Source organism: Nocardia sp. Marseille-Q1738 (genome assembly GCF_965283145.1).
The window spans coordinates 169,488-224,275 of the sequence record NZ_CBDIMS010000001.1; the positions used below are offsets into that span (position 1 = coordinate 169,488).

The following is a 54,788-nucleotide window of genomic DNA, read 5'->3' on the forward strand; positions in this document are numbered from 1 at the left end:
TGTCATCCCAGGGTGCGATGTACCCCGGCTTCGGATCACCCGGGTAATGAGCTTTCACTCCGTCGATCCATGCTTGTCGGAAGATGCGACCGCGGTCGGATTCTTGCACGGCTCTCCTCAGATTGATTTGGCGTAGTTCTGTGACAATGCGACGATCTGGCGATCCAGGTGCTCGACATGCCGGTCGTCTCCGAGGGGCGCGAGTCGACGGCGTAGATTCTCGAGCTGACGAGCGATGTATCCGGAGCGGGTTTGCCGAGCGAGATCCAGCGCAGCGTCGCCATACATGACCGCCTGGAATGGGTCGCTCTTCACTGCACCGATCGCAGCCAGATCTACGAGAACGCTGGCGCGGCGCCGATACGAAAGCCGGTTGTTCAGAGCGTCATCGAGAATCTGTTCAGCGCGGTCAGGTTGATCGAGTTGGACAAGACACGTAGCTCGTTCCTCGGCCAGGCGATCGCCGTCGAATCTCAACCACCCGTTGGATCTCAGGTAGCTCATGGACAGCACCCCTTCGGCTGAGTCGGCGGCACGCCCCCACCCGTCATAGTCGCCGAGTCCGGCCAGCGCTTGCGCATGCACCGCATCGGCCCAATACCGTGTGCTCAGAGCATGATCCCCGCGTCGCGCAATGTGCCGCGCCGACTCGGCCAGTGTCACCGCCGCAGGAAAGCAATTGTCGTGGATGCTGATGTAAGCCTGCCGGGTCAAGGCGCAGGCCCAAAGATCCCAAGCAGCAGCTTCTTTGCTGAGAGATGCGGCAACCGTATAGCAGTATGCCGCCTCAGGATACCGATCACCGTCGAACAGAATCTCTCCGGCCAACTGGGATATCTCGGCCGCAAGTTCGCAGACACGACGACGGACCGAGTCGCTGTCCGAACGGCGCAGACCGCTGACCAGCACACTCAAGTGCTCGCGGACTGCAGGTAAGGCCGCAGCTTTCGTCGGTGCTGATGAATACTGCTGCCACAGAAGTTGGTTCATTGCCGCGTATTGATCGGTCGTGGCAATCTCGATTCGGCGGTCGACGTCATCGGATGCGACGACCCTGTCCCAGTCGATGGACGTCGCCAGCGCCGCGCTGGACACGGATAGCGACTGCAGCAGTTCGCGCCGATTCATGTCATCGGTCTCGGTGAGGTACTGGGGGTCGTGCAGACCGGGCGACTCGTCGCTAAAGAGCTTAGGGGCTCGACCCAGCCCAGACTGTCGTCGCAGCTCATCACAACGCAGTTGGAACCTTGTCCGCTGGTCTGCGTCTGCTCGCGCGAGAAAGGTGTCCATGATCGCGGCGTGTTGCGCACGGAGGGTCAGCTTCGCACCTTTGCGTTCCCAGTTCCGAAGCGTGTCGAAGGGAACTCCAGCAAGTTGACAGAACCCGAGCCGCGTCTCGCGCAGGGCATCCCGCAGCGCACGCACCCTCCAGCCCGGTCCACTGAACCTGCACAGACATAGGCACGACCCCCAATACCCGTCGAGTGCACGCAGCATACCCCCGACTAACCCCTGCAACGCCCCTGATGGCACTCCTGCCAGGCCCACCTTACTGCGACCGTTGACACAGCTCCACACACGACGGCTCCAACCCACGCAAGAGGACAGTCATGTTCGAAACTTTGAAGATCGGCGCTTGGGCATGCATCGACGGACGGTGCCCCGTACGCCCACTCCTCCACCCAGAGGACCAAGCCGTCACACTGATCTTCGGTGACGGCGACACCTTCGAGCTCTACCTCGATGCATCAGCACTTGGTAACATCATCCGACTCGGACGCGAGGCCCTCGATGGGCTGTCACCACCGGCCGCCGCCAAGTAGGTTGTGAAGCCAGCCTCCTGGCGGAATCTCACGATTCATTCTTCTCCTTGTCCGCGTGGTACCGCCACAGCCTCTAACGCTCGGGCCATCCCAGGTCAGCACGCAGAAATCGTCCGGCCGCGGACACTCTGGCAGATGATCGTCCTCCTGGCTAGGCCAGTAAGGTTGCTCGCATGCACGGCGCGGTGGACCATCGCATGTCAACGATCCAGGCAAGTGCGGCAGCGCGTCGCTGATCAGTGTTGCTTGGCGGTGATGTTGAACATCCAGCTGATCCCGAATTGGTCCACGAGCGAGCCCGCCTCATCTCCCCATACCTGCTTTTCAAGAGGCAGCGTAACGGTGCCACCGACGGACAACTTCTCGAAGTAGTCGCGGAGTTCTCCGTCGCCGCCACCGAGGAAGATCGCAACGTTGTTGCCCGGCCGATAAGGAGGGTGGCCGGGCCTTTCATCCGGAAAGTCCCATGCCATCAACGTGTAGCCGGCAGAGGTGTCCAGACGAGAGTGCATGACCTTGTCAGCGCTCGGCGAGTCCGGTGAGCCGAAGTCCGCGACCGTCGAAACCTCCAACGCGCCACCAAAGACCTGCTGGTAGAACTCCATCGCCTCCCGCGCGTTGCCATTGAACGTGATACACGGATTGACCTGAGAACCCACTTGAACGCTCCTTCATGGACTGGCCGATCGGGCTGTCCGATGGCCGCCGAATCAAGACTCCCAACAAATCACGACACCCTCTGTCGTGATTCTTGGAGAACTTTGCGCTCACACCGCTGGCCCGGCCCACCGGATCAGTCCGGGCGCTGCCGCGTGGTTTCGCGGGCGTGCGAGAGTCCTGCGTGGGAACGGATGGCCGCGGTAGCCGTGTCGAATTCGGTGGGGTCGGTGAGTGTGGCGTTGTTTTCGTAGGTGACGCCTTCGGGCACAGGGTCGCTGCCTACCGGATCGGCGTCCCAGATGTTGTCTCGGTAGGCGACGTGCTCCAGCGGTGGCGAAACCGTCAGGATGGCGGTGTTGTCTGCGCGGGCGACCACATTGCCTTCCACCGTGACCCAGGTGGCTCCGTAATCGGTGTACAGGCCGAAGTTGTACGGCGTCTTGGTGTCTTCGATGACATTGCCGCTGACGAGGGCACCGTCGGCCGCCGAATCTCCCTGAGGGCCGGATACATAGATGCCTCCGCCGTCGGCCAGTATCCCCATGGTGTCGTGCATCCGGTTGTGCTGAATCCGGGTGCCGTGCCCGGGGCCGGCCACGATGCCGCAGTGCGGGACGTCGCCGACCTGGTTGTGGGAGACGGTGCAGGCGCTCGTGTTCAGCAGTGAGATGCCCGGCGAACCGGGGAAGTCCAGCCCGATGCGCTCGATCAGGTTGTCCTCCAGCAGCGCGCCACGGTCGCTGGTGATCGCGACGGCTGCAGCGGAGAGACTGTCGAAATCGCAGCCCCGTACTGTGAGATCGGTGCTGCCGTCCGAGCCGAGCGCCGTGGCACCCAGACCAGTGAAATGGCACGCTTCGAAAAGCAATCCGCGAGTCGCCTCGAGCCGCACGCAGGCGGGAATCGTCCGGGTCGTGGTCGGGACCGTCAGCCACTGCTGCCCTTCCACCAGAACCTCGGTGTAGACGGGTCCGCCGTCGTAGTAGCCGCACCCATGGTAGTGCAGGAAGCCTCGATTTCCGTTGGGCCGCAACCAGGTAGCGTCGGCGAATGTCAGGCCACGGAACGAGACGTCGCGGGTCTCGGTGGCGTACAGAAGCGTTTCCAGAGCCGGGGCCACCACCGGCGTGTGCAGCGGATGCTCACCGGGCCGCGGCAGGTAGTGCAGCACGTGATTGCCGGGGCGTGAGCGGTCCAGCACGAACGTGCCGGGCTCGCGCAGGAAGCTCGGGTCGTTTTCCACCCGTGTCGGCAGGCCGGGCCCGGCCATCGACTCGTAGCCGAACTCGTAGTTGTAGACTTCCACCGCCCACCCGAAAGCGGGTTGGACCATGGTGATCGAGGTCGACCCGCCGGTGCGTGCGACGGTGGCGACACCGCAGCGGGCCTCGGTCCAGGGATAGATTCCGCGATAGACGAACTCCACCGACGCTGGAGCCTGCCAGCCGAGCGGATCCGCGCTGTCGGTGATGTATCCGGTCGCGGTCCGGCTCACGGTTCCGGGCAATCCGTCGACGCCCGCACGCTCGGCTCGCCGACCGTCCACCACCAGCTGACGCGTGTCCAGGTCGCCCACGTCCGCCAGCCACACCCCGTCTCGCACTTGCCAATCGGTGATCTCCCGCCCGCCGCTGATCACGACCTGCCCCTGAGCGCCCGTTCCGTAGCCATCGGCCTGATAGACGATCCGGTGACCGTCGCGACCCGAATCGTCAGCGGTGAATCGCAGTGGCTCGGCGAGTACGTACCGGCCCGCGCTCAGGTGGACGACGACCTCTCCGGCGGCTTCTCGCGCAGCCTGTTGCGCACGGGACACCGTGGCAAAGGGACGGTCCGCGGTACCCGGCGCGGCGTCGTCGCCCGACGGAGCGACATAGAACTCTGGCATGACCCTACCCTTCTCATGTTTATGCCATACACATTGGTATACATATATCACACAAGAGAGGACGCCAATGACTGAAAGCGAGACGCCCGATCCCGACCGCACGATCGAATTGCTCTGGCGCGGCGATCGCGGCCCGCGGCGGGGATTGAACCTGGACCGGATCGTGCGGGCCGGCGTCGAGGTGGCCGACGCCGAGGGGCTGACGGGGTTGTCGATGCGCAAGGTCGCCGAACGCCTGGGCTTCACCACGATGTCTCTCTACCGTCACGTACCCGGGCGTGCCACCCTCATCGACCTCATGCGCGACGCGGTGCTGGGCGAGCTCACCGCGCCGGCACCTGCCCCCGGATGGCGCGCCGGACTGGAGACGTGTGCACGGCAGTGGTGGGAGCTGTACCGGCGGCACCCGTGGCTGGCCGAAGACCGGGGCAGCCGCCGCGTTCCCGGCCCCCACACGGTCGCCCAGTACGAATACATGCTCGGCATCCTCGCCACCACCGGCCTGTCCGCAACCGACGTCGTCGCCGCTGTCGAACTGGTCGGCCGCCTCATCGCCGCCGAGGCCCTGGCGCTGGTGGAAGCCGCGCGGGCCGAACGCGACAGCGGCATGAGCGACGAACAGTGGTGGCGCGCTCGCGATTCGCTGTTCGCGCGGCTCGATCGCTATCCGACCATCGAGGCTTTGGAGAAAGCGGGCGGCTTCGAGCGACCCGATCCGTTCGAATTCGGCCTGGCACGAGTACTCGACGGCATCGAACTCCTCATCAGACGCTGTGATGAAAAGCGTGATGAAACCCCAGCCTGCCGAGTATGCGGCGCCCCGCTCGACCACGCCTCCTCGGGACGGCCACGCGCCTACTGCTCACGCGCCTGCCAACAGCGCGCCTATCGCAGCCGGACGCAGAGATGAGAAAGGACCAGTTTCGACACGCATGCCATACGCTGGGCGACGAGCCTCCACAGGTGATAGCGCGCCCAGCGGCATGAGCGCTCACTTGCGACAGCTTTGGTCAGCATGGGTGGCAGCTCGGAGCATCGGCCCGGACGCGCCCACGGCGCCTGCCACCACGTCAAGCGGCGGCAGGCGCGTGGTCGAACTCGCCGTTACGAATACCCGCGACGAATGCCGCCCATTCGGCAGACGTGTAGTGGAGGGCGGTGCCGTCAGACGCGCGGAGAGTGACGCCACGGGGATCGGATTCGATGGCGAGTTCGGCTGCGGCGGAGTGAGTTTCCGTCGCGGTTGCGAGGAAGGCCGACCACTGACCGACTGGTACGGCGATCATCGGCTCGGCCGCGGGATCGTTGGCGGGGTTTCGCCGGTATTCGGCCATCATTTAGTACACTGCGACCCCAGCGTAGTCCGCATCGGATACCCCGGTGCGCTGGCCCATTGCTCCCCTGCGATCACGACGTGGTCGAGGAATCGCAGGCCTACCGTGTGCGCTGCTTCGGTGAGGATGGTGGTGGCGCGGCGGTCGTCGGGGCTGTGGGGTCGCCGGAGGGGTGGTTGTGGACGACGGCGAAGGCGCGGCCGTCGTGGCGCAGGACGGTGTTCAGGATTTCCCGGACCGGGACGGCGACTTGGTCGACGGCGCCTTCGGCGACGAACACCTTGTGGCGCAACCGATTCTGCGTGTCGCATACCAGCACGAGCAGTCGCTCCACGCGGGCGCCGGTGAACTGCGGACGGGCCGCGGCGGCCACGGCGGCGGCGCTGGTCAGCCGGAACGAGGTGTCCGGGCCGCCGCGTGCTCGGGCGCCGAGGTGGAACGCGGCGATGATCGCGGCCGCCTTCGCCACGCCGATCCCAGCTCGCCGTGACAACTCCTCCGGACGCGCGGACGCCAATCCGGGCAGTCCGTCGTGCTCGACCAGCAATTCCGCCGCCAGATCCAGCGCGCTCGCGCCACGCCTGCCGTGCCGCAGCAGCAGCGCGAGCAACTCCGCGTCGCTGAGCGCGTGCGGTCCGAGCACCAGCAACCGCTCGCGCGGCCGCTGCGCGACGGGCACATCGACAAGAGAGACCGCCATGACTCCACCCCTCGGTCCGGCCGACAGTGCCCGGGATTCTGCCAGCCACCACCGACACCTCGTGCGGAGCCGGTGTCCCGCGGCATGCATCGGAGCAGGACAACCCATATGCTGAGAGGCGGTTCGGTAGCCAAGTCGGTCCGTGAGCTGGGAGTTGATGGGCGATGTGGTACCTGAAGGCGCAATGGCATCACGACTTCGACGACGAGCCGGTCGAGATGTTCAGCGAGATCGCCGACGACGGCTTCGAGGTGCGCAAGGTCGAGATCTTTTCCGACGGCCACATGGACTGGGCCGATGCCGGTCGCGGCACCGGCACGACCACCATCAGTCAGATGCCGATCCCCACGGTGGACGCGATCGACGCCCAGGTGGAGTACTCCGCCGTCGAGGTCGATTCTCGCGAGTTCGAAACCATATGGCTGCGTGCCCTCCAGGAGACAGCGCCCGGCAAGCAATAGAGTGCTTCGAACGGCGCGTGCTCAGGCCGGTCCCCTAGCGCTCGACGGCCGCGGCCTCCGGCTCGGGAAGGGCGAAGAACGCCTTCGCCGCCAGCTTCTCCAGGTGATGCAACTGCCGCTCGTGCACGACGATTCGGCGCAGGGCCTCGTTGATGGTGGCATCGCTCGTCGCCGTGCCCATGATGGCGGCGGCAGCGGCGAGCAAATTCTGGTCGAGATCGATCCGCACGGATTTCATGCGTCCTCCTTCGTACATTCGCCATATTGCGGCATGAGGCCCGCTCATGTCTGGCAAATCGCGAACTCGACCTTGCAGTCTTACCCTACCGGGGTATAGTTCCGGCCATGGAACACAGGCACGACCTCTCCGGCGGCCACGCCTCGCACGGGCACGCGACGCACACCGCCGAGCAGCACACCGCGGAGCACCCGTCGGCTACCTGGCGCATGGCGGCCATGGCGACATTGCACTGCCTCACCGGCTGCGCTATCGGCGAGGTCCTCGGCATGGTGATCGGCACCGCGCTGGGCTGGAACAACGCCGCGACCATGGCCCTGGCCATCGTGCTTGCATTCCTGTTCGGCTACGCCTTCACCATGCGAAGTGTGCTGCGAGCGGGACTGCCGGTGGCCGCGGCCGTGAGTACGGCCCTCGCCGCGGACACCGTGTCGATCACCGTCATGGAGATCGTGGACAACGCGGTGATCCTCGCCGTCCCCGGCGCGATGGACGCCCATCTGAACAGCGCGCTGTTCTGGGTAACTCTCGCCTTCGCCTTCGCGGTGGCGTTCGTGGTGACCACGCCGGTGAACAAATGGATGATCGGACGCGGCAAGGGCCACGCGGTGGTGCATTCGCTGCACGGCGGGCACTGATCAGCACGCGGCCCAGCGTTTACTCGCGACATCGCTAGGAAGAAGCCCGTTCAGCTAGACACTTTGCTCAGCTGGACGGGCTTTTGTTGTCGGCGGCGCGCAGCGGTGCTTGCATCGAAGTATGTTCACCGAGGCTCAGCTGTACTCGCCGGTCACCCGCACCGGCGACGACGTGACAGTGCACCTGAGCGACGAGCACCCCGGCGTGCACGACCCGGAGTACCGGGCCCGGCGCAACGCCATCGCCGCGCTGGCACTGGACTACGCGCCAGGAAAACCACTCCCCCACATCGACTACACCGATGAGGAACAGCAGGTGTGGCGGATCGTGTCGGCCGAACTCGCCCGCAAACACCGCGCCTATGCCAGCGCGGAGGTGCTCGCGGCCGCCGAGGCGCTGGCGCTGCCCACCGATCACATCCCGCAACTGGACGAGGTGTCCGCGGCGCTCCATCCGCTGACCGGATTCCGCTATGTCCCGGCCGCGGGCCTGGTGCCGCTGCGCGAGTTCTTCGGCTCCTTCGCCGATCGGGTCTTCCATTCCACCCAGTACATCCGGCATCACTCCGCGCCGCTGTACACGCCGGAGCCGGACGCCATCCACGAGATCATCGGGCACGCCAACCAGATCGCCAGCCCGCGCTTCGCGGCCGTCTACGCCGCGGTCGGCGCGGCGGTCGGCAGGCTGAGCACCGAGCGCGCGCTGAAGTTCCTCGCCGACGTCTTCTGGTTCTCGATGGAATTCGGCGTGGTCCGGGAACATGGTGAGGTCCGGTGCTATGGAGCGGGTCTGCTGTCGTCCTACGGCGAGATCGAGGAGTTCCGGCACGCCGAGCTGCGCCCGCTCGACATCGCCCAGATGGGTACCGCGGTCTACGACATCACCCACTACCAGCCGATTCTCTACTGCGCGGAATCGATCGCCGAGATCGAGGACGTGATCGGTGGCTTCTTCGCGACCATGGACGACGACACACCCGATCGCTTGCGACCCGCCAGCCCCGCCGGGGCACAGTAGGTCGGGCCGGGTCGCGAAACCTTCAGGACTCCGGCCCGAGCGGCATCCCGGCGTCCAGGAAGTCCAACGTGCGGGTGATGTTCTCGACGTTCAACGGCGTGACCGTCGCCATGGCGAGGGCAGCGCCCGCCATCGCGCCCGCCGCCACCCGCACCTCGAAATCGTCGGCGGGCCTGCCGACGTGATCGGCCAGCAAGATCGCGAGCAGATCGATGCTGCGGATGATCTCCCAGCCGATGGCCGACCGCAGCTCCGGCACGTGATAGAGCAGCGCTTGCCGCTCCTGCTCGAACGCCAGATCGGCCGGGGGCAGCTTGTCGAAGACCTCGAGCACCGCGTTGCGCAAGGCGGTGAACGGCGAGATGTCGCGCGGCTGCCGTCGCAGCGCCTCGATCATCGCCGGGTCGAGGTCGTCGGCGAGCACCAACTGCTCCTTGCTCGGGAAGTAGCGGAAGAAGGTGCTCGGCGAGACATCGGCGGCCGCGGCGATCTGCTCGATCGTCGTCTCGTTGTAGCCCTGCTCGCGGAACAGCCGGAACGCCTCCATGCGAATCGTCCGGCGGGTCCGTTCCTTCTTCCGCTCGCGCAGACCCTGCGCCATCCCGTTCGCGGGTAGCTCAACCGACATGAATCGATTCTGCCGCACCCGGCTCGGGCGCCTGGTCGGCCCGCCGGGTGCGGACGAACGCCACGGCCAGCGCCGCCGCCAGCAGGCACAGCGCGGCGCAGGCCCACAGCATCGCACTCATGCCGCCGACGAACGCGTTCTGCACGTGGTGCAGCATCGCCGGATCGCCCGACTCATGCGCTGTCGCGACGCCCGCGTTGACACCGTCGGAAATCGGGTCGCGATTCAATGCGCCGAGCTCCGAACGGTAGCGGGTGGACAGCACGGTACCCAGCACCGCGACCCCGATGGTGCCTGCGGCCTGGCGCAACGCCTGCAGCAGCGCGGAGCCCGACCCGGAGCGCTCCGCGGTCAGCTCGCCCATCGCGACGCCCATGGCCGCGGGCATCACCAGGCCCATACCGGCGCCGAGCAGCGTCAGCCACACCGCGGTGAAGCCGTAGCCGCTGTCCACGGTGGTCAGCGCACCCAGCGCCAGCGAACCGCCGAGCAATGCGAACCCAGCGGAGATCACCGCGCGGATGCCCAATTTCGGGAGGATCCGGTCGACCAGCCTGCTGCCCACCAGCAACCCACCGATCAGCGGAAGCAGCCGCAGGCCGCTGCCGAGCGCGTCCACGCCCAGCACCGCCTGGAAGTACTGCGGCACGGTGAAGAACATGCCGAACATGGCGAAGTTCACCACGATGGAAAACGCCGTGCCCCAGCGGAATCCGTCGGCGGCGAACAAGCCGAGATCGACCAGCGGATACGCGGTCCTGCGCTGCCAGACCAGGAAAGCGCAGAGCAGCAGCACCCCGCCCGCGACGAACGCCCAGGCGGGGCCGTCGCCCCAGCCTTCCTCGCCGAGCCGGATGAAGCCGTAGGTGAGCCCGAGCATGCCCGCGGCCGACAGCACGATGCCGGGCAGATCGATGCGGAAGCGGTGCGCACTGCGCGATTCCGGCACCAGCGCCGCGACGGCGAGCGCGCCGATCACCACCATCGGCACGTTGATCAGGAACACCGAACCCCACCAGAAATTGCGCAGCAACCATCCACCCACGATCGGGCCGAGTGGAAGTCCGATCGCCGTCGAGGTGATCCAGATGGTGAGCGCACGCTGCCGCTCGGCTTGGTCGGGAAACATGTCGGGCAACACCGCCATCGACAGCGGAATCATCGCCGCCGCCGCGATCCCGAGCACGACACGCGCCGCGATGAGCTGCCCCGGCGACGTGGCCACGGCGCAGGCGATCGACGCGATCCCGAACAGCACCAGCGCGGCCAGCAGGAACTTCTTGCGGCCGTAACGATCGCCGAGCGCGCCCGCGGGCAGCATCACGGCGGCCAGCGCCAGCGTGTACGCACTGCTGAACCATTGCAGCGCGGCGGTATTCGCGTTCAGGTCGACGGCGAGCGTGGGCAGCGCCACGGTCAGCACGGTGACGTCGAGCCCGATGGTCAGCATCGCGACGGCCAGAGCGCCGAGCGCGAGCCAGCGGCGGGTCGAGTCGGTCTTCATGACACCTCCAAAAGGAAAGCTACAATCTTTTGATAGTAACTCTCATTTGAGAGAGCATGTCAATAATGTTCGGCGGGCTTGCGACATATATGCGGCTGACCGGCGGAACCCTCGCTAGGCTCACTGCCGATGAAGATCACGGAGTTCCGCCGCCGCGCCGGGTTCTACGCGGGCGCCGTGCTGGCTGTCGTGGCGATCGGGGCGACGGCCGTGCCCTCGCTCGCCGCGCCGACCACCACCACGCCGTTCACCACGCCGAATACCGACGGCTGCCCGCAGAAGACGCTGCCACCCCCGCCGATCGATGCGTCCGAGGTGCCCGCGCCGGGCCAGCCGGCACCCGCGCCGCTGCCGATCCCGGCGCCTCCGATCGGCGGCGCCCGGCTCGGCGAGTGCGGAGTCGTGCTACCGAGATCCGGACCGCCCGCACCGCAGGACATTTCGGCGACGGCCTGGCTGGTGGCGGATCTGGACACCGGCGAGGTGATCGCGGCGAAGGACCCGCACGGGCGTTATCGGCCCGCGAGCACGATCAAGGTACTGCTCGCCACGCTGGCGCTGCGGACACTGGATCTGAACAAGGTGGTGGTCGGGACCCGAGCCGACGCCGATGTGGACGGCACCAGAGTCGGCATCGGTCCCGGCGGTCGCTACACCAATCGCCAGCTCATGCAGGCGCTGATCATGGCCTCCGGCAACGACGCGGCGCACGCCATCGCCGCGCAACTGGGCGGCGAAGCGGCCACCGTCGCGAAGATGAACGAGCTGGCGAAATCGTTGCGCGCCATGGATACTCGCGCCGCCACCCCCTCCGGGCTGGACGGTCCCGGCATGAGCACCTCGGCCTACGACTTGGCCGTGCTGTTCCGCGAAGCCATGACCATCCCGCTGTTCGCCGAGCTGATCCACACCGAGCAGGTCGATTTCCCCGGTTACCCGGCGGATCCTGGAGTTCCCGGCGACACCGACCGTCCCGGATATCCGATCGGCAACGACAACCAGCTGCTCTACAACTACGAGGGCGCCCTCGGCGGCAAGACCGGCTTCACCGACGACGCGCGCCAGACGTTCGTCGCCGCCGCCCAGCGCGACGGCCGCAGACTCGTCGTCACCCTGTTGCAGGCCGAGGTGCGGCCGTTGCGGCCGTGGGAGCAGGCGGCCCGGCTGCTCGACTACGGCTTCGCGTCGCCCAGCGGCGCGTCGATCGGCAACCTGCCCGGCGCGGTGGTACCCCAGCGTGACGCGGTGGTACCCCGGCGTGAACAGAGCGAAGTCGCCCTTGCCGCGCCACCCGCATCGGGAACCGACCCTTCCGCCATGCCTCTTGCCGAAGAGCGCCGCGTCGATACCAGAACCGTGCTGATCGCCGGCGGCGTCATTCTGGTCCTCGCCCTGCTTGCCGGGGCGCGCCGAGCCAATCGACGACGCTGATCACCTCGGCGCGCAAGACAACTCGGCCTGCCTACCGGTCACCGGCGGCCGGGCAACCGGCGTAATCCCGAAAGGGCGAGCGCCGCAAGAGCACCGGCGCCGAAGAAAGCGGCGCCGACACCCACCGAGACGTCGCGCGCGCTGACCCGCGGCGCGATCACCGCGGGAGGAGGCGGGGGGATCTCGGCTTCCGGCTCGTTCTCGGCGGCGGTGGCGGCCCAGGCGGTGGCGAACAGGACGATGCGGTAGGTGACGTAGGTGAACACCATCAGACCGATGATCGAGCCGAACGTGGCGCCCGCCGGGCTGCTCAGCACCGATCGCAGGTAGATCGAGGCGACGATCTTGAACACCTCGAACGCCAGCGCGGCCAGCGCCGCCGCTTTGGCCGCGCTGGCCAGTGTGACGGGTTCGCGCGGCAGCCTCGCGATGACCCAGGCGAACACCGCCCACGAGGCCAGGAATCCCAGCAGAGTCGACAGCAGCGTCAGCAACACCCCGGCGCCGGGTAACTCGGCGAGACCGAGGTTGGTGAGCAGCCGCCTACCGAGCGCGCTCGACGCCAACGCCGACAGCCCCAGCGAGACCGCGAAGGCGAGACCGAGACCGACCAGCGCGCCGAGATCGGAGAGCTTGGTCACCAACCAGTTGCCGTCCGGGCTTTTCTGATCCCACTGCTCGGTGAGCGCGGCCCGCAGGTTGGCCATCCAGCCGAGGCCGGTGTAGACGCCGACGAGCAGACCGAGCACGCCGACCGTGCGCCGCGACTCGACCGCCTTGTCGACCAGGTCGTTGATCTGGTCGCCGAATGAGCCCGGAATGTTCTCGACGATCTTGGCCTGCAATTCGCCGAGCAGCTCCGGATTGCTGGACAGGACAACGCCCGAGACCGCGAACGCGATCATCAGCAGCGGAAACAGCGAGAGCACAGTGAAGTACGTGATACCGGCGGCGTAATAGTCACCACGTTGTCGCTGATAGCGCGCCGCCGTCCGGACAAGATGATCCAGCCACGGCCTCGTCTGAATCCGGCGTTCGATCCCTGCTTTGATGTTGTCGATCACCTGCACGCTGCGCCCCTTCGAACGAGAGACAGACCTCGCATAAAGCCTAGTGGGCGCAGCCGAACGCCAGTTGAAAAGCCGCTAGCGGCCCACCAAGCCGACCCGGTCGTACACCTGGGCGAGGGTGTTGGCGGCGATCTCCCGCGCACGTTCGGCTCCGGCGGCGAGGATGCGGTCGAGTTCGCCCTGGTCCGACAGGTACTCGTGCACCTTCGCCCGCAACGGCGTGACGAATTCCACCAGCGCGTCGGCGACGTCGGCCTTGAGCTCGCCGTAACCCTTGCCCTCGAAGTCTTTCTCCAGCGTCACGATCGGCGTCGCGGTCAGCGAACTCAGGATCACGAGCAGGTTGCTCACGCCCGGTTTGCGTTCGGGGTCGTAGCGAATCTCGCGTCCGGTGTCGGTGACCGCCGACTTCACCTTCTTCGCGGTGATCTTCGGGTCATCGAGCAGGTTGAGCAGGCCCGCGTCGGTGGAGGCCGACTTGCTCATCTTCGCGGTCGGGTCCTGCAGGTCGTAGATCTTCGCCGTGCCCTTGACGATATGCGGCTCCGGCACCACGAACGTCTTCTTGAACCGAGTGTTGAAGCGCTGGGCCAGGTTCCGGGTCAGCTCCAAATGCTGGCGCTGATCCTCGCCGACCGGAACCTGATGGGCGCGATAGAGCAGGATGTCCGCGGCCATCAGCACCGGGTAGGTGAACAGGCCGACGGTCGCGTTCTCCGCGCCCTGCTTCACCGACTTGTCCTTGAACTGGGTCATCCGGCTGGCCTCGCCGAAGCCGGTGACGCAGCTGAGCACCCAGGCCAGCTCGGCGTGCTCGGGCACCTGGCTCTGCACGAACAGGGTGGACTTCTTCGGGTCGATGCCGAGCGCGAGCAGCTGCGCGGCGGCGGCCAAGGTGTGCGCCTTCAGCTCCTTGGGATCCTGCGGCACCGTGATCGCGTGCAGGTTCGGGATGAAGTACAGCGCGTCGTAGTCGTCCTGCATGGTCACCCAGTACTGCAGCGCGCCAAGGTAGTTCCCGAGGTGGAACGAGGAGCTGGTCGGCTGGATCCCGGACAGGACCCGCTGTTTGCGTTCGGCGGCCGGGGTGGGCGCAGGACTGGACATACCCCGATCTTCGCATGCGGCTCAAGCCGAATTTCGCTGCACCCAGTTGCGCGGATCGATCCCGGGCATACTCGGCCGCCCGCTGCTGACCAGTTCGTGCTCGCGTTTGGAGAGCAATTTGTAGACCGGCGCGCTCGGCCCGGCCAGCGTGCCGCGCAGCATCGGCGGAACCAGCGGAACCGAGACGTGCGCGGTGCGGACCGCCCGCGATAGCGCCTGGTAGGCGACTTCCTCGGCCACACCCCAGCGCATCCGGTACATCCGCCGGATCCGCGGCGGCAGGCTGCCCTGGACCAGCAGATAGAACGCGGAGGTGACCTGGTGCAGCGGCACACCCTGCGCGTAGGGCACCCGCTGACCGGCGAGGTAGGAGCCGACCAGCCGCGCCTCGTCGGTGAGGAACAGCTCGTCCGAGGCGAGGTAGTCGTCGAAGAAGGCGCGGAACTCCCGGTAGCCGCCCGGCGCCGCGTCCGCGGGCATGCCGAACAGCTCGGCCCAGCGCACGTAGTCCTGGTAGAGCCCCTCGCGCTCGCCGTCGGTCATGGTGCGCACCAGCAGGTCGTACATCACCTCGGCCGAGTCGAAGGTGAACGCCATCGTCATGAACATCAGGTGTGGGTCGAGCGCGGAGTACCGGGTGCCCGCCGGATGCTGGGCGCCCGCGTCCTCGGGCAGCGCGCCGCGCACCTTGACGTGCTTCCTCCTGGTGAACGCCAGCGCGCGGTCGGCCTCGGCCTTGCTGCCGAGGAACACCGCTTCGAACAGGTGTCCGGTCAGCGCGAGCCGGGTGTAGGGCGTCATCCGATGCTCGGTGTTCTCCGCGGTGCCGACGTAGAGCAGCGGATGCACCGCGCCGACGACCAGGGCGCGCATGCCGTAGGTGAGCCCTACCGCGCGTTTGCTCATCACCCGCCGAATCATCGAGTGATCGCTGAAGTAGCCGGGCTCGGACATCGCCGCCTCCTCGTCGAGAGCATCTGGCAATAGCATCCACCAGATTTGCAATTCTGGCAAGAGGCTCTGCCAGAATCGGTTTCCAGCACCCCGACGTGCGCGGGTACGAACTGCACAAGCCCCGCTCGAGAGCCCCCAGCGGACACTGCGCCTCGGTTTGCGAAGCGGCGAAAGCGGCAACCACGGTGGCCCAACCCCCGGTTCAGAGCGCAGCGATTGCACTCCGCGGCCCGGCTCAGGTCCGAGCGGCCGTCGCGTCCGCGACGCAGCCGCAAGCGGCGGACCGCTCGGACGCGAACCCACGAGGCGGCGAACCAGCAGTGCCGAAGGAGCCTGCAAATAGACTCGGGTTGTGACTGCGCAACGAACGTACGGGGGAATCTCCGCACAGGAGCGCCGGGCGCAGCGGCGGTCCGCGTTGCTGGATGCGGCACTGGAGATCATCGGCACCGAGGGGCTGGGGAAGCTGACCGTCTCGGGACTGTGCGCCCGGGCCGGACTGAACGAGCGGTACTACTACGAGAACTTCGACAGCCGCGATGCCGTACTCGCGGCGCTCATCGACAGGATCGCCGAGGAACTGGCGGCCGCCATCATCTCGGCCGTGCGGGCCGCCCCGAAGGACACCCGCGCGACCGCACACGCCGCGATCACCGCGGGCGTGCAGCTGCTCACCGACGACCCGCGCAAGGCGAAGGTCGCTCTGATCGCTGGCATGGCGACACCGGAGCTGCGCGCCCGCACCACTGAAACGGTGCGCGTGTTCGCGCGAATGGTGGCCGCGGAAGGCATCGACTTCTACCGGATCAGCGACGCCGCCCCGGACCCCGCGATCGACTTCCGCGCCATGTATCTGGTCGGCGGTCTGGTGCAGACGCTGACCGCCTGGCTGCAAGGCGATCTGGATTTGACCCGCGACCAACTGATCGAGCACACCGTCGACGTGTTCGTGCTGCTCGGTGAGGATCTGGCGAACAAGCTGCGGTGAGCGCCGGGCGTCAAATCCGCAGCGACACGTCCTGGAGGTCGGGCGCGTCACCCTGCAAGACGACCCGGAAGAGCACGTCGCGCCGCGACCAATAGGCCGCGCAGTCGCGCATCGCCTCGGCGAACCAGTCGCGTTCGACCAGCTCGTCGGTGAGCAATCCAGCCGAGTCGCGCACCACGGCAACGTATCCGGCCGCTTCGCCGATGAAGTCGTCCAGGTCGCGCAGGCATTCGTCGAACGCGTCCTTGTTCTCGCCGAAGTAGTACGGGAACTGGAACGCGGCGGCGAACTCGTCGAAAACCCGGGCGGTGGTGGGCATCTTCATGCCGCGTACCTCGCGCACCAGATACCCGGACGGCGCCCGGTCGCGCACAGCGCTGAACTCCGCGGCGTCGAGCGCGAGGGTTCCGAACGTGACCCCCGGCGGGGCGAGCGCGGGGCTGGGCGGCGCCTCGTCCGCGTCGGGTCGGGTAAGGAACTGCGACAGCGTGACGGTCTTTGTCATCAGCGCATCCTCGTGAAGGTCTTGTAGTGGTCGCCGGTGTACCAGGCCGAGCCGTCGCTGCCGGTGACGATGCGTTCGGCGTCGCGGGATCGGCCGGGCTGCTTCGGATTGACGTCCCATTCCCGGTAGGTGATCGACTTGCCTCCAGCGTCGGTGGCGGGCAGGTCGCCGCCGCGGTTCATCCAGCGTTCGCCGCCCTTGGTGCCGGGGGCGTTCGCCGAGTCGGGCCAGCGGCCCGCATCGATCTCCCGCAGCGTGGCGTAGGCGCGCTCCGGAACCCCGGCCGCCTGGGTGACCGGCGAGGCGCTGTCCGCGCCGCGCGGTGCGGTGGCGGGCGCGGCGACGGCGCTTGTCGCAGTGGTGGTAGCGGGGTCGAGCGAGCCGGAGGTGGTGACGTCGGTGCCGCGCAGGGCGAGCACCGCGACGATCAACGCGAGCGCGACCGCCCCGATGACGCCGAGGGCGCGAATCATCTTCGGCGAGGGGTTCATCGATACTGCACCGTGACGGGCGCGTGGTCGGACCAGCGCTGATCGTAGGCGGCGGCCCGCTCCACCACGGCCGCTTTGGCGCGGGTGGCCAGATCGCCTCGGGCCAGGTGATAGTCGATGCGCCACCCGCTGTCGTTGTCGAACGCACGACCACGGTAGGACCACCAGCTGTACGGGCCGTCCACCCCGGGATGCAGGCCGCGCACCACGTCGACGTAGCCGGCGGCCAGCAGTTCGTCGATCCAGGCGCGCTCCTGTGGCAGGAATCCGGCCGACTTCAGGTTGCCCTTCCAGTTCTTCAGATCGCGCTCGGTGTGGGCGATGTTCCAGTCGCCCGCCACCACGAAGTCTCCGCTCCGCGCGGTCAGGTAGGCGCCGAGCTCAGCCATGAAGCGGTACTTCTCGTCTTGGCGCACGGTGCCCGCGTCGCCGGAGTGCACGTACACACTCGCCACGGTGATGTCGTCGAAATCGGCCTCGAGGTAGCGGCCCGCGGCCCCGAACTCGCTGCTGCCGAAGCCGATTCGCACGGCAAGCGGTGCGCGCCGGGACAGGATGCCGACACCCGCCCGGCCCTTGGACTCCGGCTCGGCGTGCGACAGCTGCCATCCCGCGTCGAGCGCGGGCGCAAGCGCGGCCCTGACCTGCTCGTCGGTAGCGCGCGTTTCCTGCACGCAGACGATGTCGGACTCGGTGGCCGCGAGCCAGGCGAGCAGGCCCTTGCCCGCGGCCGCGCGGACACCGTTCACGTTCACTGTCGAGATGTAGGGCACTCCTCGACCGTACAATGCTGGTCTGATGAAGTCCCCCGGACACTGCCGTCCAGGAAGGGGTGAAGACGATGTCGTCCGACGCCTCCAAGTCCTCCTCCGCCGCCGATCGCCCCGGCACCCCCGCGCGAACCTCCGCCACACGCGGCTCCGCGAAGGCGGCGAGCCCGCTCCAGCCGATCAAGGCACTGCACGTCGGTTCCGGTGACCCGCTGCTGTTGCTGCACGGATTCATGATGTCGCCGCACTGCTGGGAGCAGACCGCGGCGCGGCTGGCGACACACTGCGAGGTGTTCGCGCCCGCGTTCCCGGGTCACTGGGGCGGCGCGCCCCTGGACGGGCGGTCCGTCGACGTGCAGTCCCTCGCCGACCGGATCTGCGATCAGCTCGACGAATTGGGCTGGCGCACCTGCCATATCGCGGGCAACTCGCTCGGCGGCTGGGTCGGCGTCGAACTCGCCCGCCGCGGACGCGCCCGCACGCTGACACTGATCGCTCCCGCGGGCGGCTGGCACGCGCCCTCGCTGACCCAGCTGCGGATCAGCCTGAAATTCCTCTCCCTGGTTCCGCTCATCGAAATCGGCAAACTGCTGGGCGAATTCGCGGCCGGCAATCCACTCGCCCAGCGCATCGCCCTGCTCGCGCTGAGCAAGCACGCCTCCGCGGTGTCGCGGCGCGATGCCGCCGCCGCCATCACGGCCGCGCTGAACTGCCCGGTCATGCTCCCGATGATCATCAGCGCACTGCGTGCGCCGGGACAGGACGACCTGTCCGCGCTGCGAACGCCGGTCCGGCTGCTGCTGTCGGAGTACGACCGGGTCATCCCCAACCGCGTCTACGCCCGCCGCTACCTGAAGGAACTCCCCGAATCCGCCGACCGCATCCTGGTCAACGGCGTGGGCCACGTACCCATGCTGGAAGCGCCGGACCGCATCGCCACCCTCATCGCCGAGCACGTCTACGCCAGCCGCACCCGCCTGCGCGCGGTCTGAGGGTCGCACAGCGGAGTTCCCGGACGCGCGCCGGTCCGGGAAACTCGACAACTACTACGCGAGCAGGCCCTTGGCGATGTGGGTCACCTGGATCTCGTTGCTGCCCGCGTAGATCATCAGCGACTTGGCGTCGCGGGCGAGCTGCTCCACGCGGTATTCGGTCATGTAGCCGTTGCCGCCGAAGAGCTGCACCGCCTCCATGGCGACCTCGGTGGCCGCCTCGGAGGCGTACAGCTTCATCGCGGACGCTTCGGCGAGCGTCGGCGGCTTGCCCGCCCGGCCGCGCTCCAGCGTGCTGAACACCATGTTCTGCACGTTGATCCGCGCGATCTCCATCTTCGCCAGCTTCAGCTGGACCAGCTGGAATCGCCCGATCTCCTGGCCCCAGAGCTTGCGGCTCTTGGCGTACTCCACGCACAGCCGATGGCATTCGTTGATGATGCCGAGCGCCATGAAGGCGACGCCGATGCGCTCGGCGGTGAAACTCGAGCGCGCGCTCTCCCTGCCGTCGCCGCCCTTGTGCTCCTCGGTCTCGCCGAGCAGCCGGTCCCGGCCGACGCGCACGTTGTCGAAGAACAGCTCACCGGTCGGTGAGGCGTGCAGGCCCATCTTCTTGAACGGCTTGCCCTGGGTGAGCCCGGGCATGCCCTTGTCGAGCACGAAGGTGAGCACCTTGCGTTCGCGCTTGTCCCCGCCCGCCCCGTCGTCGAGCTTCGCGTAGACGATCATCACGTCGGCGTAGGGGCCGTTGGTGATGAACGTCTTCTGGCCGTTGAGCAGGTAGTCCTCGCCGTCGCGCTTGACGTAGGTTTTCATCCCGCCGAAGGCGTCCGAGCCGGAATCCGGCTCGGTGATCGCCCACGCGGCCACCTTCCGCATGGTGACGACGTCTTCCAGCCAGCGCTGCTTCTGCGCCAGCGTGCCGCGCGACATGATGGTGGTGGCGCCGAGACCGATGCTCACCCCGAGCGCGGTCACCAGGCCCATGCACACCCCGGACAACTCGCTGATCAGCACCGCCATCAGCGATTCCTGTCCAGCGAACGGGTTCGTCTTCGCTTTCCGCTCCGGCTTCGGCTCCCCCTCGGCGGCGGCCGCCTCTCGTTCCTGCTGCTTGGCCAGCATTTTTTGCACGGCTTCGCCGCCCATGGCGTCGATACCGAACTCAGCGAACAGCTTGCGGATGATCGGGTACGGCGGCAGTTCGCCGCTGTCGAGCGCGTCCAGGTTGGGGCGGATCTCCTTGGCGATGAACGCCCGCACGGCATCGCGGACCAGCACATCGGTTTCGGACCATTCGAACATCGTCGTTCTCCTCACGTTCCGCCGAGGTCAGGGCAGCCGGGCGGCGATGTCGTCGATCAGCCACGGGCCCTCGGTCTCGATGGTCTTTACATCGTGCCAACCGGCCAGCTCGGAGATCGCGCCGCCCTGCACCGCGAACACCTTGCCGGTGAGCGGGCAGGATTCCGACGCCAGGTAGGCGACCAGCGGTGCGATATTGGCGGCGCTGAAGGCGTCGAAGCCGCCGTCGGCGGATGCCTCGGCCTCGGCCGCCATCATCTCGCCCATGCCCGGAGTGGCCAGCGTGAGCCGGGTGCGGGCGATCGGTGCGATCGCGTTGACCCGCACGCCGTAGCGCGCCAACTCCTCGGCGGCGACCAGGGTCAGCGCGGCGATCCCCGCCTTGGCCGCACCGTAGTTGGCCTGACCAGGGTTCGGGATGGTTGTGCCGGAGGCGGAGGCGGTGTTGATCACGGCGGCGTTGGGCTGGTTGCCCGCCTTGGACTGCTGCTTCCAGTAGGCGGCGGCATGGTGCAGCACGGCGGCATGGCCCTTGAGATGCACGGCGATCACCGCGTCCCACTGCGCCTCGGTCATGCCCGCGACGAAGGCGTCGCGCAGGATGCCCGCGTTGTTCACCACGACGTCGAGCCCGCCGAACTCCGAAACCGCCTGGGCGACAAGCTTCTGCGCGCCATCCCAGGTGGCGACGTCGTCGGTGTTGGCCACGGCTCTGCCACCCGCCGCGACGATCTCGCGCACCACCTCCTGAGCAGGCCCGGAGTCGGCCCCCTCGCCCGCGTTGCTGCCGCCGAGGTCGTTGACGACCACCGCGGCGCCTTCCTTCGCGAACAGCAGCGCGTGCTCGCGGCCGATGCCGCGGCCCGCTCCGGTGATGACGGCGACCCGTCCGGACAGTGCGCCCATGTGTTGTCTCCTGAAGTCGTTGTGAATCCGCGATGGGATGGGTGCGGTGTCTCGTGTCGCCGCTGCGGGTCACTCGGCGATCTCGGCCAGACCGTCGCTGAGCACGACATCGTCGCCGCGCACGGTCTCGAACGCGTAGCTCGTCACGCCGTCGGCCGAACCGGCATTCCAGATGCGGGTCTCCAGGTCGTCGCCGGGAAAGACGAGCTTGGCGAAGCGCACCGCGAATCGCTTCAGCCGGTGCGCGTCCGACGCCGCGACCTCGGTGAGCACCGCCCAGGACGTGAAGGCCATGGTGCACAGCCCGTGCGCGATGATGCCGGGCAGCCCGGCGTCCTTGGCGACCTGCTCGTCCAGGTGCAGCGGCACCGGATCGCCGGAGGCCGGTGCGTAACGGAAGGTCTGGTCGTGGTCGACGTGCTGCGCCACGACGGCAATCGGATCCTGGCCGCGCAGCCGTTCGTCGAACTTGTGCGCCGGAGCGGCTTCGCCGACCGTTCTGCCCGCGTCGATATTGCGGAAGAACGCGGTCAGGTACTGATCGTTGACCGGTTCGCCGGTCTCCGTGCGGCATTCGATGCGGATGGCGATGGTCGTCCCGGTGGAGCGGCTGGTGTAGCCGACCGCCTTTGCGCGCGACACCAGCCGGTCGCCCGGGCGGATCGCGCGATGGAAGTGGAAGTCATGCTCGCCGTGCACAACTCGGCCGAAGATGTCCATCGGAGCGACGTCGATGACCGGCATCATCATGGCCTCGAAGACCGGGACGATGGCGAAGACCGGCGGGGCGAGCGCGCCCTCGCGATGCGCCGTGATCGGATCGTTCGTCGCCGCGGCGTACTGCGCGATGCGCTCGGCGGTGACCTCGAAACGCTCTTCGTCGCACCAGGTTTCCAAACCGGCGTCATCGAACTCCACCACGCGTCCGGCGGTCTCGGCACTCATGCCGGGTCCTCCCTGGTCACGCTCCGCCGCCGGCTCCGGGCTCGACCGCTCATGCCGAGGCCAAGGCGTCGAGTTGTTCGAGCGATCGGTCCAGCTGTTTGATGCCGTCCTTCTCCACCGCCTTGCCCAGCGCGCCCTTGATCAGCGCGCCCTCGAAATCGCCGGACACCAGGATCGTGCTGCCCTCGCCGTTGGGCTGGATGTCGAAGGTGAATTCGGTCTTCACTCCCGCCATGCCGGTGCCGCCCAGGGTCAGCTTGTGCGGCGCCACCACCGAGACGATGGTCCACTCCAGCTTGTTCGCCATGCCGAGCATGACGATCTTGGCGACCAGCTTCGCGCCTTCGGTCAGCACGGCGGGCGGCTCCTCCAGGAACCGCTCGTGGATGGTGAACCACTTGTCCCAGGTCTGCGGGTCGGAGACGACCGCCCACAGCGCCTCGGGCGCGGCATTGACGTCCTTGGTGGCTTCGATGTGTCCCATGGGTCCTGCTCCTGGAAATGGTCTGCGGATTCAGCGAACGGCGCGCTGATAGGCGGTGACGACGGCGGCGCCGCCGAGGCCGATGTTGTGTTGCAGGGCGGCGGTGACGTTGTCCGCTTGGCGCTTGCCCGCGGTGCCCCGTAGCTGCCAGGTCAACTCGGCGCACTGCGCCAGACCGGTCGCGCCGAGCGGATGCCCCTTGGAGATCAAGCCGCCGGACGGATTCACCACCCATTTGCCGCCGTACGTTGTCTGGTTGTCATCGATCAACTGCCCGGCCTCGCCCTCGCCGCACAGGCCGAGCGCTTCGTAGAGCAGCAGTTCGTTGGCGGAGAAGCAGTCGTGCAGCTCGATGACCTGGAAATCCTCCGGGCCGAGCCCCGACTGCCGGTAAACCTTCCGCGCCGCTCGGACGTTCATGTCGTAGCCGATGATGTTCTTGGCGGTGTCGTCGAAGGTCGAGGCGAAGTCGGTGGTCATCGCTTGGCCGACGATCTCCACCGCCTGCCCGGCGAGATCGTGGGCGTCCACGAAGTCCTCGCTCGCCAGGATCACCGCGCCGGACCCGTCGGAGGTCGGCGAGCACTGCAGTTTGGTGAGCGGGTCGTAGATCATCCGGGAGGCGAGGATGTCCTCTAGCGTGTACTCGTCCTGGAACTGCGAGTACGGGTTGTTCACCGAGTGCTTGTGGTTCTTGTAGCCGATCTTCGCGAAGTGCTCGGCGGTGGTGCCGTACTGCTTCATGTGCTCGCGGCCCGCCGCGCCGAACATCCACGGCGCCACCGGGAACAGCACCTCGGAGATCTCGGCGAGCGCCATGATGTGCCTGGCCATCGGCTGCTCGCGATCGTCCCAGGTGGACCCCAGCGAGCCGGGCTGCATCTTCTCGAAGCCGAGCGCCAGCGTGCACTCGGCCAGCCCGCCCCGGATCGCCTGCGCCGCGAGGTACAGCGCCGTCGAGCCGGTGGAGCAGTTGTTGTTGACGTTGACCACCGGGATGCCGGTCATGCCGAGTTCGTAGACGGCCCGCTGCCCGGAGGTGGATTCGCCGTAGACGTAGCCGACGTAGGCCTGTTCCACCAGGTCGTAGGCGATGCCCGCGTCCGCGAGCGCTTTGGTGCCCGATTCCTTGGCCATGTCGGGGTAGTCCCAGGCCCGGGTGGTGCCGTCGGCTTCCTCGACTCGGCGGCGGCCCGGCTTCTCGAACTTCGTCATGCCGACACCGACGACGTAGACCTTGTTCGTCATCGAGCTCCTCAGGTTGTGCGTGCACCGCGGGGCGGAACGAGCTGAAAACAAACATACATACCTGTATGTAACTGGACAAGAGTTCGATGGAAAGCCGCGGTTAGTACGTGGAGTACCAGTGGATTGCGTCGCGTCTGGCACATACAGCGAGACGTGTATGTGGCGCCAGCACATACAGCACTGTATGTAAGTGTAAGATCGGCGGGTGACCAGGAGCGTAGTCGTGAAGCAGCAGCGCCGGACGCAAGAGCAGCGCAGCACCGAGATGCGCACCCGGTTGCTGGACGCGACCGTGGACTGTCTGGTCGAGTACGGGTACGCGGGCACCACGACGCCGCGGGTCGCCGAACGGGCCGGGGTGACCCGCGGCGCCCAAGTGCATCACTTCGGCTCGAAAACCGATCTGGTAGTGGCCGCGATCAGCCATCTGGCGCAGCTGCGCGCCGAGACCGCGATGCGGGAGATGTCCCGCATGGAAGCCGGTGACGATCCGGTGGCGGCGGCGCTGGAATTCCTGTGGGACCTGCACCAGGGTCCGCTGTTCATCGCGACCGTCGAACTGTGGGTGGCCGGGCGAACCGATCCGGTGCTGGCGGCGGCGATGGAGAAGGTCGAGCCGTTCGTCAACAACGCCGTCTTGATGGCGGTCGCCCGGTTCGTACCGGACGACGTGCGCCGCAAAGAGGCGCGCGACTTCGTCTACACGGCCATGGACGCGCTGCGCGGCATCCTGATCTCGAATTTCATCGACCCGGATACCGAACGCGCCCTTCGCCGCTGGCGCCGCGCCTCAGCGCACCTGCACGAGATCGCCGGCCGCGCCCTCGCCGTCCACCGCGCCGAATAGTCCTTACCGGAGGCCGATTGGCCACCCACGTCGGCACGATTGATTCTCGGCACTCCAACGCCGGGGAGGGGTGGGCGCACCGCGCTAACTATGGTGAGGCGGTGGCACTCGAGCCAGGTGATCGGTTTGCGGGACTCATTGTGAAGGCCCGGCTGGGCCATGGCGGCAGCAGCGAGGTGTATCTGGCCGAGGATCCGGAACGGTCCCGGCCTGTCTCACTGAAGATTCTGGGGCCGGACGACAGCCGGTCACCGGAGTCGCGTGCGCGATTCCTGCACGAGTTCGACATCCTCTCCGCGCTGCGGCATCCCAACATCGTGCGGATATACGCCCATGGGGAAACCGGCGGCAGGCTGTGGTCGGCGCGCGAGTACGTGGCCGGTACGACGGGGTCGCGGTTGGTGCGGATGCCACACCAACGCCCGGATCTGCGGCGGGTGCTGCACGTGCTGACCCACATCGCGGCAGGACTGGATTTCGCGCACGCCAACGATGTGGTCCATCTCGACATCAAACCGGCGAACGTGCTGGTCGGCGCGGAAGAGCCTGCGACGGTGAAGATCTCGGACTTCGATCAGGGCCGGTGGCTGCACCGGCCCGAACCGCCCCTGGCCACCAACGGTTTCGTCGTCGTATCGGTGCCGTATGCCGCACCGGAACTGCTGCAGGCGGGCACGGTGTCCCCGGCAACCGACCAGTACGCGCTCGCCTGCTCGGCCATCGAACTGCTCACCGGCCGCCCTCCGTTCCCCCGTGCGAATCTCATGGCCACCGCAGAGGCTCACCTGCACGACCCGCCCCCCGAAATCTCCGAGCGCCGACACTGGATCCCGCCCGAGGTCGACGCGATCCTGCACCGGTCGCTCGCAAAGGACCCCGGTGCCCGCTACAACTCGTGCACCGAACCCATCCGCCTGCTCACCGAGGCACTCCACGACATCGACCCCCGCCCCCTCGCCCCCTTACTGAACCGCCTGAAAGTGGCATCGCATCGGTTGAACGCCACCTTCAGACGGAAAGACGGATTCATCGACCTCTGACAGAAACATCCCATTACCCATTTGCTGATGGGATGCTGGAAGCGCGGCAAGTGCAATGGGCCTCGATGAACCTCCGGCCTGCCCCGGGTGGCACGCCGTGAAAGGGGAAGAACCATGAAGCTCGTCGTCGGCGGCGGTACCGGACGGATCGGCTCGCAGGTGGTCCAGAAGCTGACCGCGGCCGGACACGAGGCCGTCCCCGCGGCGCCGTCCACCGGTGTCGACTTGATCACGGGGAAGGGCCTGGACCAGGCGCTGGAGGGCGCCGACGTGGTGACCAACGTGGCGAACTCGCCAACCTTCGACGAGGCGTCCCTGGACTTCTTCCGCACCTCCATGAACAACCTGCTCACCGCGGGACAGCGTGCCGGTGTCCGGCACCAGGTCATCCTCTCGATCGTCGGAGTGGACCGGGTACCCCAGCTGGACTACTACCGGGCCAAGACCCTGCAAGAGAACCTGCTGCGGCAAGGGCCGACGCCGTACTCCATCGTGCGCGCCACCCAGTTCTTCGAGTTCATGGAGGGGGTCTTGTCCTGGACCTCCGACGGCGACATCGTCCGCCTGCCCGCCACCCTCCTCCAGCCGATCGCCGCCGCGGACGTCGTCGACGCGGTGGTCGAGGTCTCCACCGGCACCCCCCTACGGGGTATCCGCAACATCGCAGGTCCGGACGTCTTCCGGCTCGACGAACTCGGCAGGCTTACCCTTGCGGCTCAGCACGACAGCCGCACTGTCGTCACGGACGACACGGCCGGCATGTTCGCAGCCGTCACCGGCGATGTGCTCATCGCGGGGCCGGACGCGCACGTGGCACCCACGCACTACCGGGACTGGATCCAGAAGGCTCTCGGCGGCTCATGACCGCCCGAGGCGGCGCGCGGCCCAGACCGTCGCGGTGAACAGCAGCACGCCGGTTGCGGCGAGGGCGGCGCCGACCAGGGACGGGGCCGTGTAGCCGAAGCCGGCGGCGATCACCAGGCCGCCGAGCCAGGCGCCCGCGGCGTTGGCGATGTTCAGGGCGGCGTGGTTGAGGGCGGCGGCGAGGGTTTGGGCGTCGGCGGCGACGTCCATCAGGCGGGTTTGCAGGCCGGGTGCCAGCGCGGCTCCGGAGGCGCCGACCAGGAGTGCGCCGAGGGCCGCGGTGTAGGGGTTGTGGGCGGCGGCGATGAAACCGGCGAGGATGACGGCCATGGCGATCATCGCCGCGAAGATCGAGCGGTCCACGCCGCGGTCGGCGAGCACGCCGCCGACGATGTTGCCGATCACCATGCCGATGCCGAACAGCATCAGCACCAGCGGCACCAGTCCGGACCGCAGGCCCGCGACATCGGTGAGCGTGGTCGCGATGTAGGTGTAGACGGCGAACATGCCGCCGAAGCCGACGGCTCCGACCAGCAGCGTCAACAGCACCTGCGGGCGACGCAGGGCGCCGAGTTCGGTCATCGGGTTGGTCACCGCGATGCCGGTGAGTTCGGGGACGAAGCGAAGCAGGGCCGCGACGGTGGCCACGCCGATCACCGCGACCACCACGAACGCATCGCGCCAGCCGAGATGCTGGCCGAGCCAGGTAGCTGCGGGAACGCCGACAACGTTGGCGGCGCTCAATCCCAGCATAACTGCGGCAACCGCCTTCGCTCGCTGCCCCGCCGGGGCGAGCGTCGCCGCGGCCAGCGAGGCGACACCGAAGTAGGCGCCGTGCGGCAATCCCGAGACGAACCGAGCCAGCACCAGCGTCTCGAACGACGGCGCCAGCACGGTGGCCACGTTACCCAGCGTGAATGCCACCATGAGCGCGACGAGCAGCCGCTTGCGCGCGACCCGCGCGCACAGCGCCGCGATCAGCGGTGCACCGATCACCACACCGAGCGCGTACGCCGATACCGCGTGCCCCGCGGTCGGCTCAGAGACATCCATGGCAGAGGCGATATCCGGCAGCAAACCCATGGTGACGAACTCGGTGGTCCCGATCCCGAAGCCACCCAGCGCCAACGCCAGCATGGCGGGGACGTGCCAATCGGTGCGCTCGGGACGCGTGCTGACGGCGTCGGCGACAGGAGTGGTCACGTGTTCATGTAACCGTCCGCCACCCGCATTCGCTTCCCTCAGCAAACGTGAGTTCGCCCACCGCATCGATGCGAAGCCATTGGCCAGCAACCCAATCCGCTGATGCCACTAACCGACTGAGCGCCCAGCCGCAACCGGCCACGCGCGGTGCGGGATGCCGACATGCCGACCGATTCAGCGAGCGTAGTGATATGGCGGCGTCGCCGGACCGTACCGGCGCCATTCGACTAACGTCGCCGCAGGTCCGGTTCATGGTTCGAGGAACAAGCGCTCACAAGGTAGCCGCGGCAGGCCGGTCGCGTCGCCAGGGATTACGTGCACGGCGTCGGCGTAGTGTCGTGCCTGGTGGTCTCGGAGGAAGCGTAGGGCGGCGGTCCGGCAGGCGGCGAAGTCGAAACGTGCGCCGTGCAGGAAGACGCTGAGGTGCATATCCGGTTCGTTGGGGAGCGGTGACAGCCCGGTGTTCACTGCTCGCCGCTTCATCGCGCCGCTTCCGCGTCGATGACCTGCCAACCCGGGGCGGCACGGTCGTCGACGACGCGGACTCCGGTCCACGGGCAGCGTCCGTCCTCGGTTCGTTCGTGTTCGGTGATTGCGCCGTCGACCAGCCGGACCCAGGTCAGGCAGTACCGGGGCGGGCAGGCGACCTCGATCAATGCGCCGGTCTGCGGTGCGACCTTGGCGAAACCGCAATGCGACCACAGCATCCATGGACCGTTCTCACACATGCGTCACCGCCCGAAACCGCCCCGGTCCGGCGCAGGCACGGATCGCGTCGACCACGGCAAGGCCCGACGGGCGGTACATGCACCGGGGCGGTTCCACCCAATGACGGAACTCCACACACTGATCGGCGGGCGAGGGCAGTGCGATGGTGCCGCCGTCGCGGACCACCGAGACGTTCAATCGGAACATCTCGGCGAACAAGCTGACCTCGTCCGGCAGATTCGGCCGGATCAGATAGGTCCATCGACGGGACCGAGGGTGGGACAGGATCGGGCCGAGATCGACGTCGCGCCGCTGCATTTCGCCCTTCACGGCCTGCCCCAGAGGTTCGGGCATGATCAGCGCCCCCACGTGTGTGGCGGGCATGACGATACGACCCAGATGCGGCGGATCTATTACGGCGGGCAGGTCGCACACGCGTCGATAAAAGTGGCATCGACTCAATGGCGTATTACCAAAAGGTATGTGATCCATCCGATTCGTCCCCTATATACGTCGGCTCGTTGACATAGCGCCCGACTCGTAGGCCGCTCCGCATTCGGAGATGAATGTGCGGCAATGGATCGATCAGCCGTTTTCGGTCGCCGGGTGCCGGAACCAAGGACACCACCGGCTACCTTGCGGCACAATCGCTTTCATGAAACTTCTGACGAACTACGTAGTTCATGCAGAGGCGCAATCTCTTGGGGGATTGGGGTCATTCTGCGTGAAGGACCGCATCATTCATGGTGGGGGAACTCATGTCTGAGACAGGGTCGACGCTGGTCCGCCGACAGCTCGGCCGGTACCTGCGGGAATGGCGGCAGCGCAACAACCTCACGATCGTGCGGGTGGCCGAGTTGATGCAGTGGAGCGAGTCAACGCTGCAACGAATCGAGACCGGCAATGCCGAGAAAGTCCGGTGGCGCGACGTCAAAGAGCTGTGCGAAATCTACGGCATGGATGCCGAACTGACCGCCGCGCTAATCGGCCTCGCGAAACAGGCAAACGCAAAGTCGTGGTATCACGAGTATGGCGATCTCATTCCGGAAAACTTCAATGTGTATGTCGATTTGGAATCTTCCGCCAAGGAACTGACGATATATCAACCATACCTCGTACCCGGGCTGCTCCAGACCCCGGAGTACGCCCGCGTTCTGGCTCACGGTGCGTATCCGAGTGACACTCCGGAACAGGTGGCCGGGCGAGTCCAGATCAAGATGCATCGACAGTCCTTGATCACGCGAAATCGCCAACCGGTAACTCTGCACGTTGTTATCCATGAGGCGGTGCTGCGGCGGATCGTGGGCGGGCCACAAGTGATGGCAGCGCAGTGCCGCCACTTGGCGGACCGCAGCACTTTGCCCAACATCAGCATCCGGTTGCTGCCGTTCTCGGCTGGCGCACCGCTGGGCGCTCAGCTCGGACCGTACGTCATCCTTGTGTTCGGCGTGGATGCGAAGGGCAAGCCAGTAGAGCCACCGGTGGTATACCAGGAGAACTACCTGGGAGACCTCTACATGGAGAGACCAATCGCGGTCGAACGCTACCATCAGGCGCACGCAGCGCTCGAGGACTTGGCGCTGAGCGAGGTAGAGAGCCGGGATCGGTTCCGGCAGATGGCAAGGGAGTATGCACTGTGAGTATCGACTTGTCCGGGGCGCACTGGTTCAAGAGCAGCCGATCCTCTGGCGGAAAGGAATGCGTCGAGGTCGCGTTCCTCAAGCGCGGGCACGTCGGTGTCCGTGACTCCAAGAACCCGACCGGCTCTGCGCTGGTCTTCACCCCGGGCGAGTGGGATGCCTTCACCGCAGGCGTGACCAACGGCGAGTTCAACTAGCCACAGCCGAAAGGCCCTGCCCTCGCCGAGATTTGCGAGATGCAGGGCCTTCAGCTCAGCGTATCTCCCCATTTTGCGTATCGATCCGGCTGCCCGCAGCCTCATCCGTGGCCTTCAGTTTGCCGATCGCGGCAGCGTAGGTGTCATGCATCAGCTGAACGATCTCGATGTGCTGTTGAAGCCGGGCGACGGGCAAGGAGCGCACGCTGCGCGACCGCAGAGCCCGATCCGCAGTACTGAACGACTACTTGGGCGGTGCGGGGTCGGACAGGATCGGAGTCATGGGCATGCCTGCGGTGGCGTCGACACGCACTGCGGAACTGTAGATACCCTTCGGCAGGAAGCCCAGGATGAAGGTAGCGCGCTGGACCACATCACCCTTGCGGAATACCAAGATGCTGCTCTGATGCGTGAACACCGGCTCCATTTCGACTGGAGCGCCGACGAACTCCTCCATGCGCGCACGAGTATTGGCGGTCAGGATGTACACGCGATCCCAGTCATCAGTTAGATCTCGCAGCAGCGCAGTGCCCCGGGTCCGCACGAGTCCTTCCAGCTTCATCTCCAGTTCGGTATCCACCACCAGATGTGGCCCAGCCGGTTCCGGGTCTATGAACTCGAGATACTTCGGATAGCCGGGTGCGGTAAGCGTCACCGCTGCCGTATACACCCCCGAAAGTAGCGGGACATCTGCCCACACTGCCCGTTGCAAATCAACGCCTTTCATGAAAACCAGCACGCTGAGCGGCTGGCGGTGCAGGTCTGCGGATGGATCGAACGCCTCAGGCCGACACGGATCTGGTCTGGAGTCGCCCGCTCGCACCGGCACCCGCGGGTTCGCGCTGTTGGAACGTGCGGCGGTATTCCGCTGGAGTAACACCGATTACGTCCGCGAAATGGCGGCGGAGGTTGGTGGCGGTGCCGAGGCCGGACATTCGGCTGATTCGCTCGATGCCGTAATCGGTGGATTCCAAGAGGGATTGGGCGTGGGCGAGGCGTTGGCCGAGGAGCCACTGCATCGGGGTCGCGCCGGTGGAGCGTTGCAGGCGGCGGTGGAAGGTGCGCTGGCTCATGTTCGCCTTGGCGGCGAGGGTTTCGACGGTGAGGGGTTCGTCGAGGTGGGCGATGGCCCATTGCAGTACGGGGCCGAGGTCGTCCTCGGCGCGGGCGGGCACGGTCAGGTCGACGAATTGCGCTTGCCCGCCGGAGCGGTGCGGCGGGATCACCATGCGGCGCGCCAACCGGTTGGCGACGGCGGCGCCGAGGTCGCGGCGGACCAGGTGCAGGCAGAGGTCGAGGGCGGCGGTCATGCCCGCGCTGGTGAGGATGTCCTCGTCGTCGACGTACAGCACCGAGCCGTCCACCTCGATGCCCGGATAGCGCTTGGCCAGCAGCGGCGCGTGTTCCCAATGCGCGGTGACCCGGCGGCCGTTCAGTATCCCGGCTGCGGCGAGCGCGAAGGTTCCGTCGCACAGGGCGACCATGCGCGCTCCGCGACGATGGGCTTCGACCAAGGCGTCCAACAGTTCCCCTGGCAGTTCGCGTTCGGCGGTGACGCAGTCCTGCGCGACGGACGGGACGATCACCGTGTCGGCCTCGAGCAGTTCGGCCAGCCCGTATTCCGGGCGGAGGAACGCTCCGAAGCCCATCGGTTGCGTCTCCGGCTCCGGCGTCACCGAGCACACCCGCAGGTCGTACCAGGGGTCGGCCAGATCGGGCTGCGGCGTGCCGAAGATCGACGCCACCACGCCCAGCTCATAGAGATCCCAGGGATGCAGAGCGCCAGGAGCGATCGCCATTGCGACGGTTCGACCGGTCATGGTCCGAGTATGGCAGGAAACGTTCGGTTATGGGCAGTTCTGCCACTCACCGTTCACAGGTTCCAGCACCGAAACTGGTCTGCGGGCGCCCCACACCCGAACTTCACACATCGACGGAGGAATCCATGAACGACACCCGGACACCGGTGACCGTGCTCGGCTTGGGGCGCATCGGCGCGGCGATCGCCGAGATCTTCCTGCGCAACGGCCACCCGACCACCGTGTGGAATCGGTCCGCGGACAAGGGAATCGGGCTCGAAGAGCTCGGCGCGACGCGAGCGGCGTCGCCCGCCGAGGCGATCGCGGCGGGAAGGCTCGTCGTGGTGGCGTTGGCCGACACCGAAGCGGCGGCCACCCTGCTCGGGTCGGTGCCCGGCGGACTGGACGGGCGCACCGTCTTGAATGTCGCGACCGGCCGCCCGGACGAGGCGCGCGACCTGGTCGCCGCGATCGACGCACGCGGCGGCCATTTTCTCGACGGCGCCATCCTGGGCGTCCCGCAGACTCTCGGTACACCCGACACGCTGCTGATGTACAGCGGCTCCCCCACCGCGCAGGCCGAACACGCACCCACCATCGCCGAACTCGGGAACGCGAAGTACCTCGGCGCGGACGCGGGCTTGGCCGGTTTGCACGACATGGCGGTGCTCGCCGGCATGTACGGCATGTTCGCCGGGTTCTTCCAGTCCGTCGCGATGGTGGGCAGCGAGGATTTCACCGCGGGCGAGTTCACCGACGGCTTCCTGGTTCCGTGGTTCCGCTCCTTGCTGGACATGCTGCCGGTGCTCGCCGCGGAGATCGACTCCCGCCAGTTCCCGGTCAACTTCTCCGACTTGGCGGTGAACCGGGCAGGTCTGGCCAACATCGTGACCGCCAGCCGCAAGCAGGGCGTGGCGACCGATCTGCTCGACCCCCTGCTGCGGCTGTTCGAGGCGGAGGTCGAACGCGGCAACGGAACGGCCAGCTTCACCCGGGCTGTCGCGGGCCTGCTGGATCACGCCGAAGTCAGCGCGAACTGACCGGCGAGAACAGAGCGGCCGGCCTGGGCCGCCACAGGCCTGCCGACCTCGCGGGAGTCTCGCGAACTGAGGGCGAACAGTGTGGGCAACTGCACCCGCACTGTCGCGGGCCGCTCGCCCGCACCGAAGCCAGCGCGAACTGACCGGCGAGAACAGCGCCACCAGCAGGACCCGGGCCGCCGCGGGCCTGCCGACGGCGCGGCCCGCCGGGGAACTGACGGGCGAACAGTGCGGGAAGCGATATCCGCGCAGATGCACCGAAGCGCGGGGCGAACTGATCGCGAAAACAGTCCGGGCACCCGTTCCACCAGAAGGTGGGTCGGGTGCCCGATTGTGTCAGCCCGGCGCTGGGTACGTGCCCAGCGCCGGATTCGGCCGAGCGACGCGCGCTCGGCCCCGCGGCCCGGCGCAGAGACGGATCGGCGCCGGAACAGCTCAGCGCAACGCGCGCGCCAGGTTGGCGTCCAGCGCGCCGAGGAACTCCTCGGTGCTCAGGTAGCCCTGGTCCCCGCCGACGAGCAGCGCGAGGTCCTTGGTCATCTGGCCGCCTTCGACGGTCTTGATGACGACGTCCTCCAGGGTCTGCGCGAAGCCGATGACCTCGGGGGTGTTGTCCAGCTTGCCGCGGTGCTCGAGACCACGGGTCCAGGCGAAGATCGACGCAATCGGGTTGGTCGAGGTCGGCTTGCCCTGCTGGTGCTGGCGGTAGTGCCGGGTGACCGTGCCGTGCGCGGCCTCGGCCTCACAGGTCTGGCCGTCCGGGGTGAGCAGCACCGAGGTCATCAGGCCGAGCGAACCGAAGCCCTGGGCCACGGTGTCGGACTGCACGTCGCCGTCGTAGTTCTTGCAGGCCCAGACGTAGCCGCCCTCCCACTTCATGGAGGAGGCGACCATGTCGTCGATGAGGCGGTGCTCGTAGGTCAGGCCCGCGGCGTCGAACTGGCTCTTGAACTCGGCGTCGAAGATGTCCTGGAAGGTGTCCTTGAACATGCCGTCGTAGGCCTTCAGGATGGTGTTCTTCGTCGACATGTACACCGGGTAGTTCTGCTGCAGGCCGTAGTTGAACGACGCCCGCGCGAAATCCTCGATGGACTTGCGGAAGTTGTACATGCCCATGACCACGCCGCCGTCCTCGGGCATCTTCACGACCTCGTGCACGATCGGCTCGCTGCCGTCGTCCGGGGTGAAGGTGAGGGTGACGGTTCCGCCCTGGAACACCTTGAAGTCGGTGGCGCGGTACTGGTCGCCGAAGGCATGACGGCCGATGATGATCGGCTTGGTCCAGCCGGGCACCAGCCGGGGGACGTTCGAGATGATGATCGGGGCACGGAAGATGGTGCCACCCAGGATGTTACGGATGGTGCCGTTGGGCGAGCGCCACATCTTCTTCAGGCCGAATTCCTTGACCCGCGCCTCGTCCGGCGTGATGGTGGCGCATTTCACGCCGACGCCGTGCTGCTTGATGGCGTTCGCGGCGTCGATGGTGACTTGGTCGTCCGTCTTGTCCCGGTACTCGATGCCGAGGTCGTAGTACTCCAGGTTCACATCGAGATAGGGGTGGATCAGCTTGTCCTTGATGAACTGCCAGATGATCCGGGTCATCTCGTCGCCGTCGAGTTCTACGACGGTGCCTTCAACCTTGATCTTGGACATGGATCTTCGTGTCCTCCTAGGATGGTGCCCTCATTGCACGGCCAGGCGAACACGCTTGTGAGCGGACCCCAGCTGTTCCAACAGACAACGTATATGGTCCCGCGTTGTCCGCGAGACTTGTGGTGCAAACAAGACAAGCGTACTGCTGCCGAATTCCTCACCGCACGGGCAGCCCCCGGAGTGAGACACACCACGTCGATTACCGATCAGTAGATCGGCGGCGCCTCCGCGAAGCTGCGGGCGCCCACGGAACCGCCGTGCCCAATGATCCGCTTTCCGTTCCGGCGCGGCAACCGGCCCGACCGGAAAACGACGAGGTCCGCGCATCGCCATGGCGATGCGCGGACCTCACGTGCACCAGGATTCAGACCGCGACCGGAATCCGGGCGCCGTCCTCGGAGCCCTCGATCAGATTCTCCGGCCGGTCCCGGATCATCAGCGCGATGATCGGAATGGCCGCGAGGAAGAACCCGGCGCCGACGTAGAAGGCCACGTCGTAGCTGTGGATCGCGGCGCGGGCGGCCAGGTTGTCGATGGCCGGGTTGTCCTGCGCGAAGGTCTTGGCGACCTGCACCGAGATGGTGGTCAGCAGTGCCGTGCCGACCGCGCCGCCGACCTGCTGCGCCGCGTTCAGCAAGGCCGACGCCACGCCCGAGTCCTCTTCCTCCACCTGGTGCAGCGCGACGGTCTGCATGCCGACGAACAGCGGGCCCATGCCGAGCGCGATGAGCACCTGGGCGGGCAGCACACCGCCGACGAAGCTGTCGCCCAAGCTCAACTGGGCCAGCAGCAGCAGGCCGATGACACCGAGCACCGCACCGGCCACCATGAGTGGACGCGGGCCGAGCTTCGGCAGCAAGGCGCTGGTGACGCCCGCGGAGATCGCGATACCCGCCGGGAAGGGCAGGAACGCGAAGCCCGCCTTCAGTGCGGAGTAGCCCAGCGTGATCTGGAAGTAGTAGCTCAGGAACAGGAACATCGCGAACATGGCGATCGGGATGAGCAGCGCGGCCAAGAACGCGCCGCCGCGGTTGATCTCGCCCGGAATGTGCAGCGGCAGTAGCGGGTTCGACGAGCGCCGTTCGATCGCGACGAAGGCCACGAGCAGGACCACGCCCGCGATCAGCAGCGCCAGGGTGCTGCCGGCCAGCCAGCCGTCGTCGGCGGCGCGGCTGAATCCGTACACGATGGCGATCAGGCCGAGCGTCACCGTGACGGCACCGGGCACGTCATAACCTCCGGTGCGCGGCGCCGGCACGTCCTTCACCACCCAGGCCAGTGCACCGACCAGCGCGAGCAGCGCGATGGGGGTGTTGACCAGCAGGCACCAGCGCCACGACGCGTACTCGGTGAGCGCGCCGCCCGCGATCAGGCCCAGCGCGGCGCCACCCGCGGAAATGCCCGCGAACACGCCGAAGGCCGTGGCCCGCTCGCCCGGCTCGGTGAACGTCACCGACAGCAGGGAGAGCGCGGCGGGCGCGAGCAGCGCGGCGAACGCGCCCTGCAACGCGCGCCCGGCAAACAGTTCCGCGCCGTTCTGGGCGAGACCGGCCAGGGCCGAAGCCGCCGCGAAACCGATCAGGCCGATGATGAAGATCCGGCGCCGCCCGAGGTAGTCGGCCAGTCGGCCGCCCAGCAGCAGCAGGCCGCCGAAGATCAGCGTGTAGGCCGTGAGCATCCACTGCCGGTTGCCGTCGCTGATGTCGAGATCGCGCTGCGCGAACGGCAGCGAAATGGTCACGATGGTGGCGTCCAGCACCACCATGAGCTGGGCCAAACTGATTACCGCCAAGGCGAGCCAGCGGGCTGAACCGCCCTTTCTTCCTGGCGCGTTCACCGCCGTCGCAGTTTCCGTCACTGTCTTCTCCTCGTCCCTCGATGTGCCGGACCATCCTGTCATCGAGCGACATTTGTCGTCAAGCGAAAAATGTCGTACTACGACATTTGACCGTCTCGGACAAGAAATCGGCGCCTTGCGTTAGCATGAGGAAATGCTCGAGTCATCGGCGCCGATGGGCGCGAGCGCAGCGGAGGGCCGCCCGCCAGCAACCCCAGGACTGCGCGAACGCAAGAAGCAGCAGACCAGGCTGCGCATCATCGAGGTCGCGCTCGATCTGTGCGACGCACAGGGCTTCGACGCGACCACGATCGAGCAGATCGCCAACGCCGCGGACGTCTCGCCGCGCACCATCAACCGCTATTTCGACAGCAAAGAGGCCATCATCCTGGGGCCCGTGCATGACTTCGGGCTCGCCGTGGCCGCGGCGCTGCGCGGGCTCCCCCGCACCGGCAACGAACTCGCGGCCTTACGCGAGGCATTCCTGCACGTGGTCGACAAGGCCACCGCGGCGGACAGCGCCGACCCCATCTCGTTCCGGCGATACCAGCAGATGCGGCGAGTCCTGCGCAGCAGCCCTTCGGTCAGCGCACGCAGTCTCGAGCACGCCGACGACAAGAACACCGCGATCGCGGCCGTGCTCGCCGAGCGCCTCGGCACCGAGCCGGACGCGCGTGCCGTTCGGCTCATCCTCGGCGTCTGGCAACTGATCGGCACCGTCGGCATGGAGTGCACCGGCGAACTGGTCGACGATGAGGACATGGCTACTGCCGCCCAGGCGGGACGCGCTGCCTTCACCGAGACCTTCGACGAGTTCATGCGCACGTGCTGCGTGCCCCCTACCAGCACTGACCAGTGAGTTCAATGCGGGATTTCGACCGCTGACCGCCCGCCGGTTATGATGCCCGGCAGGTCATGAGCACCAGCGCCAAGCCCCGGCTCGCTGGTCGGCAACCCTCCAGCAGCGGTGGGGTGCTCCGGGTGATGACCTGGCTTCCGAGAGCCGGGAGCAAGCGCGCATCAGGAGGTCGCCGGTATGTGCTATTGGTCACACCGTTAACTCCTGCTGTACCGGCGAACACCTCTTTTGGAGCAAACCATGAGTGAATCGACCGCGTCCGTGGCCGAGAACGCACCGGCGCAGTGTTCCTTCGCGACGGCGCAGGTCCACGGGCGGTTGGAGGGCGGCACCGGCGCACCGATGATCGCAGGCCTGTCCTCCGCGCCCTGGTCCATAGGCGGAGAGCAACCGGCGAGTAGGACGTTCGCCGCCGGATCGGGCCGGTACGCACGCGTAGCTACCATCGGCGATGTGCGTTCTCTCGTGATTCACTCCGCGTCGATGACGCATCCCCAGCTCATGCCGGAGGAGCCGACCCCCGGAATCACTCCCCGATCGGTCCCCCTCGCGGGCGCCGAGGCCATTCGCGCCGATCTGTGCGCCGGTTTCGTGGCGGCTGCGACGTGACCGTGGATACCGAATCGAGCGTCCGCCCGTCCACTGTCACCCTGCCGTCCCCGGACGGGGAACTAGGCATCATCCCCATCGGGGGCGTGCGCTTGGAGAATGGCGCGGTCATTCCGGACGTGCGCCTCGCGGTGCAACGCTGGGGTGAACTTTCCCCGGATCTGGACAATGTCGTGCTCGTCGAACATGCGCTCACCGGCGACTCGCACGTCGTCGGCAAGCCGGACGCCATCCATCCGCTGCCCGGCTGGTGGGACGGCATGGTCGGGCCCGGCGCGCCGCTGGACACCGACGAATGGTGCGTGATCGCGACGAACGTGCTCGGCGGCTGTAAGGGCAGCACCGGGCCGTCCAGCTCGGCACCCGACGGAAAGCCTTGGGGCGCAAGGTTTCCGGAGATCTCGATCCGTGATCAGGTGACCGCGGAAGCGGCGCTGATGGACCTGCTCGGCATCGACCGGCTCGCCGCCGTTGTCGGCGGGTCGATGGGCGGCATGCGCGTGCTGGAGTGGATGGTGGGCGCGCCGGAGCGCGTCGCCGCCGCACTGGTGCTCGCGGTGGGCGCCCGCGCCACCGCCGACCAGATCGGCACGCAGATCACGCAGATCGCGGCGATCAAGGCCGATCCCGATTGGCAGGGCGGTGACTACCACGACACCGGCCGCGCCCCGCTGACGGGCATGGCCGTCGCCCGGCGCATCGCGCATCTGACCTACCGCACCGAGTTCGAGCTCGACCACCGGTTCGAGAACAAGCCGCAGGGCGACGAGGACCCGTGGAACGGCGGCCGCTACGCGGTGCAGAGCTACCTGGACCATCAAGCCGAGAAGCTGTGCAAACGCTTCGACCCGGCGACCTACGTGCTGCTGACCGAGGCGATGAACCGCCACGACGTCGGCCGCGGCCGCGGCGGCGTCGAGGCGGCGCTCGCGGCGACGCCGGTGCCGTGCGTGGTCGGCGGCGTCGACTCCGACCGCCTGTATCCGCTGCGGACCCAACAGGAACTCGCCGATCTGCTGCCCGGCTGCGACGGTCTGGAGGTCGTGCATTCGCGCGACGGACACGACGGGTTCCTCACCGAGGCGGCGGCGGTGTCGAAGCTGCTGACCGAGACCATGCGGCTCGCTCGGGCCGGTGTGCGCCCCGAACGCTGAACAAGCTTCCGGCGAACGGTGTTTCGCGCTGACCGGAGTTGCTGCTTCTGATCGGCGCTGCCGGACGCAGTCCGTCCTCAGCCCGCGCACGGGCAGGGCGAAGGAGGAGTACACATAACGCGCACGGCCGGAGCTAAGGTCGAGTACGCATAACGCGCACGGCCGAAGCTAAGGCCGAGTACGCATAACGCGCACGGCCGGAGCGAAGGCCGGGGTACGCATAACGCGCACGGCCGGAGCGAAGGCGGAGGTACGCCTAGCCGAGATTGATGGTGGCCGCCAGGAAAACGATGCTCGAGCCGAACAGTGTCAGCGCGCCCACGTCGAAAGGCTTGCTGCGCACCGCGAGCAGACCGACCCGCGCGGTCGGCAGGCACAGCCGGAACGCCGCGGCCAGCAACGTCGCCCCACCGAAGAAGAAAGCCCCGCGCCGCCACCGATCGGACGCGACGAACACCACCGCCACCACGATCACCAGCGTGACGACCACCATCGGCAGATGGCAGCGCAAGAACTCCGCGCCCAAACTGCGGCGCCCGGCCCGCAGGTCAGCGGAAGGCGTGTCGGCATCGGTCACGCCCCGATTCTTGCAGACACGTGCTGCATCAAGCGATCAGGCCGCTGATCCCGCAGGCGACGGAGCCCGGCGACGGGGCGGTGAGCGGTGCTGATTGACTGGCGGTGTGTTCCATCTGATGTTCCACGAGCCGTAGATCAACTTTCGCACAACAACCGGTGGCCCGGCAACTGGCCAGGAGATGGAGCGGTAGCGGCCAGTGGTCCAGGTGCCCTTAGACTTACTAGATGTCGTGTTGGATGAATCGGTCGTCCACTAGATGTAGAGTCTTCGTAGTCGCTACTTGAGCGATCAACACAGGCTATTAGGGCCAGCAACCACCCAGGCTGGCCCGATTCCCCGTAGCGCCAGCCGCAACCTTGGAGAGTTACGGCCTTGTTCAACACCGACACCGTTGCGCCGACTTCCGGCGACCAGGAACCGCAGAGTAAAGAGACCCCGGTAGGACGGCTGTGCATCCGATGCGGGAAGGGGCTCCGCACGGTCGCGCCTCTGTCCGCGCTCGGCCCCGATACCGGCGTGCCGCTGCCTGCGGTTGTCTCCGCCATAGGCATTGGCTTGATCTTGCTTGGCAACTGGCTCAACAAGCGGAAAGGGTAGGCAGGTTCTTCCGTGCCGCCCTGCTGGCAGACTCGGCGATGTGAAGTTGACAATCACAGACAAGCACGGCGAGCCGCACGAGTATGACGAGACCAACAACGTCCGCTCGCTGTACTACGACCGGTTATCCAAGCGAGCGGTAGTCAGGTTCGAAGGGAGCTACCCCCAGACGGACTACCAGGACCCGGAAAGCATCTACGTCTCATTCGAGTAGCCGCTACTGGTAGGTTCGTTGCGGCCGTTGGAGACTCGTACGCTGACGAGCTAGCCAAGACCGATGGCACAGTCGCCGGGTCAACTGTCCGAAGCGGTAGAGGAAAACATCACTGCGACCCGCATACGTAGCAGTACCTCACCCCTCCAGACAGTTCCCGGCGCTCTATCGCCTGTCGCCTTCGTCCCAAGCCGGTAGCGTCACCCCGTGGCCGATATGCGGGACTGCTCACCGTTCACGGAGATATTCGCTCAGCTCGACAGGATCGAACAGAAGCTAGACGACCTGCAACGCTCGGTGGATGCCGTGGGCCAGCAACGGGCAGAGTCCCGGCCTAAGCCGCCCGTCCGCCGGGAGCAGCCATCGCGGCGCGAACGGCCTATCCGGAGAGAGTTGCCGACGATCGACCAACCAGGCGCGTACCTGACTCGGCGCGAAGTTTCCGAGATGCTTGGTTTTTCCCCGAAGACACTTGCCAACTGGGCATCAGAGAACCGGGGACCGAAGTGTGTCCGTGTCGGTGGGGGCCATTGCCGCTACCGTCTGGCAGATGTCCTCGCGTGGCAAGAAGCCCAACACGAGACTTCCCCGCCCACCTAGCCAGTGTCCGGATAGCCTGGTGACCCATGATTTGCGAGGCACTTGACTTCACCTTGACCCAGCCGCGAGCCACGCTCGGCGCTGGCATTTTCGCTGTCATCGCAGCGGCAATCGCCTTCGGCGGAGTGCTGACGAACATCGGAGAGCAGAGGAAGGCTGAGCGGCGTAAGCGACGCGCTGATCTGGTCTTGGATGCGGCGGCGGAGTGGTACACGGCAGGGAACCGCATTCTTGCCCGTGAGTTCGAGAGCCCGACAGAGCGCCTTCAGCTTTCCCACCAGGCTCACGCATCATTAGCCAAGCTGGAGTTGCTTGGATTCGAAGATGCCGCCAAGAAGGCCAACGACACACTCTCGCTGGTACACAGGGGAGTGCATGACGACCGAACGGATGAAGACGAGTTCATTGATGAGTTCGGCGAAAGCATCGAGGCGACGTTGAAGGCGTTTAGAGCAGCGGTGAAGAAGGCCGAACACGGCAAGTGACCGTGTTCGCCTACCCTGAGCCCCCGATGATTACCGCCTACTGAATGTCATCGTCTGACGCTTCTGTTCAACCCGGATAGCCTGGACAGCTCCGCTGACGTCTTGGGTGTGGATGTTGTAGACCGGACGCATACGCATAATCCGTTCGACGTCCTGTTCGGTCAGCCCACCGCTCGCCGGAGCCTGGATAGAACTACCGGCGAAGTCGCGAAGCTGTTGCGGGGAGTTGAAGATCGGCTCCGGCGTCTTCGACAGGTTGATAGCCGATTCACCGGGCATCAGCCAGCCGCCGGTATCGAACACCTTCGGCGGGCGAAGGTCCTTCGCCCACTCCGGAATCTCACGCTTCGGGTTGTATCCGAGCTGTCCCAAGAATGCGTCTATACCGAACGACGGCAGACCCGTCAGCAGCGACTTAGCCGAATCAGAACTTTTGTTCTCATCGGAGTTGGCCAGTGCAATAGCCTGATCCGCTATACCCCACCAGCGGGAACCGCTGATCGCCTCCGGCAACTGAGCTTTGAACGCGTCGAAGCCAACGCCAACAAGGTTGGAAGCCAACGAGGTTACGAACTCACGAACCGACTTCGGCTTGCTAGCCTCCGAAGGATCCCCGTATTCAAGCTTGTCGATAGCCTCCTGCAACGCCAGGTCCGCGAGCTGTTTATCCGTATCCGTAGATTCCGGATCGTCGTAGACCTCATTGCGTTGCTGGTTCGCCTGTTCAACCGCTTGGAGAGCCGACAGATACGATTTCTCTTCGTCGTTGTACCGCTTCGCCAAACCGGGAGCCTGTGGGGCGTACCGGTTTCCGCCTTCGATCTGGCCTTGTTTGTCTTTCTGCTCTTGCTTCTTGACGACCTTGTTTTGAGCGACCCGGATATCGAGGTCAGCCTTACGCTTATCGGAATCCGAAGAGTCCTCGTCCGAATAGACCTTGTCTCGCTTCTCTTTGGCCTGCTCTACAGCCTCTTGGAGCTGTAAAAGCTCTAGCTCATCCTCTTCGGTCCATTCGATGATCTTCCCGCCGGACAACGACGCGTTGTAACCAGCGATTAACTCGTTAGGCAGATGGAACTTGTACGGGAACTGAGAATCTTCAGCCTTCGCGCGTCCGCCACCGATGCCGGATGTACCGAAAGCGCCGCCGGATTCCACGGCGAGACTGCCGATAGTGCCCGCCATATGCTCCGGAGAGACACCAACACGGAATAACGTACCGTTGGGACCGAGACCGGGCTTAAGACCGGCTGTAGCGCCTTCCAGAATGGTGTAGGTGGTGTAGATCCGCTTGGCTACGCGGCCGAATCCCATAGCGATCTGCTGGAGCCAACCCACAAAACCGGAGCAGTCGAAGTTAGTCGGTCCCGCTCCGCCCCAGACGTATGTGTTCCCCTCGACTTCCTGAGCCGCTTTCACGGCCTCGTTGATGCCAAAAGGCGTACCGCCTTCAGCGAACTTCAACCCACCCGCAAGAGCGATCGAACGAAGCTGACGCATGTTGCCGTGTCCGCCGACCGCGTCGACCTCTTGACTGGTCCACACGTGTTCGTTGTACGAGAGCAGAGCCGGAATGCTGTCCGACGTCGGCCCACCAGCTCCGAAGATCCCCCCGCCCGCTGCACGGCGGGGGATAGGCAGGGGACCTTGAACCTCTGCGGATCCGAAGCGGCTAAGTCGTGCTTCGGCCGTCTGGGAGTCCGCAACGATCCGGAACCGCTTGTCAGGAATCTTTGCGTCGATAAGACGCTGCAACTCGGCGATAACCCGCTGCATGTCCGGCGATTCGACCCTGAAAACGCCAGGCTTGTTCGTAACTTCCGTGACCGTCGCTCCGGCGTCTCGGAGCCGGTTAATAACGTCCTTATCTCCGAGAATCCGGGTGTCGATCGTTGCACCCTGCCGGTTGTTCTCCAGCAACAGCTTTATAGCCGTCAGGTCTTGGGTAGCCTTGTCGGCTCCCTCCAGCCGGGCGAGTATTTCGACATTGCGGGGAACCAACCCGACAGAAGCGGCAAGGTCCCGAACTTGCTGAGCCGAAAGACCGGTTTGTGCACCGAGTTTCGTAAACTCGGCATCGACCGACGCGAACACCGGAGCAAGATCCCCGCCAGCCTTGGCAACCTCCAAGATGGAATCTCGGAGAGAAGTCAGGTTGGTCCGGAGCTTGTCACCGTTCTCGGTCCTCGTGTTGATCGAGCCGTCCGCAGCGATCAGTTGCTCAGGACCAAACCCCTTCGACTTGTCGAACTGGTTGGCGAGGTCCTGTGTATCGCGAAGCTCTTTGTTAAACCGCTGCATCGCGTCGCCGAGTTCAATCGGCTTGCCGCTCAGCGCGTCTAGAGCGCGCTTCATCGCGCTCAGACGCTGGTCGGCCGTAGCGGAGTTGTTCGCCAAGGTTTGGATTGCAGCCGCCAGGCTGCCGAACCCAGGTGTCGAATTCCGAACGGCGTCCGCTGACCCCTGCAACTCTCGTCGCGAAGACTTCAGCATCGCGACCACATCAGCGCCAGCGTCGCCGGTCGCCTCGAACCGTCGAATCAGATCGTCGTAAGCGGATCCGCCTTGCGCCACGATCGGGCCAAGGTCGGACAGCTCCAGTTTCATGTCCCGAAGGACATTCTTCAGAGTGTCGTTCTGCTCAATCGTGCGTTGGACGTCGGCGTACTGGGAGCGCATGTTATCGCCCCAGCCGTTAGTCCAACCGCCAAGCCTCTCGTTCAGGCCGATAGCCGAATTCCAGAACGACGACCAAGCGGAATGACCCTCTTTGGCTACTTCGGTAATACCCGCAAGATTCGATTCGACAACCTTCGTCGCCGAAGCCAACGCGTTTGTGTCGAGTGCGCCGTTAGCTTCCGAGACGGCTTGAACGAAAGCGTTCTGCGCTTTAGCGCCTTGAACAACCGCCGACGAGAGCGCGTCATGCACCCGCCGCGCCTGATCAACCGATGATTTGTACGTCAGGACCGCCGCACCGCCAGCGGCGAGCGCGACACCCCACGGCCCGCCCAGCATGCCGAGCAGACCAGAGGCAGCGCTCCGGAATCCGCCGAGAGCCGTTGTCGCTGTTGCCTGAACTCTGGCACCGACAGACGCGGCCCCGGCGGCAACTTGGCGCATTCCGCCGACCAGGAGACCGGACGACGCAGCAGCGGCCCGTTGAGCCGCCGCGTAGGTGCCCAGAGCCGACGTAGCAGCCTGGGTAGCGATCGTCTCCCGGATCCGTGCGGCGGTCGCTGCGATACGAGCACGAAGCGTTGTCGCCTGCGCCGGTACCTCGTGGCCCATAGCCACCAGATAGGCCCTCAATGCGTCGTTGTGCGCCACAAGCGCACGGGTCATCGCGATCGTGCTAGCGATCTGAGCGGGGGTCATGATCGCCTGAGCGATCCTCGACGCCTCAAAGCCGGTATGGATCACCTTCGACGCGGCCCAAGCCGCCGTAAACCCGACGATCGCGGTTGTCGCGACACCAGAGTGTTCGGCAAGGAACCGCATGGCAGAGCCGACCAGCCGAAGGCCGGTCGCGATCACCGTTCCGGTATCGCCGGTCAGCGACAGCAGAGACTTACCCACCGACCCGCCAGCGTCACCGAGTTTGGAGAGGACGTCAGACAGCGATACGCCGGAGTCCTCCATCTTCTTGAGACCCCCGGAGACTTTGTCTCCAGCGCCTATCAGAGTTTCCCAGAACGCAGACAGACTGTTACCGTCATCGCTTGTCCGGAAAGCCGCTACAGCCTCTCGGACGCGCTGAGCGAACCCGGAAAGCTTGTCGTACGCCTGTCTGGATTTGATGCCGAATTTCTCGTAAAGCGACGCTGTACCGTCGACTGACGCGCCGTTCGTTTGGAACGCACGGCCGAGATCCAACAGACCGTCCGCTACTCCCTGTGAAACCTCTTTCACTTTCGGAGTGATCTGGTCGGCCCATCGAGTAACCGCAGCCAAGCCGTTTTGAATCAATGGCATAAACGGTGTTAGAGCACCCTCACCCAGTCGGCCGAGAGCCGCGCGCATATTACTGTAAGCGCCGCGAAGCGTCTTGCCGCTCTGGAGTGCCGCACCGCCGATGTTTTCTTCAATGACCTTTTGGAATGTAGCGGCGTCGACCTTGCCCTGCTTGACCATTTTCTGAAGGCCCTCAGCGGACTTACCGTATTCCCTCTGAAGCCACTGGAAAATCGGAATGCCACGGTCGGCAAGCATGTTCAGGTCATCGGTATACGCCTTGCCGGTTGTCGTAACCTTATTCAGGATGTACCCCATATCGCCCAGCGACGACCCGGCGATAGTCGCTGCATCGGCCGTAAGACGTAGATACTTGGTCAGCTCTTCACCGGGCTTGACACCAGCAGCCACAGCGGAAGCCGCGATAGTAGCGGCTTCGCCGAGTCCGAACGCTGTGCCTTTAACCGACGCCAGCGCGGATTCCATGATGGTAGCTACGCCCGTAGCGGTATGACCCAGACCCGCAAGCTTGCCTTTGGCGTCGTCAATCGCGACCATACGCCCAAAGCCTTCGCTGAGCGCGGTACCGATAGCCGCGCCAGCGATGAGACCGACACCAGCGGCAGCCGTACGCGCTGTTGCGCCAATGCCGGACATCAGTCGAGAGCCAATACCGCGACCGGCCTTATCTGCCGACGGTTGAGCGCTGTTCAGCGCTTTCTCTACTTGCCCCGGAACCTTGCTCGATTCGATGACGAGCGACACGTAAGCTTCGGCTAATTCCACGCTCAAGACGCCGCCTCCTCCGGGGTTACATCACTTCGTAGATAATCAGTAACCAGATTTACGAGTGACTTGTGAATCTCGTCGTAGACGGATTCCCTCGATATGTTGTGCCTGTCGAACAGGCCAAGTACCGCAGGCCAGGTCACCGCAGAGAAGTAGATGAGCGCCATACCGGCGACGATCGAGAAATCACCTTTACGCGCTTCGGCGTCGAGTATTTCGCCCATTTCGCGGACGCTTCCGGCGTCCATAGAATTGGTCCATAGCCGAAAAGCGCGTTCCTTGTATTCCATAGAAACGCCCTCTCCGCTATTCACTTTCGCCCGAATCGTCTTTCCGCTTCTGCTTGGCCGCGCTGACGCGCTGTCAGAGTCGAACCTGTGCCCGGCTCGGCCGTTTCCTCGCGGCGTCCCCAGCGACGTTTAACTTCTGCTTCGCCCTTTTCCCGCCCGGTCAAGACCGGCGGCTGTTCGCTGTTGTTTTCTGTGCTCATATCCCCAAATGCCTAAAAAATCGGTAGTTATCACGTTGGATCTGTTTCCGGTGTTCGTGTACGAGCCGAGCCGGGAGCCGTCCGGGCTCCCGCGTCAAATCGTCACAACTCGGCCGACCGGTACCCGGTGGAACAACAACTGGGTACCTTCGCGGTTCGTCGTCCGGTTTATTCACAGCAAGCCCCATTGCCTGAGCTGCTCTTGAATATGCGGATGGATGCTTCCGGACTGGATTTCCGCGAAGACCTCCGCAGCGTTCGAACGAATACGCTCCGCCAACTCCCGAGTCTTCTTGTCAAACCAGCTCTTACGCTCGCCCATATGACAAGTCAGCTCGTTGATAGACGGGATCCACAATTCGGCACCGTTACGTGTTGCCCAGATCAGGAAGTCGTCTGTCTCGTGCGGCCACGGTGCACCCGCGTCCGCATCCATAGACGAGAATCGAGGGAAAACCTCATCAAGATTCCGGATGATCGCGTACGACGAATTCGGAATGTCCCGTTTCCGGCCCTTCGCCCGCTGCCACACATCGTTACCGGCGGTGATATAGACCTTTTCCTGTGCGACGCGGAGCCGGTTGTACTCACCACGGGCAGCGGTCAATGCCTGCCACGAATCCGTAGCGCCATTCTCGATGGCTTCCAAAGGCGTCGAAGCTCCGCCCAAACCGTCGACAGCAGTACGGACCTTCGAAAGAACCGCGTCCATTTTCGCGCTAAGACTGGACAGAAGAGAATCGGCAGACATAGCCGCGATTGACTCCAGGCGATAGGTCGCCTGCGTCTGAAGCGCTTCGACGGCTGCAATCTGGAGAGCAATAGTCTCCTGCTCGACACGGGCCGCCCCGATAGATTCAAGCCACGAAGCCGGAATCTCCCCGTATTCGAGGATAGTGTCGTTCTCGAATCCCGGCGAGGTTTCGGCCTGTCTCCGCTTCAGCTCCGCAAGCATCGTGTTGGTTTCATCCAACACCGCAGCGGCTTCCTTGAAACCGGGCTCAGCCTCCAAAACCTCCATGAGCATCGGAATAGTTCGGTAGTTACTCAGCGTCGGACTGATCCGACGATCAATGTCTATCATATTTCCATCTCTCTTGTTTCAATCGGTCAGCGGAACAACCGCCCGTTTACCGCAGGGCGTGAAGCGTGGATTTGGGTTCTGCTGACTTATCCGTCTATGGATAACCGGCCCTAAAAGGCCGCTAAATGGCTCTGTAGGCCACGAAAATCATCTAGGGGTAGTCGGGGGCCCCCTCCCCCGGTTCCGCGCATGTGAGGCCCGTATGGCCTGAGGACTGACATTTTGTCGGCTTAGGGGGTAACTAGCCCACCCCTTACCGGTCGGGGCATGTCCGGCGTCAGTAGCCGGACATCCTGACGGCCTGGATCTCGTCGGCCCCGTAGCCTGCCTGTCCCCGGAGCGGACAAAGGTAAACGGTTGGGCCGACCGCAGGCACGTTCACGGCGGGTAGAACAACCGTGGTAGTTCCACGGCTCTCCGGAGCCTTGCTCTTGGTGGTGTTCATATCCGAACTTCTCCCCAAACAGAAATAGGCCCTGAAGGGCCGTAGGGCTTTGATTATTCGTTTCCTTGCTCCGCGCTAGGGAGAACGGGAAAAGTCCGCGAGAATCGCGAATAGAGGGCAATAACGCCGTGTTGCTCAGTTCCAAGGGTGCGGAAGCTGAGATGTATCGGTCTTGCCAACCGACTTCCAGCGTCGAGCGAACAACTCGAACGCGTCGGCAGGGTCCAGGACTTCACCGCCGCCAGCGCGGCGGACCTCACGGTAGTAGTCCATGCCAGAGAACCAGTAGTCGAATATCTCGCGTTGCTCGTCTTCGGTCGGCTTAGTCCGGCGTCCGTGCAAATCCATGTACTTGATCAATGTTGGTTTGGTTTCCTTCGCGGTCGAGTCGTCAGCGGGCAGCAATAGAACGCTCGGATTCGAACTCGGTCAAGCTCAGGGAAGTCAGCAGCCCGACTAAAGCGTCGGGGTTTCGGCCTCCGGGCCCATTGATCGAATCGAACATGCGGAGCTTCTGGCGCTGCCTGTCGAAGTAACGTTGGTTTCGATCGGCGCGGCAGCGTCGGCATACCCCGTTCGCATACCGGCTGTCCGGTGTATCGGGGTGGCCGTTTCTGCATGTCGACCGAGCTAGGTCGTAGTCGGGCATGTGACCACTCCTTTCGAGTGTCTTAAGACCTTTTCGTGACAAACAAAAAGAGCGCCTGATTGTGTCGGGCGCTCTTTCCGCCAGGGTCGGACGAGAGATGGACTCACCCTGGAAGCAAAAGGGAAGATGGGGCGCTGTTCTCCCAAACCCCTCTATATGTATATGGGTGTAACAACTCCTGACTTTTGGAGTGTTTTCCCAGGTCGCTGAAAAGTGGCCTGAAACTGTTACCTAGCTGTTACTTCTCTGCCTGGGCATGAGGAGGTCGACCCACCCGAGGCCGACTTGCATTTCCCCTGGTCAGAAGTAGTTCTCAAATCCGCGGGCCTTCTATTTCCGTGTCCACAACCGACGTCGGCCGGACCGGAATCGCTTCCAGCTTGTCCAGATCGTCTATCCCTTGCTCTACGAAGCCGTCTTCGTCCACGACGTCCGCAGTACCGTCGGCCCGCTCCAGGTACGTCGGAGCGTCGGCCGGAGAGGCTACGGCGAGCTTCCGGGGAGTCTCGGCGTTCCACTCGTCCAACATCTTTCGCACAGCCGGGGATACCCCTTTGCCGGTCATCCGGACCCCTCTTGGATCTTCGATGTACAGCCGTTCGTTAGGGAGGCGGGGAAGCCCCTCAGCGCTACCGGGGATGACCGAAGCGGCGTCGACGTAGTGACGGTCCCGATGCTCTTTCAGGAACACAGCAGCGGCCATCGCGTTGGCCGCGTAGTCGAGCCGGACGCCGTGGAGCATCACGGACAGATGGACGTCCAGCGCTCCTGGCTTCATCGCTGTCCCCGCTGGCTCGCATCCATGTCGTTCACAACCCGGATCCCGATCCACGGGCACTTCCGCCCGTCCGGGGTGTCCATAGGCGAATCATGTGAAGCCATACGGCCGTTGACGAGCTTTGCCATCTGCCCGAAGCAATTCATCGAAGGGCACTTGACGGAGAACACTTCGCCGGTCGTCTGGCTGAAGGTGAACAGGCCGCAATGGGATACGCCGATCCACGGCTCACAGTTCGGATTGCATCCCTGCGGTTGGTTCGGGGTCACTCGCCCCCCTCCCGGCCCCGTTGGGGTTCACCCGGGTACGGGGACGCTTCACCCGTACCCGGGGAGTCTTTGTAGGCCCACTCGGCCATAGCGTCGGCGTACAGCCAGAGCATGAGTAGCGGCGGAGGCTCGTACCGCCGTCCCTCTGGGACGTCGTAGCTGCCAGGGACACGTTGGGTCAGGTCTCTTGTCATCTCGGACCCCCTGGGTTGGGCACCGCCCGTCAGTGTTCGCTCGGCTGACGCTACGAACCGGCAACCAGACCGGTCTACGAGTTTGGAAGAACTTGCAAACATCCAACGCTTTCAGTGCAGTTTGCCGCCCCAGGGGTCACCATGATTGATGTGCGGCAAGGAGTTGCACACACATGTACAGGAGGCAAAGCCATGTGCTTGCGTTTACTCGGCAAGGGTGGATCTGGCAAAGATGACTGCCCGGCTGTCTACGCCACCGACGACGGCGGGTATCTGCTCGTCGGCTGGCAGACCGGCCGTGTCGGCACGATCGAAATCCCGCATCTGTTGTTGGGCTTCGTGGAGCCTCGGACGTTCATCGGGGCACCGATGGCGGATACCGGCCGGGGAACCTTCACCCTGTCGGGCGAACCGGTCACCGACCCGGAAACCCTCGCACAGTTGAAGATGGAAGACTACGAGGCAGCTATCAAAGTGCCGAAAGTAGAGAGGACCTATTTTGGAGTTCCGGCAGACTCGCGAACTTTTGCGTCAGTGTCGAACTGAATTATTCCGCCTTGAACTTCGGGACTCATACGGCGTACCCGCCGAACAGGAACCTCTACAGCGTTTTTTGAACAATGAACCTTTCGACCTTCGGGGATGGTTTCAGGACTGGTACGAATTCATGCAGGAACTATCGGCACGAGGTGTTACGACGCGCCGTGTCCGCGTGGTCACGGTGCCTCACTCCGATTATCAGCGCTGGCTGTTCTCGCTTGCGGAGCTGAACGTTGAGGCTGGCGAGAATATCCGGTACCTGCCCCGGCATCTCGCCGGGGCTACACCGACAGATGATTGGTGGCTTATCGACAACGAACTAGTTGCATACCCGCTTTTCGACCACGAAGGTAGGGCGGTCGGTCGAGTAGGAGTTACCACCGACCCCCGTATCGTGTCCTACTGCGAGAGCGAAAGAGACCGACTCTGGTCTATCGGGACTCCGTATGCCGAATATGCACGGGTGATGACCCACCCGTGAGCAGTTCGGTTCAGGAAGCGCGGGAAGCTCTCGGAAAGCGTCTTCGGGAAATCCGGAGACGCGCCGGAATAACCGGCCGGGAGCTTTCCCGTCGTGAGGGCTGGCACGAGTCCAAAGTTTCCAAAATCGAGTACGGAAAGCTCCGGGCCTCGGACGCAGATGTCCGCGCGTACTGCAAACACTCAGGGGCGGAAGACCAGCTAGAAGACCTTCTAGCCGCTGTCCACAACATCGATAGTGCCTATGTCGAGTGGCGTAGGCATCTCGGTACAGGAATCAAGTCCGGTCAACAGAAAACCCTCAGACTCGAGGCTGAATCCCGGCTGATTCGCAACTATCAGCCGCATATCGTGACCGGGCTACTGCAAACACCGGAATACGCCGAAGCAATGATCAGATGGGTAGCCCAGTTCTACCAACTACCCGACGACGTAGAGCAAGCGGTAGCCGCACGAATGGAGCGGCAACAAGTTTTGTACCGCCGAGATCACCGGTTTCATTTCCTGATTGGAGAACAAGCGCTCTACACCACGGTAGGCGATGACCAGGTCATGGTCGGACAACTCGACCGGTTGCTGTCCGCCGGGAGCCTGCCCCGAGTGACATTCGGGATTATTCCTATGACCGCTGAAGCTCGCGTGTTGTTCAACAACTTCGTCATGTACGACAACCGGCTAGTCACTGAAGAGGGAAGTACCGCCAAGCTGACGATTACCCAGCCGCGAGAGATAGCCCAATACGGTCGCGCGTTCGATATCCTCGCTAGGCAATCTGCAACTGGCGAGGCAGCACGGGCACTGATCCGCAAGGCACTCGAAACGCGGTCTAGATAGCCGTAGGCGGGCCAACGCCTATCGGCCTATGCCTGAGTATGGGTAAGCCGGTTCAGAATCTCTTCGAGCTTGAAGCGGACGTCATCGAGCGTAGACGTAGCCGCCTGCCGGATACCGCCCAGTGAAGAATGGAGCTTCACGAATTCGCTCATGATATCCGCGTACTGCTCGTCTGTTGTCACCGGGTCATTCTACCCGGCTGAATGGTCCTAGAACGCCGAAAAGCCGTCTAGGCATACTGGGCACCTAGACGGCTCTGCGGTTCAGGATGGGCAAGCTATTCGTAGAGTTCCCCGAACGCACGTCTGTTAGACGTTCGCGGCTCTGTCCGGCGGGGCGGCCACTCGTCCGCTTCCGCTGGTTCATAGAGCGGGTTGATAGACGTAACGGTGTCGACGGAGGTTGAATCCGGCGACGATGAGAATGGATCCCAATCCGCAGCTACCGGGTACGCATCTCCGGTCGCTGCGCTTCCCTCTGCGGTGACGGGTTGAGATACATCCGTCGCCGGTCCCTGTTCGGTTCCGTCGTCGGCGGTGACGGTTGAGGACGCCGAAACATCCGATGCCGTCTCCGGGCTCTCCTTGGACCCTTCGCCGGATAAGGGGACATCTGTGTCCCCCTCCTTTATAGTAGTTAAAGAACTACTCTTAGGAGTAGTTCTATCAGTAGTAGGTGTGACATCTGCGTCCCCATTTAGGGGACGTACGTGTCCCCTTTCGGAGGACATCTGTGTCACCTGAGCCAAGGAAGGGGACATACGTGTCCTCTTCTGGGGGAACGTCAGCTCATAGGCATTCGCACGTCCGCCAGAATTGCCGCGTTCCGTGACCTTCAACCATCCGGCCTGGACGTTGGCCGCAATGTGCCGCTTCACAGTTCGCAGGTCGAGGCCGGTTGCCTCGGCAAGCGTCTCTTGCTTAACCCACCCGGTCAACGTCGTGTTGTTCATGTAGGTACGAATGGCGTTCATGACGGTTCGGGGCAGAAGTTTACCGTCCGCTGTCCGTGTTGGAGTCCTATTGTAAGCCTGATCCCAAACAATAATTGGGAGGACGGTCTTATTACTCGCTTCGGTCACTGCTGTCATTGCCTTTCAAGGCTTCGTTTATTTGGTTCTGGAGATCCGCCAAGGTCTCAGCGGTAAACAAGAGGTACTTACTTGTACCGTCAATGGATAACTTGTAAGCGGTGTGGCCGCGTCGGTTATCCCAGTACCTACGCAGTACAGGTCTGTTCATGGTGTACCCTCTACTTGCCCGAAGGCGGAGCCTGTTAGGGTCAGGCTCCGCCTTCAGGTTCATTCTCTGGTTCTGGTCTACTCGGTTCCGAGGATCCGATAGGTAGTCAATTCCATTTCGTTGCCCATCCAATCCTGACTCTCGTACGTCTTCATGGAAATCAGCTCGTGTTCGTGCTTCTCCAAGAATTCCTGGACCGGAGCGTACAAATCGCTGTCCAGCCTCACCACCGTACTCCGGAAGACGACGAACACTCCGTCATCGTTGAATCCGGCGAGCAGAAAGTACGGGTGGTGTACCTCAAAATTCATGTTCACTCCGTGTTGTTTTTCTTCTGATATCTGCTGAGACCTACACACCGGGTGCCGCAAGCCCGGTGCGACGAAAATAGACAATGCAGCCTTAACTCACTCCATGTTGCGGTATCCGCAATTCGTCCGGAATCTCTTTGCGACGATTGAACGTGACTGCCATCATTGAAGGTCCGAGCTTGACCCATGGGTACATGCCATCGGATCGATCAGGGTTGTCTTTTGGATATCCCAGGTTCGGCATGAGTTCAGCAGGAAACAGAATTTCGTGCTCAAACCAGCCACTAGACTTCTTACCTTCAAAGGTTGAGAAGCTTGCACGTACGGTGATGCCAGAGCGCTTCAAAAGCTCTCGCTTGCCGTCAGTATCATTGGACTCCCAAGCTTCCCGATACGTTCCGCCATTCGGCCGATACTCCCATCGAGCCTCACGGACGGGAGCTTGCTCTAATTCGGCTATACGTGCGTCTACAGCACTGATCTGTTTCTGAATCCGCTCTCGGGCAGTCGCTGACGTGGCTCGACTGAGAGCCGTGGTCAGCTCATCGACGGCGGTAATTGATTCTCGTAGCTCTGCTTCCTTGGAGTCACCTGGCACCCAGACCCGCTCAAGGATCTGGACGTTGCCGATCTCGTCTAAGACATTCTGTTCTACGAGTTCTTCTATGAACTCTGCTCGAATGTCCTTTGTGTCTTTGTTCTCGCATCGGTAGTAC

Annotated in this window: 61 protein-coding genes and 1 riboswitch (2 of these 62 cut by a window edge); of the genes, 23 read left to right on the forward strand and 38 right to left on the reverse strand. The window is 64.8% G+C overall.

Translation table 11 applies throughout. The features are described 5' to 3' along the window. The 4 genes from ACWPXK_RS00815 to ACWPXK_RS00830 form a co-directional block, all read right to left on the reverse strand. Positions 1–58, reverse strand: partial view of a hypothetical protein gene (locus ACWPXK_RS00815; protein ID WP_454194098.1) — the start only. The gene continues 269 nt to the left of window position 1, outside the view; the window shows 58 of its 327 coding nt (coding positions 1–58); the start codon lies at positions 56–58; the stop codon falls past the left edge of the window. Between the two features lie 59 nt (positions 59–117). After that, positions 118–1,290: a hypothetical protein gene (locus ACWPXK_RS00820; RefSeq protein WP_454194099.1), complete on the reverse strand. Its 1,173-nt coding sequence runs from the start codon at positions 1,288–1,290 to the stop codon at positions 118–120. Between the two features lie 769 nt (positions 1,291–2,059). Beyond that, positions 2,060–2,482 carry a VOC family protein gene (locus ACWPXK_RS00825; protein WP_454194100.1) on the reverse strand — a complete coding sequence of 141 codons (423 nt, stop codon included), beginning with the start codon at positions 2,480–2,482 and terminating at the stop codon, positions 2,060–2,062. A 134-nt stretch (positions 2,483–2,616) separates the two neighbouring features. Further along, entirely contained in the window at positions 2,617–4,371 is a 1,755-nt protein-coding gene (locus tag ACWPXK_RS00830) for a right-handed parallel beta-helix repeat-containing protein (protein WP_454194101.1), read from the reverse strand. Between ACWPXK_RS00830 and ACWPXK_RS00835 the strand changes: the two genes are divergently transcribed. Continuing rightward, positions 4,370–5,281, forward strand: coding sequence for a TetR/AcrR family transcriptional regulator (locus ACWPXK_RS00835; protein ID WP_454194102.1), 912 nt, complete (start codon positions 4,370–4,372; stop codon positions 5,279–5,281). The two genes, ACWPXK_RS00830 and ACWPXK_RS00835, sit on opposite strands and share 2 nt — an antisense overlap. 160 nt (positions 5,282–5,441) lie before the next feature. Here ACWPXK_RS00835 and ACWPXK_RS00840 read toward each other — a convergent pair whose 3' ends face one another. Both ACWPXK_RS00840 and ACWPXK_RS00845 read right to left on the reverse strand, forming a co-directional pair. Then, complete coding sequence (locus ACWPXK_RS00840; protein WP_454194103.1) at positions 5,442–5,705, reverse strand: DUF397 domain-containing protein; 264 nt, start codon at positions 5,703–5,705, stop codon at positions 5,442–5,444. 100 nt (positions 5,706–5,805) lie between these two features. Further along, the gene (locus tag ACWPXK_RS00845) at positions 5,806–6,405 is read right to left on the reverse strand and encodes a JAB domain-containing protein (protein WP_454194104.1); all 600 of its coding nucleotides are present in this window, start codon (positions 6,403–6,405) and stop codon (positions 5,806–5,808) included. Between the two features lie 164 nt (positions 6,406–6,569). On the opposite strand from ACWPXK_RS00845, the gene ACWPXK_RS00850 reads away from it, so the two are divergent. Continuing rightward, the gene (locus ACWPXK_RS00850; protein WP_454194105.1) at positions 6,570–6,866 is read left to right on the forward strand and encodes a DUF6881 domain-containing protein; all 297 of its coding nucleotides are present in this window, start codon (positions 6,570–6,572) and stop codon (positions 6,864–6,866) included. Between the two features lie 34 nt (positions 6,867–6,900). Here ACWPXK_RS00850 and ACWPXK_RS00855 read toward each other — a convergent pair whose 3' ends face one another. Continuing rightward, positions 6,901–7,104 (reverse strand): type II toxin-antitoxin system VapB family antitoxin, encoded by a 204-nt coding sequence (locus ACWPXK_RS00855; RefSeq protein WP_454194106.1) that lies wholly within the window; start codon positions 7,102–7,104, stop codon positions 6,901–6,903. 107 nt (positions 7,105–7,211) lie between these two features. Between ACWPXK_RS00855 and ACWPXK_RS00860 the strand changes: the two genes are divergently transcribed. Both ACWPXK_RS00860 and ACWPXK_RS00865 read left to right on the forward strand, forming a co-directional pair. Further along, positions 7,212–7,742, forward strand: a complete 531-nt coding sequence (locus tag ACWPXK_RS00860; RefSeq protein WP_454194107.1) for a DUF4396 domain-containing protein — start codon at positions 7,212–7,214, stop codon at positions 7,740–7,742. Positions 7,743–7,863: 121 nt separating this feature from the next. Continuing rightward, positions 7,864–8,760 carry a phenylalanine 4-monooxygenase gene (locus ACWPXK_RS00865; protein ID WP_454194108.1) on the forward strand — a complete coding sequence of 299 codons (897 nt, stop codon included), beginning with the start codon at positions 7,864–7,866 and terminating at the stop codon, positions 8,758–8,760. A gap of 22 nt (positions 8,761–8,782) precedes the next feature. On the opposite strand, the gene ACWPXK_RS00870 is transcribed toward ACWPXK_RS00865, so the two are convergent. Next, entirely contained in the window at positions 8,783–9,388 is a 606-nt protein-coding gene (locus tag ACWPXK_RS00870) for a TetR family transcriptional regulator (protein WP_454194109.1), read from the reverse strand. Then, entirely contained in the window at positions 9,378–10,892 is a 1,515-nt protein-coding gene (locus ACWPXK_RS00875) for an MFS transporter (protein WP_454194110.1), read from the reverse strand. The genes ACWPXK_RS00870 and ACWPXK_RS00875 overlap by 11 nt, the downstream gene beginning before the upstream one ends. 129 nt (positions 10,893–11,021) lie before the next feature. Between ACWPXK_RS00875 and ACWPXK_RS00880 the strand changes: the two genes are divergently transcribed. After that, the gene (locus ACWPXK_RS00880) at positions 11,022–12,323 is read left to right on the forward strand and encodes a D-alanyl-D-alanine carboxypeptidase family protein (protein ID WP_454194111.1); all 1,302 of its coding nucleotides are present in this window, start codon (positions 11,022–11,024) and stop codon (positions 12,321–12,323) included. A gap of 38 nt (positions 12,324–12,361) precedes the next feature. Here the strand turns inward: ACWPXK_RS00880 and yhjD are convergent, their stop codons facing one another. The 3 genes from yhjD to ACWPXK_RS00895 form a co-directional block, all read right to left on the reverse strand. Beyond that, the gene (yhjD, locus tag ACWPXK_RS00885; protein ID WP_454194112.1) at positions 12,362–13,393 is read right to left on the reverse strand and encodes an inner membrane protein YhjD; all 1,032 of its coding nucleotides are present in this window, start codon (positions 13,391–13,393) and stop codon (positions 12,362–12,364) included. Between the two features lie 75 nt (positions 13,394–13,468). Then, positions 13,469–14,500: a tryptophan--tRNA ligase gene (trpS, locus tag ACWPXK_RS00890; RefSeq protein WP_454194113.1), complete on the reverse strand. Its 1,032-nt coding sequence runs from the start codon at positions 14,498–14,500 to the stop codon at positions 13,469–13,471. Between the two features lie 21 nt (positions 14,501–14,521). After that, positions 14,522–15,454, reverse strand: a complete 933-nt coding sequence (locus ACWPXK_RS00895; RefSeq protein ID WP_454194114.1) for an oxygenase MpaB family protein — start codon at positions 15,452–15,454, stop codon at positions 14,522–14,524. A 352-nt stretch (positions 15,455–15,806) separates the two neighbouring features. Between ACWPXK_RS00895 and ACWPXK_RS00900 the strand changes: the two genes are divergently transcribed. Then, the gene (locus ACWPXK_RS00900; RefSeq protein WP_454194115.1) at positions 15,807–16,442 is read left to right on the forward strand and encodes a TetR/AcrR family transcriptional regulator; all 636 of its coding nucleotides are present in this window, start codon (positions 15,807–15,809) and stop codon (positions 16,440–16,442) included. A gap of 10 nt (positions 16,443–16,452) precedes the next feature. Here ACWPXK_RS00900 and ACWPXK_RS00905 read toward each other — a convergent pair whose 3' ends face one another. From ACWPXK_RS00905 to ACWPXK_RS00915, 3 genes are read right to left on the reverse strand one after another with little or no spacing between them, the layout of a single operon-like run. Then, the gene (locus ACWPXK_RS00905; protein ID WP_454194116.1) at positions 16,453–16,947 is read right to left on the reverse strand and encodes a barstar family protein; all 495 of its coding nucleotides are present in this window, start codon (positions 16,945–16,947) and stop codon (positions 16,453–16,455) included. Continuing rightward, on the reverse strand, positions 16,947–17,438 hold the full coding sequence (locus ACWPXK_RS00910) for a ribonuclease domain-containing protein (RefSeq protein WP_454194117.1): 492 nt from the start codon (positions 17,436–17,438) through the stop codon (positions 16,947–16,949). The genes ACWPXK_RS00905 and ACWPXK_RS00910 overlap by 1 nt, the downstream gene beginning before the upstream one ends. Then, entirely contained in the window at positions 17,435–18,211 is a 777-nt protein-coding gene (locus tag ACWPXK_RS00915; protein ID WP_454194118.1) for an exodeoxyribonuclease III, read from the reverse strand. Before ACWPXK_RS00915 ends, ACWPXK_RS00910 begins: the two co-directional genes overlap by 4 nt. Before the next feature lie 68 nt (positions 18,212–18,279). On the opposite strand from ACWPXK_RS00915, the gene ACWPXK_RS00920 reads away from it, so the two are divergent. Next, positions 18,280–19,200 (forward strand): alpha/beta fold hydrolase, encoded by a 921-nt coding sequence (locus ACWPXK_RS00920; RefSeq protein ID WP_454194119.1) that lies wholly within the window; start codon positions 18,280–18,282, stop codon positions 19,198–19,200. A gap of 54 nt (positions 19,201–19,254) precedes the next feature. Here the strand turns inward: ACWPXK_RS00920 and ACWPXK_RS00925 are convergent, their stop codons facing one another. From ACWPXK_RS00925 to ACWPXK_RS00945, 5 genes are all read right to left on the reverse strand, one after another. Further along, on the reverse strand, positions 19,255–20,505 hold the full coding sequence (locus ACWPXK_RS00925; protein WP_454194120.1) for an acyl-CoA dehydrogenase family protein: 1,251 nt from the start codon (positions 20,503–20,505) through the stop codon (positions 19,255–19,257). Positions 20,506–20,532: 27 nt separating this feature from the next. Then, the gene (locus tag ACWPXK_RS00930; RefSeq protein ID WP_454194121.1) at positions 20,533–21,411 is read right to left on the reverse strand and encodes an SDR family oxidoreductase; all 879 of its coding nucleotides are present in this window, start codon (positions 21,409–21,411) and stop codon (positions 20,533–20,535) included. Positions 21,412–21,480: 69 nt separating this feature from the next. Further along, positions 21,481–22,356: a MaoC/PaaZ C-terminal domain-containing protein gene (locus tag ACWPXK_RS00935; RefSeq protein WP_454194122.1), complete on the reverse strand. Its 876-nt coding sequence runs from the start codon at positions 22,354–22,356 to the stop codon at positions 21,481–21,483. A gap of 49 nt (positions 22,357–22,405) precedes the next feature. After that, a complete protein-coding gene (locus ACWPXK_RS00940; protein ID WP_454194123.1) occupies positions 22,406–22,840 on the reverse strand; it encodes a type II toxin-antitoxin system Rv0910 family toxin in 435 nt (144 codons plus the stop codon). A 30-nt stretch (positions 22,841–22,870) separates the two neighbouring features. Continuing rightward, positions 22,871–24,088, reverse strand: coding sequence for a lipid-transfer protein (locus ACWPXK_RS00945; protein ID WP_454194124.1), 1,218 nt, complete (start codon positions 24,086–24,088; stop codon positions 22,871–22,873). Between the two features lie 265 nt (positions 24,089–24,353). Between ACWPXK_RS00945 and ACWPXK_RS00950 the strand changes: the two genes are divergently transcribed. The 3 genes from ACWPXK_RS00950 (at position 24,354) to ACWPXK_RS00960 (ending at position 26,839) form a co-directional block, all read left to right on the forward strand. Continuing rightward, positions 24,354–24,935 carry a TetR/AcrR family transcriptional regulator gene (locus ACWPXK_RS00950; protein ID WP_454195384.1) on the forward strand — a complete coding sequence of 194 codons (582 nt, stop codon included), beginning with the start codon at positions 24,354–24,356 and terminating at the stop codon, positions 24,933–24,935. Positions 24,936–25,036: 101 nt separating this feature from the next. Beyond that, positions 25,037–25,975: a serine/threonine-protein kinase gene (locus ACWPXK_RS00955; protein ID WP_454194125.1), complete on the forward strand. Its 939-nt coding sequence runs from the start codon at positions 25,037–25,039 to the stop codon at positions 25,973–25,975. 114 nt (positions 25,976–26,089) lie between these two features. Further along, positions 26,090–26,839, forward strand: coding sequence for an SDR family oxidoreductase (locus ACWPXK_RS00960; protein WP_454194126.1), 750 nt, complete (start codon positions 26,090–26,092; stop codon positions 26,837–26,839). Here ACWPXK_RS00960 and ACWPXK_RS00965 read toward each other — a convergent pair. The 4 genes from ACWPXK_RS00965 to ACWPXK_RS00980 form a co-directional block, all read right to left on the reverse strand. Then, positions 26,834–28,042: an MFS transporter gene (locus ACWPXK_RS00965; RefSeq protein WP_454194127.1), complete on the reverse strand. Its 1,209-nt coding sequence runs from the start codon at positions 28,040–28,042 to the stop codon at positions 26,834–26,836. The genes ACWPXK_RS00960 and ACWPXK_RS00965 overlap by 6 nt on opposite strands. A gap of 249 nt (positions 28,043–28,291) precedes the next feature. Beyond that, the gene (locus tag ACWPXK_RS00970; protein WP_454194128.1) at positions 28,292–28,525 is read right to left on the reverse strand and encodes a hypothetical protein; all 234 of its coding nucleotides are present in this window, start codon (positions 28,523–28,525) and stop codon (positions 28,292–28,294) included. Then, the gene (locus ACWPXK_RS00975) at positions 28,522–28,749 is read right to left on the reverse strand and encodes a hypothetical protein (protein ID WP_454194129.1); all 228 of its coding nucleotides are present in this window, start codon (positions 28,747–28,749) and stop codon (positions 28,522–28,524) included. The genes ACWPXK_RS00970 and ACWPXK_RS00975 overlap by 4 nt, the downstream gene beginning before the upstream one ends. A gap of 13 nt (positions 28,750–28,762) precedes the next feature. Further along, the gene (locus ACWPXK_RS00980; RefSeq protein WP_454194130.1) at positions 28,763–29,104 is read right to left on the reverse strand and encodes a DNA-directed RNA polymerase subunit beta; all 342 of its coding nucleotides are present in this window, start codon (positions 29,102–29,104) and stop codon (positions 28,763–28,765) included. Between the two features lie 404 nt (positions 29,105–29,508). Here ACWPXK_RS00980 and ACWPXK_RS00985 point away from each other — a divergent pair, with 404 nt between their 5' ends. Both ACWPXK_RS00985 and ACWPXK_RS00990 read left to right on the forward strand, forming a co-directional pair. Then, positions 29,509–30,390, forward strand: coding sequence for a helix-turn-helix domain-containing protein (locus ACWPXK_RS00985; protein WP_454194131.1), 882 nt, complete (start codon positions 29,509–29,511; stop codon positions 30,388–30,390). After that, the gene (locus ACWPXK_RS00990; protein WP_454194132.1) at positions 30,387–30,587 is read left to right on the forward strand and encodes a DUF397 domain-containing protein; all 201 of its coding nucleotides are present in this window, start codon (positions 30,387–30,389) and stop codon (positions 30,585–30,587) included. The genes ACWPXK_RS00985 and ACWPXK_RS00990 overlap by 4 nt, the downstream gene beginning before the upstream one ends. A gap of 55 nt (positions 30,588–30,642) precedes the next feature. Here the strand turns inward: ACWPXK_RS00990 and ACWPXK_RS00995 are convergent, their stop codons facing one another. Genes ACWPXK_RS00995 through ACWPXK_RS01005 form a run of 3 tightly spaced genes read right to left on the reverse strand, consistent with a single transcriptional unit; the run spans position 30,643 to position 32,407 of the window. Continuing rightward, positions 30,643–30,783 (reverse strand): hypothetical protein, encoded by a 141-nt coding sequence (locus tag ACWPXK_RS00995; protein WP_454194133.1) that lies wholly within the window; start codon positions 30,781–30,783, stop codon positions 30,643–30,645. 48 nt (positions 30,784–30,831) lie between these two features. Continuing rightward, positions 30,832–31,326 (reverse strand): hypothetical protein, encoded by a 495-nt coding sequence (locus ACWPXK_RS01000; protein WP_454194134.1) that lies wholly within the window; start codon positions 31,324–31,326, stop codon positions 30,832–30,834. Between the two features lie 43 nt (positions 31,327–31,369). Further along, complete coding sequence (locus tag ACWPXK_RS01005; RefSeq protein WP_454194135.1) at positions 31,370–32,407, reverse strand: GlxA family transcriptional regulator; 1,038 nt, start codon at positions 32,405–32,407, stop codon at positions 31,370–31,372. Positions 32,408–32,532: 125 nt separating this feature from the next. On the opposite strand from ACWPXK_RS01005, the gene ACWPXK_RS01010 reads away from it, so the two are divergent. Beyond that, positions 32,533–33,426, forward strand: coding sequence for an NAD(P)-dependent oxidoreductase (locus tag ACWPXK_RS01010; RefSeq protein ID WP_454194136.1), 894 nt, complete (start codon positions 32,533–32,535; stop codon positions 33,424–33,426). A 435-nt stretch (positions 33,427–33,861) separates the two neighbouring features. Here the strand turns inward: ACWPXK_RS01010 and ACWPXK_RS01015 are convergent, their stop codons facing one another. Next, the gene (locus tag ACWPXK_RS01015) at positions 33,862–35,079 is read right to left on the reverse strand and encodes an NADP-dependent isocitrate dehydrogenase (RefSeq protein WP_330232904.1); all 1,218 of its coding nucleotides are present in this window, start codon (positions 35,077–35,079) and stop codon (positions 33,862–33,864) included. Positions 35,080–35,443: 364 nt separating this feature from the next. Then, the gene (locus ACWPXK_RS01020; protein WP_454194137.1) at positions 35,444–36,979 is read right to left on the reverse strand and encodes an MFS transporter; all 1,536 of its coding nucleotides are present in this window, start codon (positions 36,977–36,979) and stop codon (positions 35,444–35,446) included. A gap of 91 nt (positions 36,980–37,070) precedes the next feature. Between ACWPXK_RS01020 and ACWPXK_RS01025 the strand changes: the two genes are divergently transcribed. The 3 genes from ACWPXK_RS01025 (at position 37,071) to metX (ending at position 39,538) form a co-directional block, all read left to right on the forward strand. After that, positions 37,071–37,775 (forward strand): TetR family transcriptional regulator, encoded by a 705-nt coding sequence (locus tag ACWPXK_RS01025; RefSeq protein ID WP_454194138.1) that lies wholly within the window; start codon positions 37,071–37,073, stop codon positions 37,773–37,775. 52 nt (positions 37,776–37,827) lie between these two features. Then, positions 37,828–37,938: riboswitch (SAM riboswitch) on the forward strand. Between the two features lie 290 nt (positions 37,939–38,228). Continuing rightward, complete coding sequence (locus ACWPXK_RS01030) at positions 38,229–38,384, forward strand: hypothetical protein (RefSeq protein WP_454194139.1); 156 nt, start codon at positions 38,229–38,231, stop codon at positions 38,382–38,384. Beyond that, complete coding sequence (gene metX / locus ACWPXK_RS01035; protein WP_454194140.1) at positions 38,381–39,538, forward strand: homoserine O-acetyltransferase MetX; 1,158 nt, start codon at positions 38,381–38,383, stop codon at positions 39,536–39,538. Before ACWPXK_RS01030 ends, metX begins: the two co-directional genes overlap by 4 nt. 256 nt (positions 39,539–39,794) lie before the next feature. On the opposite strand, the gene ACWPXK_RS01040 is transcribed toward metX, so the two are convergent. After that, positions 39,795–40,031, reverse strand: coding sequence for a DUF3017 domain-containing protein (locus ACWPXK_RS01040; RefSeq protein WP_454195385.1), 237 nt, complete (start codon positions 40,029–40,031; stop codon positions 39,795–39,797). Positions 40,032–40,490: 459 nt separating this feature from the next. Between ACWPXK_RS01040 and ACWPXK_RS01045 the strand changes: the two genes are divergently transcribed. The 4 genes from ACWPXK_RS01045 (at position 40,491) to ACWPXK_RS01060 (ending at position 42,014) form a co-directional block, all read left to right on the forward strand. Then, positions 40,491–40,715, forward strand: a complete 225-nt coding sequence (locus ACWPXK_RS01045) for a hypothetical protein (RefSeq protein ID WP_454194141.1) — start codon at positions 40,491–40,493, stop codon at positions 40,713–40,715. Positions 40,716–40,761: 46 nt separating this feature from the next. After that, positions 40,762–40,929 (forward strand): hypothetical protein, encoded by a 168-nt coding sequence (locus tag ACWPXK_RS01050; RefSeq protein WP_454194142.1) that lies wholly within the window; start codon positions 40,762–40,764, stop codon positions 40,927–40,929. A 216-nt stretch (positions 40,930–41,145) separates the two neighbouring features. Beyond that, entirely contained in the window at positions 41,146–41,529 is a 384-nt protein-coding gene (locus ACWPXK_RS01055; protein ID WP_454195386.1) for a helix-turn-helix transcriptional regulator, read from the forward strand. Positions 41,530–41,555: 26 nt separating this feature from the next. After that, on the forward strand, positions 41,556–42,014 hold the full coding sequence (locus tag ACWPXK_RS01060) for a hypothetical protein (protein ID WP_454194143.1): 459 nt from the start codon (positions 41,556–41,558) through the stop codon (positions 42,012–42,014). 30 nt (positions 42,015–42,044) lie between these two features. On the opposite strand, the gene ACWPXK_RS01065 is transcribed toward ACWPXK_RS01060, so the two are convergent. The 5 genes from ACWPXK_RS01065 to ACWPXK_RS01085 form a co-directional block, all read right to left on the reverse strand. Beyond that, positions 42,045–46,754: a tape measure protein gene (locus tag ACWPXK_RS01065; protein WP_454195387.1), complete on the reverse strand. Its 4,710-nt coding sequence runs from the start codon at positions 46,752–46,754 to the stop codon at positions 42,045–42,047. A gap of 2 nt (positions 46,755–46,756) precedes the next feature. Beyond that, positions 46,757–47,047, reverse strand: coding sequence for a hypothetical protein (locus ACWPXK_RS01070; RefSeq protein ID WP_454194144.1), 291 nt, complete (start codon positions 47,045–47,047; stop codon positions 46,757–46,759). 372 nt (positions 47,048–47,419) lie between these two features. Then, positions 47,420–48,331, reverse strand: a complete 912-nt coding sequence (locus ACWPXK_RS01075) for a hypothetical protein (protein ID WP_454194145.1) — start codon at positions 48,329–48,331, stop codon at positions 47,420–47,422. Between the two features lie 580 nt (positions 48,332–48,911). Continuing rightward, positions 48,912–49,136, reverse strand: coding sequence for a hypothetical protein (locus ACWPXK_RS01080; RefSeq protein ID WP_454194146.1), 225 nt, complete (start codon positions 49,134–49,136; stop codon positions 48,912–48,914). A gap of 602 nt (positions 49,137–49,738) precedes the next feature. Next, the gene (locus tag ACWPXK_RS01085; protein WP_454194147.1) at positions 49,739–50,203 is read right to left on the reverse strand and encodes a hypothetical protein; all 465 of its coding nucleotides are present in this window, start codon (positions 50,201–50,203) and stop codon (positions 49,739–49,741) included. A gap of 655 nt (positions 50,204–50,858) precedes the next feature. On the opposite strand from ACWPXK_RS01085, the gene ACWPXK_RS01090 reads away from it, so the two are divergent. From ACWPXK_RS01090 to ACWPXK_RS01100, 3 genes are read left to right on the forward strand one after another with little or no spacing between them, the layout of a single operon-like run. Continuing rightward, entirely contained in the window at positions 50,859–51,212 is a 354-nt protein-coding gene (locus ACWPXK_RS01090; RefSeq protein ID WP_454194148.1) for a hypothetical protein, read from the forward strand. Continuing rightward, positions 51,193–51,687: a DUF6879 family protein gene (locus ACWPXK_RS01095; protein WP_454195388.1), complete on the forward strand. Its 495-nt coding sequence runs from the start codon at positions 51,193–51,195 to the stop codon at positions 51,685–51,687. Before ACWPXK_RS01090 ends, ACWPXK_RS01095 begins: the two co-directional genes overlap by 20 nt. Further along, entirely contained in the window at positions 51,684–52,520 is an 837-nt protein-coding gene (locus ACWPXK_RS01100) for a helix-turn-helix domain-containing protein (protein WP_454194149.1), read from the forward strand. The genes ACWPXK_RS01095 and ACWPXK_RS01100 overlap by 4 nt, the downstream gene beginning before the upstream one ends. Before the next feature lie 26 nt (positions 52,521–52,546). On the opposite strand, the gene ACWPXK_RS01105 is transcribed toward ACWPXK_RS01100, so the two are convergent. The 3 genes from ACWPXK_RS01105 to ACWPXK_RS01115 all read right to left on the reverse strand — a co-directional run. Next, positions 52,547–52,702 (reverse strand): hypothetical protein, encoded by a 156-nt coding sequence (locus tag ACWPXK_RS01105; protein ID WP_454194150.1) that lies wholly within the window; start codon positions 52,700–52,702, stop codon positions 52,547–52,549. Between the two features lie 1,136 nt (positions 52,703–53,838). Beyond that, positions 53,839–54,072: a hypothetical protein gene (locus tag ACWPXK_RS01110; protein WP_454194151.1), complete on the reverse strand. Its 234-nt coding sequence runs from the start codon at positions 54,070–54,072 to the stop codon at positions 53,839–53,841. A gap of 91 nt (positions 54,073–54,163) precedes the next feature. Beyond that, on the reverse strand, positions 54,164–54,788 hold the 3' portion of the coding sequence (locus tag ACWPXK_RS01115) for a recombinase family protein (protein WP_454194152.1). 1,070 nt of this gene lie beyond the right edge of the window; the window shows 625 of its 1,695 coding nt (coding positions 1,071–1,695); its start codon lies beyond the right edge, outside the window — the gene reads right to left on this strand; the stop codon is at positions 54,164–54,166.

Coding starts and splice junctions, on each gene's coding strand:
- ACWPXK_RS00820 (WP_454194099.1), bottom strand. CDS start 1,290: ATGGACACCTTTCTCGCGCGAGCAGACGCAGACCAGCGGACAAGGTTC.
- ACWPXK_RS00835 (WP_454194102.1), top strand. CDS start 4,370: ATGACCCTACCCTTCTCATGTTTATGCCATACACATTGGTATACATAT.
- ACWPXK_RS00830 (WP_454194101.1), bottom strand. CDS start 4,371: ATGCCAGAGTTCTATGTCGCTCCGTCGGGCGACGACGCCGCGCCGGGT.
- ACWPXK_RS00840 (WP_454194103.1), bottom strand. CDS start 5,705: ATGGCCGAATACCGGCGAAACCCCGCCAACGATCCCGCGGCCGAGCCG.
- ACWPXK_RS00845 (WP_454194104.1), bottom strand. CDS start 6,405: ATGGCGGTCTCTCTTGTCGATGTGCCCGTCGCGCAGCGGCCGCGCGAG.
- ACWPXK_RS00850 (WP_454194105.1), top strand. CDS start 6,570: ATGTGGTACCTGAAGGCGCAATGGCATCACGACTTCGACGACGAGCCG.
- ACWPXK_RS00855 (WP_454194106.1), bottom strand. CDS start 7,104: ATGAAATCCGTGCGGATCGATCTCGACCAGAATTTGCTCGCCGCTGCC.
- ACWPXK_RS00860 (WP_454194107.1), top strand. CDS start 7,212: ATGGAACACAGGCACGACCTCTCCGGCGGCCACGCCTCGCACGGGCAC.
- ACWPXK_RS00865 (WP_454194108.1), top strand. CDS start 7,864: ATGTTCACCGAGGCTCAGCTGTACTCGCCGGTCACCCGCACCGGCGAC.
- ACWPXK_RS00870 (WP_454194109.1), bottom strand. CDS start 9,388: ATGTCGGTTGAGCTACCCGCGAACGGGATGGCGCAGGGTCTGCGCGAG.
- ACWPXK_RS00875 (WP_454194110.1), bottom strand. CDS start 10,892: ATGAAGACCGACTCGACCCGCCGCTGGCTCGCGCTCGGCGCTCTGGCC.
- ACWPXK_RS00880 (WP_454194111.1), top strand. CDS start 11,022: ATGAAGATCACGGAGTTCCGCCGCCGCGCCGGGTTCTACGCGGGCGCC.
- trpS (WP_454194113.1), bottom strand. CDS start 14,500: ATGTCCAGTCCTGCGCCCACCCCGGCCGCCGAACGCAAACAGCGGGTC.
- ACWPXK_RS00895 (WP_454194114.1), bottom strand. CDS start 15,454: ATGTCCGAGCCCGGCTACTTCAGCGATCACTCGATGATTCGGCGGGTG.
- ACWPXK_RS00905 (WP_454194116.1), bottom strand. CDS start 16,947: ATGACAAAGACCGTCACGCTGTCGCAGTTCCTTACCCGACCCGACGCG.
- ACWPXK_RS00910 (WP_454194117.1), bottom strand. CDS start 17,438: ATGAACCCCTCGCCGAAGATGATTCGCGCCCTCGGCGTCATCGGGGCG.
- ACWPXK_RS00920 (WP_454194119.1), top strand. CDS start 18,280: ATGTCGTCCGACGCCTCCAAGTCCTCCTCCGCCGCCGATCGCCCCGGC.
- ACWPXK_RS00925 (WP_454194120.1), bottom strand. CDS start 20,505: ATGTTCGAATGGTCCGAAACCGATGTGCTGGTCCGCGATGCCGTGCGG.
- ACWPXK_RS00930 (WP_454194121.1), bottom strand. CDS start 21,411: ATGGGCGCACTGTCCGGACGGGTCGCCGTCATCACCGGAGCGGGCCGC.
- ACWPXK_RS00935 (WP_454194122.1), bottom strand. CDS start 22,356: ATGAGTGCCGAGACCGCCGGACGCGTGGTGGAGTTCGATGACGCCGGT.
- ACWPXK_RS00940 (WP_454194123.1), bottom strand. CDS start 22,840: ATGGGACACATCGAAGCCACCAAGGACGTCAATGCCGCGCCCGAGGCG.
- ACWPXK_RS00945 (WP_454194124.1), bottom strand. CDS start 24,088: ATGACGAACAAGGTCTACGTCGTCGGTGTCGGCATGACGAAGTTCGAG.
- ACWPXK_RS00950 (WP_454195384.1), top strand. CDS start 24,354: ATGCGCACCCGGTTGCTGGACGCGACCGTGGACTGTCTGGTCGAGTAC.
- ACWPXK_RS00960 (WP_454194126.1), top strand. CDS start 26,090: ATGAAGCTCGTCGTCGGCGGCGGTACCGGACGGATCGGCTCGCAGGTG.
- ACWPXK_RS00970 (WP_454194128.1), bottom strand. CDS start 28,525: ATGAAGCGGCGAGCAGTGAACACCGGGCTGTCACCGCTCCCCAACGAA.
- ACWPXK_RS00975 (WP_454194129.1), bottom strand. CDS start 28,749: ATGCTGTGGTCGCATTGCGGTTTCGCCAAGGTCGCACCGCAGACCGGC.
- ACWPXK_RS00980 (WP_454194130.1), bottom strand. CDS start 29,104: ATGCCCGAACCTCTGGGGCAGGCCGTGAAGGGCGAAATGCAGCGGCGC.
- ACWPXK_RS00985 (WP_454194131.1), top strand. CDS start 29,509: ATGTCTGAGACAGGGTCGACGCTGGTCCGCCGACAGCTCGGCCGGTAC.
- ACWPXK_RS01005 (WP_454194135.1), bottom strand. CDS start 32,407: ATGACCGGTCGAACCGTCGCAATGGCGATCGCTCCTGGCGCTCTGCAT.
- ACWPXK_RS01010 (WP_454194136.1), top strand. CDS start 32,533: ATGAACGACACCCGGACACCGGTGACCGTGCTCGGCTTGGGGCGCATC.
- ACWPXK_RS01015 (WP_330232904.1), bottom strand. CDS start 35,079: ATGTCCAAGATCAAGGTTGAAGGCACCGTCGTAGAACTCGACGGCGAC.
- ACWPXK_RS01020 (WP_454194137.1), bottom strand. CDS start 36,979: ATGACAGGATGGTCCGGCACATCGAGGGACGAGGAGAAGACAGTGACG.
- ACWPXK_RS01025 (WP_454194138.1), top strand. CDS start 37,071: ATGCTCGAGTCATCGGCGCCGATGGGCGCGAGCGCAGCGGAGGGCCGC.
- ACWPXK_RS01040 (WP_454195385.1), bottom strand. CDS start 40,031: ATGGTGGTCGTCACGCTGGTGATCGTGGTGGCGGTGGTGTTCGTCGCG.
- ACWPXK_RS01055 (WP_454195386.1), top strand. CDS start 41,146: ATGCGGGACTGCTCACCGTTCACGGAGATATTCGCTCAGCTCGACAGG.
- ACWPXK_RS01060 (WP_454194143.1), top strand. CDS start 41,556: ATGATTTGCGAGGCACTTGACTTCACCTTGACCCAGCCGCGAGCCACG.
- ACWPXK_RS01070 (WP_454194144.1), bottom strand. CDS start 47,047: ATGGAATACAAGGAACGCGCTTTTCGGCTATGGACCAATTCTATGGAC.
- ACWPXK_RS01075 (WP_454194145.1), bottom strand. CDS start 48,331: ATGATAGACATTGATCGTCGGATCAGTCCGACGCTGAGTAACTACCGA.
- ACWPXK_RS01085 (WP_454194147.1), bottom strand. CDS start 50,203: ATGAAGCCAGGAGCGCTGGACGTCCATCTGTCCGTGATGCTCCACGGC.
- ACWPXK_RS01090 (WP_454194148.1), top strand. CDS start 50,859: ATGTGCTTGCGTTTACTCGGCAAGGGTGGATCTGGCAAAGATGACTGC.
- ACWPXK_RS01110 (WP_454194151.1), bottom strand. CDS start 54,072: ATGAATTTTGAGGTACACCACCCGTACTTTCTGCTCGCCGGATTCAAC.